This is a genomic window from Ruegeria faecimaris (assembly GCF_900182615.1).
Classification (GTDB): Bacteria; Pseudomonadota; Alphaproteobacteria; order Rhodobacterales; family Rhodobacteraceae; genus Ruegeria; species Ruegeria faecimaris.
The window spans coordinates 1-56,918 of the sequence record NZ_FXTE01000003.1; the positions used below are offsets into that span (position 1 = coordinate 1).

56 protein-coding genes and 4 pseudogenes (1 of these 60 running past the window's edge) are annotated in these 56,918 nt (G+C 53.3%); 24 read left to right on the forward strand and 36 right to left on the reverse strand.

Annotation, left to right across the window (positions count from 1 at the left end; all coding sequences use genetic code 11):
- The coding region (locus FN806_RS20575) for a hypothetical protein (protein ID WP_221929476.1) at positions 1–253 on the forward strand (253 nt) is incomplete at its 5' end.
- Here the strand turns inward: FN806_RS20575 and FN806_RS08250 are convergent.
- The 4 genes and pseudogenes from FN806_RS08250 to FN806_RS08265 form a co-directional block, all read right to left on the reverse strand.
- On the reverse strand, positions 245–682 hold the full coding sequence (locus FN806_RS08250; protein WP_142635983.1) for a DMT family transporter: 438 nt from the start codon (positions 680–682) through the stop codon (positions 245–247). The genes FN806_RS20575 and FN806_RS08250 overlap by 9 nt on opposite strands.
- Before the next feature lie 367 nt (positions 683–1,049).
- A pseudogene (locus FN806_RS20640) lies at positions 1,050–1,681 on the reverse strand (tyrosine-type recombinase/integrase).
- 391 nt (positions 1,682–2,072) lie between these two features.
- Positions 2,073–2,291, reverse strand: a complete 219-nt coding sequence (locus FN806_RS20645; RefSeq protein ID WP_142635985.1) for a GDCCVxC domain-containing (seleno)protein — start codon at positions 2,289–2,291, stop codon at positions 2,073–2,075.
- A 4-nt stretch (positions 2,292–2,295) separates the two neighbouring features.
- Complete coding sequence (locus FN806_RS08265) at positions 2,296–2,619, reverse strand: hypothetical protein (RefSeq protein ID WP_142635987.1); 324 nt, start codon at positions 2,617–2,619, stop codon at positions 2,296–2,298.
- A gap of 99 nt (positions 2,620–2,718) precedes the next feature.
- Between FN806_RS08265 and FN806_RS08270 the strand changes: the two genes are divergently transcribed.
- From FN806_RS08270 to FN806_RS08280, 3 genes are all read left to right on the forward strand, one after another.
- On the forward strand, positions 2,719–3,117 hold the full coding sequence (locus FN806_RS08270) for a MerR family transcriptional regulator (RefSeq protein WP_142635989.1): 399 nt from the start codon (positions 2,719–2,721) through the stop codon (positions 3,115–3,117).
- 103 nt (positions 3,118–3,220) lie between these two features.
- Entirely contained in the window at positions 3,221–4,624 is a 1,404-nt protein-coding gene (locus tag FN806_RS08275; RefSeq protein ID WP_142635991.1) for a sensor histidine kinase, read from the forward strand.
- A complete protein-coding gene (locus FN806_RS08280) occupies positions 4,621–5,268 on the forward strand; it encodes a response regulator (protein WP_142635993.1) in 648 nt (215 codons plus the stop codon). The genes FN806_RS08275 and FN806_RS08280 overlap by 4 nt, the downstream gene beginning before the upstream one ends.
- 74 nt (positions 5,269–5,342) lie before the next feature.
- Here the strand turns inward: FN806_RS08280 and FN806_RS20650 are convergent, their stop codons facing one another.
- The 4 genes from FN806_RS20650 to FN806_RS08305 form a co-directional block, all read right to left on the reverse strand.
- The gene (locus FN806_RS20650; protein ID WP_246097202.1) at positions 5,343–6,095 is read right to left on the reverse strand and encodes a hypothetical protein; all 753 of its coding nucleotides are present in this window, start codon (positions 6,093–6,095) and stop codon (positions 5,343–5,345) included.
- A 159-nt stretch (positions 6,096–6,254) separates the two neighbouring features.
- Positions 6,255–7,136: a cation diffusion facilitator family transporter gene (locus tag FN806_RS08295; RefSeq protein WP_142635995.1), complete on the reverse strand. Its 882-nt coding sequence runs from the start codon at positions 7,134–7,136 to the stop codon at positions 6,255–6,257.
- Positions 7,137–7,300: 164 nt separating this feature from the next.
- Positions 7,301–8,209, reverse strand: a complete 909-nt coding sequence (locus tag FN806_RS08300) for a cytochrome c (RefSeq protein WP_142635997.1) — start codon at positions 8,207–8,209, stop codon at positions 7,301–7,303.
- Between the two features lie 13 nt (positions 8,210–8,222).
- A complete protein-coding gene (locus tag FN806_RS08305) occupies positions 8,223–8,690 on the reverse strand; it encodes a c-type cytochrome (RefSeq protein ID WP_142636000.1) in 468 nt (155 codons plus the stop codon).
- 86 nt (positions 8,691–8,776) lie between these two features.
- Between FN806_RS08305 and FN806_RS08310 the strand changes: the two genes are divergently transcribed.
- The 4 genes from FN806_RS08310 (at position 8,777) to FN806_RS08325 (ending at position 13,023) form a co-directional block, all read left to right on the forward strand.
- Positions 8,777–9,622, forward strand: a complete 846-nt coding sequence (locus FN806_RS08310; protein WP_142636002.1) for a LysR family transcriptional regulator — start codon at positions 8,777–8,779, stop codon at positions 9,620–9,622.
- 435 nt (positions 9,623–10,057) lie between these two features.
- The gene (locus FN806_RS08315) at positions 10,058–10,756 is read left to right on the forward strand and encodes a hypothetical protein (protein WP_142636004.1); all 699 of its coding nucleotides are present in this window, start codon (positions 10,058–10,060) and stop codon (positions 10,754–10,756) included.
- A gap of 577 nt (positions 10,757–11,333) precedes the next feature.
- Positions 11,334–12,539 carry an MFS transporter gene (locus tag FN806_RS08320; protein WP_142636006.1) on the forward strand — a complete coding sequence of 402 codons (1,206 nt, stop codon included), beginning with the start codon at positions 11,334–11,336 and terminating at the stop codon, positions 12,537–12,539.
- Positions 12,540–12,843: 304 nt separating this feature from the next.
- A complete protein-coding gene (locus tag FN806_RS08325) occupies positions 12,844–13,023 on the forward strand; it encodes a WGR domain-containing protein (RefSeq protein WP_142636008.1) in 180 nt (59 codons plus the stop codon).
- Between the two features lie 32 nt (positions 13,024–13,055).
- Here the strand turns inward: FN806_RS08325 and FN806_RS08330 are convergent, their stop codons facing one another.
- Positions 13,056–13,739 carry an IS6 family transposase gene (locus FN806_RS08330; RefSeq protein WP_142636010.1) on the reverse strand — a complete coding sequence of 228 codons (684 nt, stop codon included), beginning with the start codon at positions 13,737–13,739 and terminating at the stop codon, positions 13,056–13,058.
- Positions 13,740–14,089: 350 nt separating this feature from the next.
- On the opposite strand from FN806_RS08330, the gene FN806_RS08340 reads away from it, so the two are divergent.
- Complete coding sequence (locus FN806_RS08340; protein WP_142636013.1) at positions 14,090–14,611, forward strand: GNAT family N-acetyltransferase; 522 nt, start codon at positions 14,090–14,092, stop codon at positions 14,609–14,611.
- A gap of 228 nt (positions 14,612–14,839) precedes the next feature.
- On the opposite strand, the gene FN806_RS08345 is transcribed toward FN806_RS08340, so the two are convergent.
- The 4 genes from FN806_RS08345 to FN806_RS08360 all read right to left on the reverse strand — a co-directional run bounded on the left by FN806_RS08345 (position 14,840) and on the right by FN806_RS08360 (position 16,545).
- Positions 14,840–15,247: a universal stress protein gene (locus tag FN806_RS08345; protein WP_142636015.1), complete on the reverse strand. Its 408-nt coding sequence runs from the start codon at positions 15,245–15,247 to the stop codon at positions 14,840–14,842.
- Between the two features lie 60 nt (positions 15,248–15,307).
- On the reverse strand, positions 15,308–15,757 hold the full coding sequence (locus FN806_RS08350) for a phasin family protein (RefSeq protein WP_142636017.1): 450 nt from the start codon (positions 15,755–15,757) through the stop codon (positions 15,308–15,310).
- Positions 15,758–15,890: 133 nt separating this feature from the next.
- The gene (locus FN806_RS08355; RefSeq protein WP_142636019.1) at positions 15,891–16,298 is read right to left on the reverse strand and encodes a c-type cytochrome; all 408 of its coding nucleotides are present in this window, start codon (positions 16,296–16,298) and stop codon (positions 15,891–15,893) included.
- Between the two features lie 31 nt (positions 16,299–16,329).
- Positions 16,330–16,545, reverse strand: coding sequence for a hypothetical protein (locus tag FN806_RS08360; RefSeq protein WP_142636020.1), 216 nt, complete (start codon positions 16,543–16,545; stop codon positions 16,330–16,332).
- A 156-nt stretch (positions 16,546–16,701) separates the two neighbouring features.
- Here FN806_RS08360 and FN806_RS08365 point away from each other — a divergent pair, with 156 nt between their 5' ends.
- Both FN806_RS08365 and FN806_RS08370 read left to right on the forward strand, forming a co-directional pair.
- On the forward strand, positions 16,702–17,922 hold the full coding sequence (locus FN806_RS08365) for an APC family permease (protein ID WP_142636022.1): 1,221 nt from the start codon (positions 16,702–16,704) through the stop codon (positions 17,920–17,922).
- A gap of 48 nt (positions 17,923–17,970) precedes the next feature.
- Complete coding sequence (locus FN806_RS08370; protein ID WP_142636024.1) at positions 17,971–19,587, forward strand: MFS transporter; 1,617 nt, start codon at positions 17,971–17,973, stop codon at positions 19,585–19,587.
- A gap of 9 nt (positions 19,588–19,596) precedes the next feature.
- On the opposite strand, the gene FN806_RS08375 is transcribed toward FN806_RS08370, so the two are convergent.
- From FN806_RS08375 to FN806_RS08405, 7 genes are all read right to left on the reverse strand, one after another.
- On the reverse strand, positions 19,597–21,171 hold the full coding sequence (locus FN806_RS08375; protein ID WP_142636026.1) for a trypsin-like peptidase domain-containing protein: 1,575 nt from the start codon (positions 21,169–21,171) through the stop codon (positions 19,597–19,599).
- A gap of 424 nt (positions 21,172–21,595) precedes the next feature.
- Positions 21,596–22,720 (reverse strand): ABC transporter permease, encoded by a 1,125-nt coding sequence (locus tag FN806_RS08380; protein WP_142636028.1) that lies wholly within the window; start codon positions 22,718–22,720, stop codon positions 21,596–21,598.
- Positions 22,721–25,417: a ribosome-associated ATPase/putative transporter RbbA gene (rbbA, locus tag FN806_RS08385; RefSeq protein WP_142636030.1), complete on the reverse strand. Its 2,697-nt coding sequence runs from the start codon at positions 25,415–25,417 to the stop codon at positions 22,721–22,723.
- The gene (locus tag FN806_RS08390) at positions 25,414–26,409 is read right to left on the reverse strand and encodes an HlyD family secretion protein (RefSeq protein ID WP_142636032.1); all 996 of its coding nucleotides are present in this window, start codon (positions 26,407–26,409) and stop codon (positions 25,414–25,416) included. The genes rbbA and FN806_RS08390 overlap by 4 nt, the downstream gene beginning before the upstream one ends.
- Positions 26,410–26,755: 346 nt before the next feature.
- Complete coding sequence (locus FN806_RS08395; protein WP_142636034.1) at positions 26,756–27,133, reverse strand: nuclear transport factor 2 family protein; 378 nt, start codon at positions 27,131–27,133, stop codon at positions 26,756–26,758.
- Positions 27,134–27,377: 244 nt separating this feature from the next.
- Positions 27,378–28,163, reverse strand: a complete 786-nt coding sequence (locus tag FN806_RS08400) for a formate/nitrite transporter family protein (protein ID WP_142636036.1) — start codon at positions 28,161–28,163, stop codon at positions 27,378–27,380.
- 255 nt (positions 28,164–28,418) lie between these two features.
- Entirely contained in the window at positions 28,419–28,865 is a 447-nt protein-coding gene (locus FN806_RS08405) for a universal stress protein (protein ID WP_142636038.1), read from the reverse strand.
- A gap of 892 nt (positions 28,866–29,757) precedes the next feature.
- Between FN806_RS08405 and FN806_RS20435 the strand changes: the two genes are divergently transcribed.
- On the forward strand, positions 29,758–29,910 hold the full coding sequence (locus tag FN806_RS20435; RefSeq protein WP_185956674.1) for a hypothetical protein: 153 nt from the start codon (positions 29,758–29,760) through the stop codon (positions 29,908–29,910).
- On the opposite strand, the pseudogene FN806_RS08415 reads toward FN806_RS20435, so the two are convergent.
- Positions 29,863–30,101: pseudogene (locus tag FN806_RS08415) on the reverse strand (transposase); the annotation flags it as partial. The gene FN806_RS20435 and the pseudogene FN806_RS08415 sit on opposite strands and share 48 nt — an antisense overlap.
- A gap of 632 nt (positions 30,102–30,733) precedes the next feature.
- On the opposite strand from FN806_RS08415, the gene FN806_RS08420 reads away from it, so the two are divergent.
- Positions 30,734–30,919, forward strand: a complete 186-nt coding sequence (locus FN806_RS08420) for a hypothetical protein (RefSeq protein ID WP_142636042.1) — start codon at positions 30,734–30,736, stop codon at positions 30,917–30,919.
- Between the two features lie 165 nt (positions 30,920–31,084).
- Here the strand turns inward: FN806_RS08420 and FN806_RS08425 are convergent, their stop codons facing one another.
- Positions 31,085–32,083, reverse strand: coding sequence for a hypothetical protein (locus FN806_RS08425; RefSeq protein ID WP_185956657.1), 999 nt, complete (start codon positions 32,081–32,083; stop codon positions 31,085–31,087).
- Between the two features lie 205 nt (positions 32,084–32,288).
- On the opposite strand from FN806_RS08425, the gene FN806_RS08435 reads away from it, so the two are divergent.
- From FN806_RS08435 to FN806_RS08450, 4 genes are all read left to right on the forward strand, one after another.
- Entirely contained in the window at positions 32,289–32,816 is a 528-nt protein-coding gene (locus FN806_RS08435; protein WP_142636048.1) for a PepSY domain-containing protein, read from the forward strand.
- A 38-nt stretch (positions 32,817–32,854) separates the two neighbouring features.
- Positions 32,855–33,514, forward strand: a complete 660-nt coding sequence (locus tag FN806_RS08440; protein ID WP_142636050.1) for a response regulator transcription factor — start codon at positions 32,855–32,857, stop codon at positions 33,512–33,514.
- Between the two features lie 56 nt (positions 33,515–33,570).
- Positions 33,571–34,842, forward strand: a complete 1,272-nt coding sequence (locus tag FN806_RS08445; RefSeq protein ID WP_221929477.1) for a sensor histidine kinase — start codon at positions 33,571–33,573, stop codon at positions 34,840–34,842.
- Positions 34,843–35,157: 315 nt separating this feature from the next.
- Complete coding sequence (locus FN806_RS08450) at positions 35,158–36,105, forward strand: ornithine cyclodeaminase family protein (protein WP_185956659.1); 948 nt, start codon at positions 35,158–35,160, stop codon at positions 36,103–36,105.
- Positions 36,106–36,404: 299 nt separating this feature from the next.
- On the opposite strand, the gene FN806_RS08455 is transcribed toward FN806_RS08450, so the two are convergent.
- A complete protein-coding gene (locus tag FN806_RS08455) occupies positions 36,405–36,941 on the reverse strand; it encodes a luciferase domain-containing protein (protein ID WP_142636056.1) in 537 nt (178 codons plus the stop codon).
- A gap of 66 nt (positions 36,942–37,007) precedes the next feature.
- Positions 37,008–37,598 (reverse strand): YceI family protein, encoded by a 591-nt coding sequence (locus tag FN806_RS08460; RefSeq protein WP_142636058.1) that lies wholly within the window; start codon positions 37,596–37,598, stop codon positions 37,008–37,010.
- 123 nt (positions 37,599–37,721) lie between these two features.
- On the opposite strand from FN806_RS08460, the gene FN806_RS08465 reads away from it, so the two are divergent.
- Both FN806_RS08465 and FN806_RS08470 read left to right on the forward strand, forming a co-directional pair.
- Positions 37,722–38,303: a TetR-like C-terminal domain-containing protein gene (locus FN806_RS08465; protein WP_142636060.1), complete on the forward strand. Its 582-nt coding sequence runs from the start codon at positions 37,722–37,724 to the stop codon at positions 38,301–38,303.
- Positions 38,304–38,769: 466 nt separating this feature from the next.
- A pseudogene (locus FN806_RS08470) lies at positions 38,770–39,527 on the forward strand (IS5 family transposase).
- Positions 39,528–39,601: 74 nt separating this feature from the next.
- Here FN806_RS08470 and FN806_RS08475 read toward each other — a convergent pair.
- The 4 genes from FN806_RS08475 to FN806_RS08490 all read right to left on the reverse strand — a co-directional run bounded on the left by FN806_RS08475 (position 39,602) and on the right by FN806_RS08490 (position 43,188).
- Positions 39,602–40,612 (reverse strand): DUF2955 domain-containing protein, encoded by a 1,011-nt coding sequence (locus FN806_RS08475; protein ID WP_142636062.1) that lies wholly within the window; start codon positions 40,610–40,612, stop codon positions 39,602–39,604.
- Positions 40,602–41,666 (reverse strand): HlyD family secretion protein, encoded by a 1,065-nt coding sequence (locus tag FN806_RS08480; protein ID WP_142636064.1) that lies wholly within the window; start codon positions 41,664–41,666, stop codon positions 40,602–40,604. The genes FN806_RS08475 and FN806_RS08480 overlap by 11 nt, the downstream gene beginning before the upstream one ends.
- Positions 41,663–42,742 (reverse strand): AI-2E family transporter, encoded by a 1,080-nt coding sequence (locus tag FN806_RS08485; protein ID WP_142636066.1) that lies wholly within the window; start codon positions 42,740–42,742, stop codon positions 41,663–41,665. The genes FN806_RS08480 and FN806_RS08485 overlap by 4 nt, the downstream gene beginning before the upstream one ends.
- A 179-nt stretch (positions 42,743–42,921) precedes the next feature.
- Positions 42,922–43,188, reverse strand: a complete 267-nt coding sequence (locus tag FN806_RS08490; protein WP_246097203.1) for a potassium channel family protein — start codon at positions 43,186–43,188, stop codon at positions 42,922–42,924.
- 422 nt (positions 43,189–43,610) lie between these two features.
- Here FN806_RS08490 and FN806_RS08495 point away from each other — a divergent pair, with 422 nt between their 5' ends.
- Positions 43,611–46,259 (forward strand): AsmA family protein, encoded by a 2,649-nt coding sequence (locus FN806_RS08495; RefSeq protein ID WP_142636070.1) that lies wholly within the window; start codon positions 43,611–43,613, stop codon positions 46,257–46,259.
- Between the two features lie 156 nt (positions 46,260–46,415).
- Here the strand turns inward: FN806_RS08495 and FN806_RS20760 are convergent, their stop codons facing one another.
- From FN806_RS20760 to FN806_RS08505, 3 genes are all read right to left on the reverse strand, one after another.
- Positions 46,416–46,580 carry a DUF1214 domain-containing protein gene (locus tag FN806_RS20760; protein WP_342782000.1) on the reverse strand — a complete coding sequence of 55 codons (165 nt, stop codon included), beginning with the start codon at positions 46,578–46,580 and terminating at the stop codon, positions 46,416–46,418.
- A 75-nt stretch (positions 46,581–46,655) separates the two neighbouring features.
- Positions 46,656–47,453 carry a GNAT family N-acetyltransferase gene (locus tag FN806_RS08500; RefSeq protein ID WP_142636072.1) on the reverse strand — a complete coding sequence of 266 codons (798 nt, stop codon included), beginning with the start codon at positions 47,451–47,453 and terminating at the stop codon, positions 46,656–46,658.
- A 218-nt stretch (positions 47,454–47,671) separates the two neighbouring features.
- Positions 47,672–48,355, reverse strand: coding sequence for an IS6 family transposase (locus tag FN806_RS08505; RefSeq protein ID WP_142636074.1), 684 nt, complete (start codon positions 48,353–48,355; stop codon positions 47,672–47,674).
- A 219-nt stretch (positions 48,356–48,574) separates the two neighbouring features.
- Here FN806_RS08505 and FN806_RS08510 point away from each other — a divergent pair, with 219 nt between their 5' ends.
- Positions 48,575–49,462: a LysR family transcriptional regulator gene (locus FN806_RS08510; RefSeq protein WP_142636076.1), complete on the forward strand. Its 888-nt coding sequence runs from the start codon at positions 48,575–48,577 to the stop codon at positions 49,460–49,462.
- A 41-nt stretch (positions 49,463–49,503) separates the two neighbouring features.
- Here FN806_RS08510 and FN806_RS20840 read toward each other — a convergent pair.
- The 4 genes and pseudogenes from FN806_RS20840 to FN806_RS08530 form a co-directional block, all read right to left on the reverse strand.
- Positions 49,504–49,719: pseudogene (locus tag FN806_RS20840) on the reverse strand (DDE-type integrase/transposase/recombinase); the annotation flags it as partial.
- Between the two features lie 406 nt (positions 49,720–50,125).
- A complete protein-coding gene (locus tag FN806_RS08520) occupies positions 50,126–50,794 on the reverse strand; it encodes a hypothetical protein (RefSeq protein WP_142636080.1) in 669 nt (222 codons plus the stop codon).
- A gap of 3 nt (positions 50,795–50,797) precedes the next feature.
- Complete coding sequence (locus FN806_RS08525) at positions 50,798–52,198, reverse strand: selenium-binding protein SBP56-related protein (protein WP_142636082.1); 1,401 nt, start codon at positions 52,196–52,198, stop codon at positions 50,798–50,800.
- Between the two features lie 81 nt (positions 52,199–52,279).
- Entirely contained in the window at positions 52,280–53,038 is a 759-nt protein-coding gene (locus FN806_RS08530) for an IclR family transcriptional regulator (RefSeq protein WP_142636084.1), read from the reverse strand.
- A gap of 87 nt (positions 53,039–53,125) precedes the next feature.
- Here FN806_RS08530 and FN806_RS20440 point away from each other — a divergent pair, with 87 nt between their 5' ends.
- Complete coding sequence (locus FN806_RS20440) at positions 53,126–53,281, forward strand: hypothetical protein (RefSeq protein ID WP_185956661.1); 156 nt, start codon at positions 53,126–53,128, stop codon at positions 53,279–53,281.
- 485 nt (positions 53,282–53,766) lie between these two features.
- Positions 53,767–55,593, forward strand: coding sequence for a BCCT family transporter (locus tag FN806_RS08535; RefSeq protein ID WP_142636086.1), 1,827 nt, complete (start codon positions 53,767–53,769; stop codon positions 55,591–55,593).
- 373 nt (positions 55,594–55,966) lie between these two features.
- On the opposite strand, the gene FN806_RS08540 is transcribed toward FN806_RS08535, so the two are convergent.
- Positions 55,967–56,728: a helix-turn-helix transcriptional regulator gene (locus FN806_RS08540; protein WP_142636088.1), complete on the reverse strand. Its 762-nt coding sequence runs from the start codon at positions 56,726–56,728 to the stop codon at positions 55,967–55,969.
- 128 nt (positions 56,729–56,856) lie between these two features.
- Here FN806_RS08540 and FN806_RS08545 point away from each other — a divergent pair, with 128 nt between their 5' ends.
- Positions 56,857–56,918, forward strand: the 5' portion of a protein-coding gene (locus tag FN806_RS08545; protein WP_142636089.1) for a CocE/NonD family hydrolase. 1,915 nt of this gene lie beyond the right edge of the window; 62 of the gene's 1,977 nt are visible here — the first part of the coding sequence; its start codon is at positions 56,857–56,859; its stop codon lies beyond the right edge, outside the window.

Here is a 56,918-nt window from a genome sequence, read left to right on the forward strand (position 1 = left end):
GTTTCGTGACGGGGTCTCCGATGGCCGTCGACGGTGGTATGGCAACTCGGCTGCTTTGAAAATCTGCCGTTGGTTGCTTCGTAACCAACGGCGGTTGGGGGAGCTGCATCGCGGCGTGATGGAGCGTGATGATTTTCGGCTTTGGGCCGATCCATACTTCTCATCGACAGCAAGGCGACTGGGATGCCGCGCCGCATCTGAAGACCGCAAAGAGCCCAATGGGTATTTAACGGTCGACTGCGATTCAGCGTAGCATCAGATAGGCACCGGCTAGAAGCAGGAAGGCTGCCGCAATCCGTGATGAATCGATGCTCCTGACAGAGGCATCAAATAAACCGAAATGATCAATAAGCAATCCCGCTAGAAGCTGACCTACAACAACCAATGCAATCGCTGACGTGGCTCCCAGTTTTGGAACAGTTTGACTTAGCGTCAGATACAGTGCCACGCCGAATAGACCACTACCAAACATATACCAAGGTAAGTGCTTCCATTCGCTAATGTTTTCTCCGCCGCGGGCGATCAACAATGCAAGTGACGCGACAGCCCCACCGAAGTGGACGATGAAGCTTCCAGCAGCCCCGCCTATACGATTGCCCATGGAACCAGCGATTTGAGCTTGCGCACCAACAGCGAAGCCACCTGCGAGACCTAATCCTACAATCAGTAGAGTTTCGAACATGAGCACCTCAATTATTGGAGTTGGGGCGAACGTACTCACCTTCGCCAATATGCGCGAGTGTAAATCCCGACGGCGGCTTTGTCCGGAGGCTGTGTGAAAACTCTGGCCGTCCCGCGAAATAGGCCAAAAACACCCTTTATGTGCGTCTCTCGCGCTTCTGAAAGAGCTTTTGCACAGGTGTTGAAAACGAGCGCGACGAGAGAGATCATGGTCCGGAGTTTTTACACACCCTCTCAGCGGTCCCGACCTCCAAACTGATCGCGATATTGCGGGTGCAGCTAAAGTCCGGACTGCGGGCTGCGACCGCAGCATCTGAAGACCGTGCTCAAGGTCAGCTCCGGGCCGTCCTTTCGAACGGCCCTTTAGTCTAGATTTCAATGGCTTCGGCAATGGCCAATGCATCCTCAAGTTCGACACCAAGGTATCGGACCGTGCTGTCCATCTTCGTGTGACCGAGTAGGAGCTGAACAGCTCGGAGGTTGCCTGTCTTCTTGTAGATCTGCGTGACTTTAGTCTCCGCATTGAATGGGTGCCATACGCGCTCGCCTCAAGACCGATCGATGTGACCCAATCTCGGACGATCCGTGCATATTGGCGGGTCGAAATGTGCAGGCGCTCATGAAAGCGCCCGGGCCAAAGGTACTCGGAACCGACCATCAGCTCGTCCTCCATCCACTTTTCGACAGACGCGCGCGTTCCTTCGGATATCTCGAAGCGCACAGGTTTTTGCGTCTTGCTTTGAAGGACTGAGGCTCGTTCTTTGATTTGGCCTGAAGCCATGACATCGACCACTTTCATCTTCACCAGATCACAGCCGCGGAGCTTGCTGTCGATCGCCATGTTGAACAGGGCGAGATCGCGGCGGTTCTCGGCCAATTCAAGTCGAACCCGTATCGCCCAGACGTGTTTTGGTTTCAGTGGTCGCTTCTGGCCGACGATACGCCCTTTGTTCCAGGCAGGGCGAAGTGCGCGAATGGCTGGTAGGTTTGGTGTTTCCATGACTGATCCTCCGATCCGCCATGCCCTCCCAAAACGACAACCCGACGTTGACCGGAGCATTTTATCACGACACGCTGCGCTGCCTCCGAGGTCCGCTCTGAGCCCAATCTGTGAATTTGATTTTCTCGCTGCGCGCGCTCGCAGCATAGATTTTGCTGAGCGGGCATCATCTTGAACACGGCAGTGCGGCGTAAAGAGCGGCTATTGGTGCCGGGCGCAGCGAGGTTTTGTCAGGCAATTCGCGAGACGCGGACTTTGCTACCGTTAGCCATGGCGCAGAGTTGTGCGAGTTTGATGGTCGCGAAGCGCAGAAACCAGACTTTGCAAACTTTGGCGGACGAGCCAATGCGGACACTCAACATCTCTCTGGTATGCTGCGGTTGCGACCCGCTTATCCACAACAGCAGTCACCTAGCTGAATTGGCGGGCACGGGACAGTTGCGTAAGAACAAAAAACACAGCAATCGCCTTCCAATGGCTTCAAAACGACATTGCATGATTTGCATTCATAAAACCACTGGCACGAGTCAGTTGGCATTTTCTCGGTTTCAACGTGCCCACACCGAGGGCAGGTCAAAGTGCTATCCAGCACCACAGTTTGTTTTGTCATTGTCTCACATCTGCATGATTAGATAATCGTTGATTTGAGCCTCATTGAACACGATGACCCATGCCAACGCGGTAGTCGCCGTGTTTCCGACAAGCCACCATTTCAGATTTGCCAACGTCCCGTTTCGATGCGCTACGAACCACGAAACCGCGACCAGCACTGTTGAGATGGCGAGAACATAGTAGCTTGCTGCCGCTATTTTTCCGAATATCGCCAACCAACTGCCACCCAAGCCGAGCAACATCATGGCCATTGGAAGAACACAGCATGTCGCGACCCCCAGAGCGGAAACCGATCCCAGGTGGCTGAGGGTCAAATATTTTTTCATCTTTCGCTCCCTGGGTAGGCGATTTGATTGTGTTGAGGCACTAGCATTCAATGCGTATAACTCCTGTAGTAACTACAGGATCAAGTGGAGGCACTTCACATGATTGCGATAGGCGAGGCTTCCCGGCAATGCGGGGTCGGCATAGAAACTATCCGCTATTACGAACGCGAAGGTATCGTACCAAGACCCGCACGAGCTCTGAACAATCGTCGCCTCTATTCGGCAAGCGATGTTGGAAGACTTCGATTTTTGAAGAAGTGCCGTGACCTGGGGTTTCCTCTATCTGACGCAAAGGCGCTTTTGGAGCTGTCAGAAGGAAGTGCCGAAGACTGCCGATCAGTGAAAGAACTGGCCGAGGCACACATTACCAGCGTTCAAAGCAAGATTAGTGAGCTCAGACGCCTGGAGCACGCCTTGAGTGAGCTTACGGCCAATTGTGATAGCGGAAACGTTCAATGCCCGATGCTGCAAAGACTGAGAACGATGGACGATATCTGACTCTGGCCACTGGACGGAAGCGCAGGATCTGAGATTTAGCCAGATCACGTCAGACCAAGGTCTGTGGTGCGATAACAGATTGTAGTTCATAGTCGATTTCACGATGAGAGCGAAAGTAACTGACCTGACGATTGGCAATTGGTCGCTGTCGCGAGTCTTTCTTGCGGCCAGCATTTTCGTGATGGGTACTGCTACCGCAATCGTCGGGGTCTGGGTGTCAAATCGAATCCAGAACGCAGTCGTGCAAAACTCCGCCAATTCCGCTGCGCTATATATGGAAAGCGTAGTATCCCCGCTCAGCCAGGAATTGGCACATGGCAACCATCTTTCTGAGCAGGCGAGCCTGGCGCTGGACGAGATTTTCATGACCCAGCCAATGCGTGACCGCATTGTCTCCTACAAATTCTGGAAGCAAGGCGGTGTGATTGTACATGCCTCTGATACAGACATCATTGGAAACCGTTTCAATCCAACGGATGACTTAAGGCGGGCGTGGAGCGGTGACATCTCCGGTTCTTTCAAAGAGCTTGATCATGCCGAGAGCGCCGCCGAGGCGGCTTTGGGGATACCACTACTTGAAGTTTACAGCCCCATCCGCGAACTTTGGTCCGGCGAAATCATCGCAGTTGCGGAGTTCTACGAAAGAGCTGATCAGCTTGAGTTAGATTTAGCCAAGGCCAGGCGAACAAGTTGGTTGGTCGTCGGTTCCGCATTTCTGGCAAGTACTATTGTTCTGTATTCCATTGTCGCAATTGGCGACAAAACTATTCGACGACAGGGGGCTCTTCTTAAACAGCGCCTGACAGAAAGTGAGAGGATGGCCGAGCAGAATGCCCGGCTGCGGTCGCGTGTAGTAGATGCGTCAGAAAGATATGCCACGCAAACAGATCGGTTCCTCAAAAATCTCGGTGCCGAGCTACATGATGGTCCTGCGCAATACCTGTCGCTCGCCGCCCTTAGACTGGAGGCGGCGTTTTCCAAAGAGTCCGAAAGTTCTAAAGAGGCAGAGGAAATTCAGCAGTCTTTGCAAAAATCTCTGGCTGAAATTCGTGCAATATCGCGAGGGCTTTCTGCGCCAGATATCGACAGCTTGTCACTCGTCGATGTTGTGAAGAGAGCCGTAGAGGATCACGTCGAACACAGCCCGTTGCGACCGGATATTTCACTTTTGGGTAGCCAGGCCCCAGAGTTGTCATTGTCCGACAAGCTGTGCGTTTTTCGGTTCCTTCAGGAGACGCTTTCCAATGCCGCGAGATATGCTCCAGCTTCCAAGTGCACCGTTATCTCTGAGGCGCAGAACGACCGCATAGTTATAAAGGTCAAAGACGACGGGCCTGGTTTTGACAGGTCAGAAGAAACCGCGTTGCGAGACGATGGTGGCCAGGGGCTTATGGGCTTGCGGGATCGGGTCGAGAGTATTGGCGGCAGGTTCGAAGTCGCATCGAGACCGGGTGAGGGCACCACCGTTTCTATGACACTCTTTCCCAGAAAGTTAGGCACATCATGACTACATCTGTCGTAATAGCTGATGATCACCCGATATTCAGGGATGGTTTGCAACGCACGCTGGATGAAGCTGATGGTTTTGAAGTTTTAGCTGCCGGGTCCAGCGCTGAAGATGCAGTATCGCTGGTCGTCACGCATCAGCCGAACATAGCCATTCTTGACCTCTCGATGCCCGGTGGCGGGATAAGCGCAACACGTAAAATTGCGGCAATGGCAAATCCGCCTTTCATTGCAATCTTGACGGTCTCAGAGAACAGCAGCGACGTCGCGGACGCGTTGGAGGCGGGCGCGATAGGGTACATCGTGAAGGGAGTAACCGCGAGCGAATTGACCGCTTCCTTAAGCAGCATCGCCGCAGGTGAAGGGTTCGTTTCTCCGGGCTTGGCCTCGCGGGTACTGCTTCAAATCAACGCTGACACCGGCACCTCTAAGAACAGCAGCATTCTCAATGACCTTACGCATCGTGAGGAAGAAATACTTCGACGTGTAGCCAAAGGACTGAGTAATCGTGAAATCGCTGACGAGTTAGACCTTCAGGAAAAGACCGTGAAGCACTACATGACGGCAATACTGTCCAAGCTTCACGCGCGAAACCGGGTAGAGGCCGCGCTCATTGCCCATGATGTTTGGAACAAGGGAGACTAACAGCGGTCTCTAGTACGAAGATGGCGGCCCCCTCTACAAGAATCCACCAACGGGTTATCTACTGGAGTTGCAGCTCAGTTGGCAACCGACTGCAACCTTCGGCGATCGGAAGCCGTTGCGTTTCTCTCAACAACAGTCCGGTTGTACGGATCTTTCAGCTCGTAGCGCCCAAACTCGATCTCCTCTTTCCAACCATTGGCATAGTTCACTTCGATATTGTTGCCCTGGCGTTCAATTTTCGTAGGTCGACTTCCAGCAGTGCCGCCTTGCCCAGAAGAGAGCACGTTGTCGATTGAGATACCATTCGCCAAAGACCGAAGCCTTGAGACGTCAGCACCGGTCGCAGGGCGCTCCTCAACAGTTCGGTTCTGAGCATTCTTTCTCTCATACCGCCCGTTTTCGATCTCCTCCTTGGTTCCGTCGGCGTAACGCACTTCAATGCCGTTAGCGTTTGTTTCGACCTTTGTTACACCGGCCGAACCCAAGGGTTTACCACCTGCTTGAGACCGATCCTTCTTTCCGCTGCCCTTATTGGAGCGTTTGGAGTCGTCATCGTCATCATCATCGTCGCGACCACCTTTGCCTGATCCCGAATTGTCGTCACGATCATCATCCCGGTCGTCGTCGCGGTCATCATCTCTGTCGTCATCCCGATCATCATCGCGACCATCCCCGTCGCTTCCCCTGCCGCTCTTGGCAAAGGCATATGATGGTTCAAAATGTAGGCGACCATCGGCATCAAACGCTGGCACATAAGGTGTTGCCGCGATCAACGAAGCCAACGCCGCGGTACTAAGAAGTTGACCCAGCTTTCTTTGAATTTTCATTTTCGCCTCCAATTTTGAGCATCACGCTTCGTGACGTTGGAGGCAGGTTACTTCTGGTTCGGCTTCCCCACATCGGGCTTAGGTCTGACGAATTTCAAGCCGAACGTCTTAGTCAGATCAGTCAAACCAATAGAGTTTTTGCTGAGCCATGTGACCAGTTTAGCGGGAACTAACCCGGTCACCCTTCAGCTCGTCATCAGGTTCGAGGTGAATGACAAAGACAGAACCCGGATACAAACGATCCAATTCTTCCTCGATGTCATTGCAAATATCATGCGCCGCGCTGACTGGCATTGTGCCGTCCACAACAAGATGAAACTCCACAAAGATGACATTCGCGGATCTGCGCCCTTTGAGGTCGTGGTACTCTAAGGCGGCGCCGAGATTTGCTTCGATTGCGTTGGAAACAGTCTGCAAATCATGGTCCGAAAGTGTCACATCCATGAGGCCATCGACGGACGACCGAATAACTTTCCAGCCCTCCCACAAGATGTTCAGTGCAACAAGAATTGCCAGGATCGGATCGAGGATCAGCCAGCCGGTGACAAGCGCCAGTATCAGACCTGCGATGACACCAACTGAAGTCATGACATCTGTAAAAATGTGCCGGGAGCTTGCCTCCAATGCAGGCGAATCCTCGCGCCGGCCGATTTTGAGCAATAGGTAGGCCCATGCGCCATTCACACCCGTTGCAATGACATTGACGGCAATTCCAAGCAGCGGCGCATCCTCAAGATGCGGGTTAGGGAGCGCCAGTACAGCTTCTCTGATGATCAAGAACGCCGCCAGCACAATCAGTACGCCCTCGGCGACGGCAGAAAGATACTCGGCTTTTTTGTGACCAAAGGGGTGGTTTTCGTCAGGGGGTATGTTGGCAATCCGAACCGCAAAATACGCCAGCAGTGCCGCAACGACATTCACGGTGGATTCCATCGCGTCCGACAATAACGCCACCGAGCCTGTCAGCCACCAAGCCAACAGTTTTAGGGCCAGTACCGCAATGGATATCGGAATGGACCAAAGAGCGATTTTTTGTGTCATTTGGCCGCGACCCTCAGTCAATCATGAACAGAAACTCGGGTGATTGGTGAGCTCCGATGTTCAAAACGTAAAACAGGTGTTGGTGAAAAGGGAATAGGCCTCACAGCTTCCTACTGGCGACCGGCAACAGCATCTGGTCCCCGCAGCATGGCGCCGAACGACTGTTACTCGGATGGAAGCCCCGTCGACGAAACAGGAACAGCTTTGAGATAGGCGGCAATTGCCAAACGGTCATCATCCGTGAGGCGTGATGTGTTCTCAATGACGTCCACCATCTCACCACCTGCGCTGTCATAGTCCGGCGTGAAGCCGGATTTCAGGTACTCGGCGATGTCAGCCTCGGACCAATCAAGCTGGTCTGAGGTAAGGCCGGGGATGCGACCTTTCCCGTTTGGATTTGGTGCACCTGTCAGCCAAAGGTCTCGTTTCAGACCACCTAAGCCATTTCGCGGCGTATGGCATTCGGCGCAGTGACCCAACGCCTCCACCAGATACCGGCCTTGCCTTTGTTGGTTGGTCAGATCACCTTCGACTACCCAGCCTGGCGACATGAACAAAAGCTTCCATCCCCCCAGTCCGCGTCGAATGTTGAAGGGAAAGCGAACCTCCTGCACCTCGCTTTCGGTTGCGACCGCTGGCAGCGTGCCGAGGAATGCATGAAGCGAAACAACGTCTTCGACTGACATGTTGGCATAAGACGTATAGGGAAACGCAGGAAAATAGTGTTGCCCTTCGGGCCCGGTTCCATGGATTAGGGCATTGGCCAGATCCAATACAGACCAGGACCCGATGCCAACCTCGGGGTCACTGGATATGTTCGGGGCAATGAACGTGCCGAAATCCGTCTCGAACCTACGACCACCGGAGAGCATGAGCTTGTCCTCACCAACCGCGCCCTGCGCTGAATGACAGGATGCGCATCCTGCGGCGTAGAAAATGGTCTCACCTCTGGCGAGATCGGGAGTAACGCCTTCGAGAAGAGCTTGATCCACTCTTTGTGGTCGGGTCAGCACCAAACCGGCCAACCCAACCGAAAGTGCAACGAAAGCGGTGAAAAGGAAAAACCGTTTCACAGCTATCTACCAATTAGTCATTCGGTGCTCTGTACGCTTTGTGACATGCCGAACAGCTTCCACCCAGATCGCCCATAGCCGCTTTCAGGGCATCAACATCTTGGCCAGCCGCAGCCTGCATCGCAACAGCGGCATCTGCCATGGCCTGCCCTTTCGCACCAACGTCAGGGAAGTTTTCCCAGATTGTCGGCAGTGCACGGGTGGACGGATCGGATACGTTGTCTGATCCTGCGGGCCACATCGCGGATTGATCGATCTGCGTCAGAACCACCAGGTTGTTCGCGGCCCGTGTTGCTGCTTCGGCGTCATATTCCACCTCGCCCTTGGCCATACCGCCCAGAGTTCCAAGATTGAAGGAATAGAGCTGCATGATTGAAGTCCGAGCTTTCACAGCCGGATTTTCGCTTTCATGGGCGATGGCTGCGCCAATGGCCGCTACAGACAAAATGCCTGCCGCCAAAATTGAGAACTTCTTCATCATGATGTCTCTCCCTGTTCAATACTTCGAATGTTAGCTTGAACGAATTTACTTGTAATTGTTTGTTATTCGCCACCTCCTGTTAATTTATGAACAACGATAATTGGGATGACATTCGATATGTGCTTGCCGTTGATGGATACGGTTCGCTGAACGCGGCGGCGGAAGCTTTGGGGGTAACGCATGCGACAGTCCTGCGCAGAGTGGTTGCCTTTGAACAGAGAAGTGGCTGTGCGATTTTTCGGAAAAGCCCTTCTGGATATTCCACGCTGCCTGAGGCCAGAACAATTCTCTCGGCTATGGAAAACGTTGAAGATGCGGTGCTTTCAGTAGAGAGGGCAATCGTAGGCGCGAACCGCTCTCCTGTTGGTCACGTTCGCATCACGTCCACTGACAGTCTTTGCCAGATGGTATTGCCTCAGATTTTGAATGAAATTTCCAAAGAGTACCCAGGGTTGGAACTGACTTTGTTGAGTAGCAACAGCCACCGTGATCTATCCCGGCTGACTGCGGATATCGCTGTGCGCCCATCGATTAAACTTGAGGACGGTCTGGTTGGAGAACGATCAGGCACATTGTCGTTTGGGGTCTATGATGATGGTTCCCCAAATCGTAAATGGATGAGGCTTGACGGCGCGTTGAGCCGCTCTCTGCCTGCCAAGTGGCTAGCAGAAAACGCGAATACCGAACAAACTACCAACGGAGCAGACAGTTTTTTGGTGCTTCAGCAGATGGCCGTTTCCGGAGCGGGCAAGACATTTTTACCTGAATTCATCGGCGACGCTGACCCCCGCCTTCATAGATCGCCCGGCATGAATCCCCAAATCGAAGTTCCGCTCTGGGTCGCGACATTAGAGGAAATCGCGCAGACACCAAGGTTTGCTGTCGTGCAACGGGCCTTGGTTGAACGCATAGCCAAAGCTCTAGCCAACTGAAATCACCTAAATACAGTTGTAAGCAGTCGCATTATTTGCAGAGCAGCATTACGAGTTCAGTGTTTCAAAGGCCGACATTCCGATGCAAGGCATTCAGCGCAATAGCGGCTTTAGGCTGACTACGGATGTTGCCGCGGTCAAGTCGGAAAGCTGTTTTGTCCAGCATCTGACGCAATTGATCACAGCACGGTGGTGGAGTACGTCTGTCAGACCGGGCGTTCGTAATACTCGCGGCGAAAGTTTCGTGCGAACCCCATTTTGGGTTTGCCGCAATGGTGACGAAAGTCGGCCATAACGTCTGTGCCGACCAATAATCCGTCAAGATATGTTTCGAAGGCTGAACTGTCATGTTCTCTAATCCCTGTGCGCTAATCGTGGACCCAAGCAATGCATACGGCTAGCATCGGAGATCACACAGCAAGAAGGGAGAATCACATGTCGAAGTTCACCAACAGAACAGCTGTCCATGGGGTTGCTGCACTCGTAATCTGCTGTTTCGCGGCAATCGCTCAGGCACAATCGGCAGGCGAGGAGATGTCGTTCTTCATCACTAGTGTAGGCAAAGGAGACGGTGCCAATCTAGGCGGCCTCGACGGCGCCGATGCTCATTGTAATGCACTTGCTTCTGCGGTCGGTTCTTCCAAAACTTTTTCGGCCTATCTGAGCACGTCAATGTCCATTGATCGCAGCACCGACCCGATGACAATAACCAACGGCATTTCGGCACGCGACCGAATCGGGGCGGGTCCATGGTACAATGCCAAGGGAGAACTCATCGCCAACAATGTAGAAGACCTGCACAGCGACAGCGTGAACATTAGTATTCTGACCGCACTCGATGAAAACGGTAACCCTGTAAATGGGCGTGGTAGTCAGCCGAACAAACATGACATTTTGACCGGCTCCGATTCTGCCGGACATTTCTCGACGGCAGGTGGCGATACGACATGCAGCAACTGGACTTCGAATAGTGAAGACGGGTCCGCGATTGTCGGACATCATGACCGTGTAGGTCTCAATGATGCGCGAAACATGGTGTCCTGGAACTCGTCGCACGGCTCGCGTGGTTGTGGAGAAGAACATCTGCCACGTTCTGGCGGGGCGGGTCTGTTTTATTGCTTCTCAACGGACTGATCAGACAGCGCTGGTGCGTGTGCCACCCGCATTGCCGCTAGTATTCACCAGGTCAATTTTTCGGGGCGCATTCTGGAAGCGCTCGTTGTCGCCATCGTAAGCAATGAGCGCTGTTTCATGCGTCCAGATTTTCCAATCTGGATGCCCGAAAGCTCCGTTTGAAATTCGGACTATGACCTCGCCTTGAATGGCCGGTTTGACGAATAAAGTTGCACCGCAGCGATGCGCGTGCAGCAGCTGCGAACCGATGCTGCGTCAGCAATAGCAGCGGTTGCATAAGGCTGCTTTGTCCGCACTCCCGAAGTCGGGTCACGCTACAATCTCGTGGGCGCAGCGAATGGCCGGTTCGGTGAAGCTGCACTGCGGCGTAGTCTGACACGATAAATGTCTGGTATGGGCCGTCCTAGTATTTGACCGGCCAGTTCTTGCGGCACGAGCGTCGTGTTGCTGCAGATCTGCTCCAAGCGCAAAAATGCAGAAATTGTCGTATGTGTTTTATGTAGCGTGGTTCTTTCAGTGTCACGCAATGCTAATTCTTTTAGCTTGCTTTGCCGGTGTCCCCGTCCGATAGGGCAACATGTTTAAGAACCGAGCCATTGTTTTCATTCTGATAACGCTGATGATTGACGCCATCGGTATCGGAATTGTCTTCCCCATCATGCCGGACCTGATGGATCGCGTGGGTGCGGGAGATACCGGGCAGGGCGCGCTTTGGGGTGGGCTACTGATGGCTGCTTATGCAGGTGCGTTGTTCCTGTGTGGTCCTATTGTCGGAAGTATATCCGATGCAGTTGGACGCAGGCCGATACTCATCGCGGCGCTTGTTATGCTGGCACTGGATTACGTGATCATGGCGCTGGCTGACAGTTTCTGGCTTCTTCTTCTTGGACGGACGCTCGCGGGCCTTGCAGGGGCGACCTATATTACCGCGACGGCCTATATTGCCGACATATCCTCGCCGCAAGAAAAGGCTGCAAATTTTGGCCTTATCGGCGCGGCATTTGGCATCGGCTTTGTGCTTGGCCCGGCAATCGGTGGAATCGCTGCCGGAATCAGCATCACGGCACCGTTTTGGATTGCGGCGGCCTTGTCGGCTGGTAACGCCCTGTTTGGGTATTATGTGTTGCCTGAGAGTCTGACGCAGGAAAAGCGCCGCCCATTCGGCAAGCGTGATCTCAACCCGTTCAAATCGATCTTAGATGCCTTCCGCATACCTGGTCTCGCGGTTCCGCTGCTCTGCATTTTCATCTTTGAGTTTGCAAATATGGTCTACCCGACACTTTGGGCATTCTGGACCCGTGAAGTGTTCGGCTGGCCGACTCTCTATATTGGGCTGTCGCTCGCTGCTTACGGTGTTCTGTTGGCTTTGGTTCAAGGAGGTTTGATGCCGATCTTTATCGGGCGGATCGGAGATTTTCGTACACTGATGCTAGGGATGATTTCAGCGTTGATCGGGATGATCGGTTTTGGCTTTACCGGGTCGGTAGTAGCTCTGACTATCTTTCTATTGCTTGCGGCGCTGTCCGACCTTGTGCCTGCTCTGATGACAGCTATGGCGTCGAACCAGGTGGATGAAGATCGGCAAGGTGTTGTGCAGGGTGTCATCGCGTCGTTGTCCTCTGTTGCAGCCATATTATCACCTATTGTGATGACCGGTCTGTTTCGGGCCTCCGTTGACGTTGAAGGTATGTATTTACCGGGTGCACCCTTCCTGTTTGCGGCTGTTTTGGTAACCGCGATGATGCCTCTGGTGATCCGCTTACGGGGGCATGCCTCGGTCTAGGATTTGGTCATGTCAGGTGATCGTTGCTACAACGAATTAAGGCTGCTTTCTCCCGCGGTCGAGACATCCGAACAGCAATAAGTCTGCTCGCTCCATCATTGGCTGTTCTGGGGACGCGAGATGCGGCTTCGGATCTTCTTGTCAAATGCCGGTTTGGGCCGTCACGACGGTAACGATAGTGGGTGAATTTTCGTCACATTGGCTGAATCGGCTGTCGGCTCACATTACAGATAGGAATCGTTGCGGGTAGTCAGATTTCGCAAAGTCATTGGACAGACATGTGGTGCCAGACCATAGTGGAGCCATGGAGCTGACAGCAACCACACCTGTCCACCTGATCCACGTGGACCCGGATATCAACATGGCGCGGTTCTATGGAATTGAGTTGCAGCCAACGCTATTTGGAGAAGTGTCGGATGTGTCGCAAACTTTTGCAACGACCATAGGCAGTCAACTACCGGAGGTTCTGTCGCAAACTTTTTAGATGGCAAAGCATCAGTGGATTTGGCGAGCAGTTTATCCCGCCAGTTGGATGAACTGCTGAAACGGACGGAGTCCGGGCGTGAATTGACCTTTGCGGATCATGTTGACCAGTTCTATGCCTGCCAGAACAGATGCGGCTGAAGCGAAGGATTTGAATCCCAGCATGGGTCTGATCCTTCGTTTGATAAATCGGTGATCCTGTTCAATGATGTTGTTGAGGTATTTCCGCCTGACCATATCGATTGGGATCGGACAACCAAAGCTCTTGAGCATCTTGTTGATCGCTTTGATGCCAGCTGTATTGGCACCACTTTTGTCGATGACGATCTTGCGTGGCAATCCGTTCACCTCAAGCGCGCGGGCGAAGAACTTCGTCGCAGCGGCTTTATTCCGGCGCTCAGACAACATGAAATCCAGTGTCTTGCCGTGTTTGTCGATCGCTCGGTAAAGATAAACCCATTCGCCTTTCACTTTCACATAGGTTTCATCCATGCGCCACGAACGGTCTGTGGGACGCTTTCTGTACCGCGCTGCTTCAGCAATGAGGCCTGCGTCTCGAATAACCCAGCGGTTCGGCGTTGCGTGATCCAGATCAACGCCACGTTCCGCCATGATTTCTTCCAAATCCCGGTATGAAACAACGTAGCGCAGGTAGAAGAAGACCGCGTGCAAGATGACGTCTTTCGGAAAATGTGCGCCCTTAAATGAGATCGTCACGGCCTGCTCCTGTCAAGTTCTAGTGCGCGCTACCAGAAATGCACTCGACCTGACAGGTAAGGACAAAGTTTGCGACGGAACCATTGCCGCCTGTAAGAACGCAGGCGCCGCTTGAGTGCTGGTGCGCGCGTGAACTTACTCCGAGGGCATTGGACGGCATCGGGGAATCCACACCCAGTGTGACTGGCCCATATGCTGCGCCTCTCATGTGGGGGCATCCGAACGAACAAGTGTAGAGCCAGGCTTTCAATAGACCAGACAACGCAAATTTGCTTCGCGAACCTGAAACAGAGCCTCCCGTGTTGCGGGGGAGATGGGTGCGCGAAAAAAACCAAAGATAGGAAAGAACCATGAAACACGCAGAAATCGATGCCATCCTGGAAGTTCACAGACTGGCGTTTGGAGAAACAGAGGGCGAAGTAACCGCTCAACTCGCCAAGGACTTCCTCAGCCACCCGGACACGATCTCGATCAGTGTCAAACGGGACGGGCAGATTGCAGGCAACGTGCTGTTTACGCCGTTCGTCTTCCAGGACCATCCGGACACAAAATGCTACCTGCTCGCACCTTGCGGCGTGTCGCCGGTGTATCAAGGCCATGGAGTCGGCAAGGAGCTGATGGAAACCAGTATCGAACACCTGAAGTCCATTGGAACGGATGCTGTGTTCGTGCTGGGCGTCCCCGACTTCTACCCCCGGTATGGTTTTGCCCCAACTGACAAACAGACGCCTTATCCTGATCTGTTGACGGCGCATGAAGCATGGATGGCCCTTGAGCTGACAGCCGGAACGGTCGAGTGCTTGAACGGCACGACGATGGCGATCCCTCAGTTCGTGCAAGCGCATTGGTGGGACACCTCAGGGCGCGAGTGACGCAAATACCGAGAACCAGACATTGGGCATTGATTGTTTAATGTCTGGTTTTTCCCGTATAGCAGACATCGGCGCTCCTCATTGTGAACTCTCGAATGTCTGCTGAGAGCCCATAGCGTGAATACGATTTTCATGCTGCGCGTGCTCACAGCGCCAATTTCACTCCGTCGTCTTTGTGTCTCATGCTGGGCATCCAGCATTCGACTTGGACACCTGCCTCAAAACGACTCAGCGGATCACGTGGACAGAACAATTGGCGTGGTGAACGACCCGGTTCGCAGTCGACCCAACAAAAATGTTCTCGATCCTCGGCTTGTGTGAGGCCAGCACGATGCAATCGATGCAATTTTCATTTGCGAAATCAACGATCGCTCGGCCAGCGCTCCCCGAGATAAGCCGCGGTTTCGCCCCCGGTAGCTCTGCAGCGTTCCGATGTAAGCCGTCCTGAAGCTCTTTTCGCGTGTTGGCCAGAACTTCCTCGGGTATCTGGGATGCCACATATGCAGGGATCGGCTCCTGCACATGGAGCACTGTGAATTCCGCATCGGCACTCGCCAGCAAACGAGCAGCTTCAAATGAGGCCTGTGTATCGTGATCGTTGTCCAGCGCGACTGGAATCAGAATGTTCTTATACATGTTAGTCACCTTCGATCGCTCCAGCTACGATCATTCCGGCCTCCGCGGTGATACGGCACTCTAAACCGGTTCGGATTTCGAAGACTTACCCGCTTTCTTTGCTGTGCTTGCAACATCATCTATTGTTTTTTCCACAGCTTCGGCTTCGGTTTCCGCTGCAAATGCTGCACATCGGGCAACTGTTTCGAACCATTCCTGAGCGTCAGCCATGAGGCGTTCGGCTGAATGCTTCTGCCACTCTGCTATGGATTGCAGTGCTTTCGCCGGATCAGTCGGGTCTGCAGCAGACGCCGAGCGCGCAGCTTCTAGCGCGGTTCGAACAGCCTCGTGGCGCCTCTCAAACCAATGTTGAGCAAAGGCCTCTGCCTCTTTCAGTGATTTCTCCTGCGTGTCCCAGAATTGCTCAAGCTGTGCGCCTAAAAACGGATTGGCCGTAGTAGCCGGCTGCATCTGCTTGAAAACATCAACAAGTGGGTTGGAGTAACTTGATTTTGGCTTCTCTTCAGGCATCGGAGATTCCTCCTCATCTTCCCAATACTGAATGTTACCAAATCCCGTAGAAAATAACCTTAATGTAGATCAACCGGCGTCAACAAACGTAGGCAGTGGTCCTCTACAATCTAATGGCAGCATTTGTACCAACCTACTCGATTTGTATGGACTCAAGATAATAAATCACATTTGCCAACGGCACACCTGCGAACATTGGCTGGCCGTCAGGCATGGTCAGCGCAACTTTTTGGTCCGAATCCAAAGCTGGTCCAAAAATGGGCATTTCTCCGCCATGCGCGAGCAATGGTGCGCGACCATCAATTTGACGCGCCACCTCCTCAATCGGAAAAACACCGTCGTTTTGGGCCGCAAGCCTGGTCAGATCAGGCGTCCTTATTGCCAGCATCTCCGCCATTGGACCATCTCCAGTGGCCTCGAAACCATGGCATTGCCAGCAATAGGTTCTGTAGAGATTGTGCCCGTTTTGAAGGTCAATATCCTGCGCCAGTGCAGCACTTGCAGCAAATATTGACAAAAGAAGTCCGCGATAAACTGGCATTTGTTCCTCCTCGAACGTCAGCATTTCGCGTTTAGACTACGCGGTATTGAGCGAACGCTTCATTGATCTCGCTCATATTCAGCCTTTGAGTACCAGCTGGGAAAAACTGCGACGAAAGTAAGTACACTGCAGTCGGTTCCGCTTGGCTGGTCGGTTCTTGGCGACCAATGACATAGATCAATTCAAAAAGGTACATTACATAGTAAAGCATGAATGTTTCAGCGGGATTGCCGTTCATCGCCTGCATCCAAATCAAACATGGTGATAAGCGGAATTGCAAAAGCGTGGAAATTCCACCGCAGGGGCTCGGAATGAATGGTGGCGAGCCCCTCGTTAGTGACTGGTGTACTTAACCGCGCTGTAGCTCGGTACACAGGCGTTTGTTCATTGAGGAGTGAAGCCAATGCATACGGCCGATCCACCGACACCTAAACTCCGACGCGCGCTTACTGCCCCGTTGCTTACGCTTTACGGACTAGGTGTCACCGTTGGTGCGGGAATCTATGTGCTTGTCGGTGCCACCGCCGAGGTCGCTGGTCCTTACGCCGCTGTTTCGTTTCTCATTGCAGCGCTCGTCGTTTCGCTGACGGCTTTGTCGTACGCCGAACTCGCAACCCGTTATCCCGTAAGCGCGGGAGAAGCGGCATACGTCGAAGCTGGGTTTCAAAGAAACTGGATTGCCGTGTTGGTGGGTCTCGCCGTCGCTGCTTCGGGAGTGATATCGGCTTCGGCCGTTGCGATTGGAGCGGCCTCCTATCTTCACACCCTGACCAACCTTGGCACCACGTTGCTTACGATCGGCATCGTGTCGGTTATGGGACTGATTGCACTCTGGGGCATCGCGCAATCAGTATTTGTGGCGGCAGTGATCACGATCATCGAGATTTCGGGGCTTCTGTTTGTGATTGGCTGGGGCATGTCCGTGCAGGATCCGCAAGGCTATGCGTTCAGCGAGACGTTTCCAGGTTTTGAGATCAACGCTTGGCGGGGCATTTTTGCGGCGTCGCTTCTGGCTTTCTTTGCCTTTGTTGGATTCGAGGACATGGCAAACGTCGCCGAAGAAGTAAAAGACCCAGTTCGCACAATTCCTAAGGCAATTCTGCTGACGCTCGTTCTGGCGACGGGTCTGTATCTGGCGACCTCAATTACGGTCCTGCTTGTTGTTCCTATCGACACCTTGTCGACGTCGACTGCCCCGCTTGCTTTGGTTTTTTCAAATGCACCCGAAGTAATCAAACAGGGGTTTGCCGCAGTCGCAGTCGTTGCAACAGTCAATGGCGTCCTGATCCAGATGATAATGGCGTCGCGGGTAATCTACGGTCTTGCCGACCGGGATCATCTGCCGAAAATACTGGCGAGTGTCCCGCAGGTAACCCAGACACCAGTCGTCGCAACCCTGCTGGTTGTGGCGCTAATCCTTCTACTGACCCAAACACTGCCGATCGGCACCCTAGCAGAACGCACATCTCAGATCGTCTTGGGGGTGTTTGTGCTAGTCAATTTCTCGCTGATCTTTTTGAAGTTGAAACCGGATTCAACCCGACAACATTTCCACGTACCTCTTGTCGTGCCAATCCTTGGTGTGCTGACCAGCACCCTGCTTTTTGGCGCCGGGTTTCTTTGAGAGAAAATCCGACGGCGTTAGGTTGCCAGAACGGGATCCGAATGACGTATGAACACTGATCGACCTACACTTGGAAGGCGGCTCTCTGACTGGTGGCACCGGACATTCGTTGATCTGGTCGCGCAATTACAATGGTCCTACATGCCACCGTTAATGGTGTACTTCGCGGCCGGAGTTTCGGGACTGACATCCGTCGTTGGCGCGTTTTTCCTCAAGGACTATCTGAATCTATCTGCTGCTTTCGTGGCGGGCTTGGCATTTTGGGCCGGATTGCCCTGGATTTTGAAAATGCCGCTTGGGCATCTGGTGGATCTGTTCTGGCGTTGGAAATCGCTGCTGATATTGGTTGGCGCGTCTCTTATCACGGCCTCGTTGCTTATCATGTATGGACTTGTGACCGCGCCTGCCCAGATGGCCGGGGTCATGCTGCCTGAGCATTGGTATGTCGTTGCCTTGATCCTGGCACCTTCTGGTTATGCCATTCAGGACGTCGTGGCAGATGCCATGACGGTCGAAGCGGTACCACAAACCAACCAAGATGGGTTCGCGTTTACGCATGAAGAAGTTCGTGCCCGCCACACTACCATGCAGACCCTGGGCAGGATTGCGATCATATCCGGGTTTGCGGGAGTCGCAGCGGTTAACATCTGGATTTTTTCGGGCGCGGAGGATCTGGATAAAAGCGATCGTTTGGTTCTCTACGGTCAGGTCTATCTCGTCGCTCTGGTTGTCCCCTTACTGTCGATCAGCGGAGTGGTTCTACATGCTCTGATACAGCGTCGCCTCGTTAGTCTTGGGCACCTTCCACACAAACCGGATCAAGCCACCGAAGTAAGGTGGCCAATACTGCTGGGAGGTCTCGCGTTTGTTGTACTCAGCGTTGTGTTGGGAACCGCAAATTTCGCCTTTGCGCAAGAGACTGTTTTTGCGGTTTCGCTCACGGTCATTCTCTATCTCATGTCACGGCTGCTAAGGGAACTGGAGTCGAAACAGGCCAAGGTTCTGATCGGGACGGCGACAATCATTTTCGTTTTTCGCGCGGTCCCGTTGCCTGGTCCGGGATTGACCTGGTTCGAAATCGACGAGCTTGGGTTCGACGAACAGTTTCTGGCAATTCTGGCGCTCCTGACCTCACTACTAGCGCTGCTTGGCCTGATCATCCTCAGACCGTTTATGGCCAGTCGTTCCATCGCGCAGGTGGTGGTACTGCTCACCATTGCCGCCGGAGTGCTGGCCCTGCCTAACCTTGCTTTGTACTACGGAGTGCATGAATGGACGGCCGCGCACACAGGCGGGGTTGTGGATGCAAGATTCATCGCCATACTCGACACAGCCGTCGAGTCACCGCTGGGTCAGATCGCGATGGTCCCGATGCTGGCCTGGATCGCACGTAACGCCCCGACACATCTCAAAGCGACCTTTTTTGCTGTCATGGCGTCTTTCACCAACATGGCATTGTCGGCAAGTAGCTTGGGCACGAAATACCTAAACCAGGTATTTGTCGTGACTCGTGTCGTGACCGAACCCAGAACCGGTTCAGTTGCATCCATCGCTGACTATAGCCACTTGGGGAATTTGCTGATTACCGTGGGCCTGATCTCTGTCATAGTCCCACTGATTATGGTTTTTCTTGTGCAAAATTCACCATATCGGACAGGCGAATGAATACGCGGATCAATCGCTTTCATTGAGAAGTGTCTTGAGGTGCGACACCGGAACGCCAATATTCGAACCACCAAACTCGGGTAAGATCGCGGCGTTGATCGCAACCACCTTACCGTTTCGGTTCAACGCAGGTCCCCCGCTTCCTCCAGTTGTGGTCTCTGCATCATAAACAATGGCGCCAGGACTGGTCTGGGCTACGATTCCCCGGCTGGCCAGGGGTCGGATTTTATTTTGTTCCGAAAGATGGGTCGCAATTGTCCAGAAATCCACGGCGCCTTTATTCTCTAGCGTTTTCAGAAAGCCCGGACCGGCCTGCGCGATAAGAGCCTTCAGGCCGGTTGGATATCCAAGCAGGAAAACTTCCTCTCCCGCTCGCGGTGGCTCATCTGCAAGTAACAGTCCGAGACCCCGAACGCGTGTGGCGTCGATAGAGAGAAGCGCCAGATCTGCGGTTTCGCTTGCTTTATGCAAGACAGCCTTAATTGGCACAGTTTGATCAGGCAAATAGACCAGCAAACTCAGCATCTCGGCCTCCAGCGCTGCGGCCTGAAGGGCTTGTGCACGGTCGCCAGTGGTCCAGGGCAAGGCGACATGACGGTTGGTCACCAACAGAGGCGGGTCCTGTAGAAGAAACCCGGTTCCGGTAAACTGAAACTCAGCAGGTTCGCCCATCGCATCTGGTTCGAGCCACGGTTGTCCAAATGGCGTTTGCAGATTCTTTCCATCGGGGCCAACCACATGCCGCAGCAATTTCCCGCTTTTGATCTGCCGCAATCCATAGGCGCCCTGGACGAACGCGACGGAACGTGTAGAGGCTGTGATAATCCGCGTTGATGCGCCTGCGCGTTCCTCCAGCGTGCCAAGACGCTGCTCAGTGGACAGCACCTGACTTTCGAAAGCATCTTTGAGTGCACCCAAATCCTCCGGCGTCAACGAGTCTTCCCGGGTCTGTGCCAGCATAACGGCAACCGCTTCGATCTTATGGGATTCTCGTTCCAGGCTGTCCGCCAGCTTCCTGTCGTTCTGAAACAGTAAATACCCAAATACGGCGATCAGAAGGATTGCGCCAATAACGGTGATCCTGAAGAGAATTGTGGTTTGTGATGCTAGCCGACGCCCACTGTCGCGCAGTGCACCGGAAATTTTTCTTGGAAAGGGTCGACGGCTTGTTCTCGCATATGCGTACGCGTCGCTTAGGATATCCTCGACCGTGCGATGTGCAGGGAATGAGTGGTCGCACACCCTGTAGCGGGACATCGGGCCTTTTTCGCCGAATTCGATCATGTCGCCGTGCCTGAGGTCAACCGAAGCGACCTTGTGACCATTGACCCAGATATTCCGATCAGACAACGCGTTTAACGTGTAACCGTCATTTGACCACTGAAGAGTCGCAATGTCTTCGTCATAAGCTGGCACATCTTCTTTCGGTCTTAGCCTCAAGGTACGGTCCGGACTAACCGAGGCTGACACAGCGTTGTCGGCAAGCCAGACTACAGTCCCACGAGACGGGCCGGTCAAGCTCTCCAGGAATGCACGGACATTACCTGTATCAACTCCTGTGTCGCCTTGGTCCGGTGTCCGCATGGCCCATCTCTGTTTAATAGCGCTATACCCACTCTATCATGGGCAACCTCGAAACTTCCACGTTTGGCAATAAAGCACACAATCAGAGTATGCCCGGGCGCGGTTCTCCGGCGGTTAATTGTTACCGTCGAGTTGATTGCAAATAGGTGATGCTATCAGGAGAGGTCCAATGACCGACCGGCCTTCTATACATGTTGACCCGATCATGGTGAACGTGCGTGATCTTCTTCTGGCCACGTAGTGTCATTTGATGGTCCTTGATTTGGATGTTTTGCTGGGTCTGTTTGCCTTCAAGCGCCTGAACCTCCTCCTTTAGTGCTATACCGGCGAGGCAGTATTGTGCCAAAATACGGGCGCGGCCATTGATCTTACGCAAGCGGGTGTTCTGTCAGCCGCCTAGTTTTGCTCAGGTGCAAAAACTTATTTAGGTCTCTTGCGCAACCGAGCGTCTAAAAAGCAGCAGACTTGTTGCCAGAAGGATCGCGCCCAAGCACGCCATCCATACGAACTCTGCCCAGACCGTCTCGATCCCGGCACCTTTGAAAATGATGGACTGACTGGCTGACATGTAGTGGCGGGATGGGAGGATAGATGTTCCGATCTGAAGCCAGCCGGGCTGCCCTTCGATTGGCGTCTCTCCTCCTGACAGCATCAACATTGGAAGCACCGTCAGCATAACCAAAAGTGCGAATTGAGCCATTGAGCGCGCAATCGTCGCAAGAAACACCCCAAGCGCCGTCGCCGTGAAGAGAAAGAGAGCTGTGCCAATTAAAAACAACACCTTCGATCCCGCGATGCTGATCCCCAGGAAGTCTTGCATAACAAAGGTCAGCGATAGGGCGGTCGCTACCAGAACCACCGCAGCGTTTGCCCAGATCTTGGCGACCGCAATGTCAAATGGGGTAAGCGGCATCGCCAGCAGGTGTTCGATTGTTCCATGCTCGCGCTCACGGATCATGGCAGCACCGGTAAGGATTGTGGTCAGCCACATGATCTGGCCGATCAACGCGACGATACCGGCGAAACGAACAGTGTCGCGATTTGGATTAAATGCGCTGCGCACAATGATATCGATGGGCGGCGGGTCTAACAATTCTGCACCGATGGCAAAGCGCTGGATCTCGGCGCTCAAGATATTGATGATGTAGTTTGCTCCAATTCCGGCCTGCTCCATCGCTGTCGCATCGATCAAAACCTGAATTTCTGGCGCGCGCCCGGCTCGAACATCTTTCTCGAACCCTGGTGGCACTGCGACTACAAACAGGAAATGCCCTGCATCCATCTTTTCGGCCCCGGTGCCCGGTGCGATCTGGACAACGGGTTGGAATTCAGGCGGAAAAAACGCTGAGGCAAGCGAGCGTGAAAGCGGCGAGCCATCCTCGTCGGCAAATGCAATGGATGCATTGTTGACCGAGTTTGAAACGCCCGTTGCCTCCATTACGGGCGCCAGCGTGAATGACCAGACAAGCAGCGCCATCATCACCCAGTCGCGCCGAAGGCTCATCATTTCTTTCAAACCAAGCCAGAATATGCGGGACAATCGTTGCATTCACTTCTCTTGCGCTCGGAGTAACAGTGCAGCGATCAAGGTTAGCGCGGGCCCGAAACAGGCTAGGGCCAGAAGGTCGGGGGCAAGTGCATCCCAGCTGAGGCCTTTGGTGAACGCGCCGACGTTTAGATGCAGGAAATAGGATGAAGGCCAAAACGATCCAATCGTCTGAGCACCGCCTTCCAAGGTCGAGATCGGTTGTAGCAGCCCGGAGAATTGAATGGTCGGCACCACCGACGCGATAGCGGTGGCAAAAGTTGCGGCCACCTGGCTCGACGTTATGGTCGCAATAAGCAATCCATAAGATGTGGTTGCCCAAACATATAGGAAAGCACCAATTGCAAGGGGCACCGGATTTCCTTTTAGGGGCACGCCAAAAATGAAGATCGTCATCGCCGCCAAAAGTAGGAAATTGACGAACGCTATCGCGATGTAGGGGATCTGTTTGCCAACCAGAAATTCGAGCCGCGTCGTCGGCGTTGCGTAGAAATTGGTGATCGTGCCCAACTCTTTCTCCCGCGCGACACTAACAGCCATCAAAACGGCCGGCAGCATTATCAACAGGATCGCAGGCATGGCAGGGGCCATTGCAGCGATACTTTCAAAGCTTTGATTGTATCGGAAGCGCGGTTCGATGCGGGCGATTTCGACCGACTGCTCGCCACTTTGGCGGGCCATTACTTCCAGAAACGTACTGTGAAGCCCGGCCACATAGCCCTCTATTGTCTCACCCTTGAACGGTATCGCACCGTCCACAATTGCCAAGACTTCAGTTGGCTCGCCGGCGCGCAACTTGCGACCAAAATCGGGTGGGAGTTCGACAACCAGCGAGATGTCTCCTTTGGCCAACCGCTCGCGGCCGTCTTCAAAACTGGCCAGAGGCACCGTGGGGTTGAAATAGCGCGAACCAGAAATCTCGGCGATATAGGTACGACTCTCAGGCGATTGAGACAGGTCGAGCACCGCGAAATCCAGGTCTTCTATGTCCAGAGTGATCCCATAGCAAAAGACCAACATCAGGATCACTGAGCCAAGGAAAGCAAAAGCCAAACGGACGCGATCGCGCAGAACCTCGGTTGTTTCGCGCCGTGCATAGGCCAGTATGCGCCCGATACTTCCGGCAGCGCCCGGGTTGACAGCATCAACCGAAACATTGGGTGCTGCTACCGGCGCGGGCGGCTCGACGGCCTCCAGGACAGCGATGAACGCACCTTCCAGACTGTCCGACTGTGCCGTTGCGATCAACTCATCTGGTGTACCTTCAGCTAATACCCGGCCTGCATGCATGAAAGAAACGCGATCACAGCGCTCCGCTTCGGTCATGAAATGTGTCGAGACGAAAATCGTTACATCATCGTCTCGCGACAGCTCGATTAACAGCGCCCAAAACGAGTCGCGCGCCTCGGGGTCCACGCCCGAGGTTGGCTCATCCAGGATCAATACCCGAGGCCGGTGGATCACGGCGACGGCAAGGGAAAGACGCTGCTTGATACCCAGCGGAAGCGCCGACGCCAGCGTGCCCATATGTGCCTTAAGGCCGAAACGTTCGGCCAATTCATCAATGCGTTCTACACGATCTTTGATCGCAAAGATGCGGGCGTGCAACTGGAGGTTTTGTTGAACGGTCAGCTCACCATAAAGCGAGAATGCCTGGCTCATATACCCGATCTCGCGGCGCATCCTTAGATCGCGCGCATCCACCGGTCTGCCGAACAGCAGCGCCTCTCCCTCACTTGCTGGCAGAAGACCTGTCAGCATTTTCATGGTGGTTGACTTGCCGCAGCCGTTTGATCCGAGGAAGCCAAAGATTTCGCCTCGGTGGATCGAGAATTCGACGTTGTCGACGGCAGTAAAATCGCCAAAGCGCCGGGTCAACCCACGCGCCGTGATCACCGGGTCTGCACCTTGATGATGCATGGGTACCTTGTTCGACACAAACCGGGGTTCCCCTCGTGCCTGTAGCTGCCTGAAAGATGTTTCAAGATCCCGGGCTTTACCCTTCAGCTTGGCAGGGGGGCCGTGAAATATCACCCGACCGGCATCCATCGCTACGATAAAATCGAATTGTTCGGCTTCCTCCATATAGGCCGTTGAAACCAGTATGGAGAGACCGGGCGTTTCTTCTCGGACCGCGTCTATCAGCGCCCAGAATTGGCGCCGCGACAGGGGATCAATTCCGGTCGTCGGTTCGTCCAGTACCAGAAACTTAGGGTCGTGGATCAGCGCACAACACAGTCCAAGTTTCTGCTTCATTCCGCCCGAAAGTTTGCCCATAAGCCGGTCCGAAAAGGGCGCAAGTCCGGTCGCTGACAGCAAGGCCGCGATCCTGATTTCACGCTCCTGTTGCCCCTGTCCGAAAAGACGTGAAAAGAACTCGAGATTCTCACGCACAGACAGTTCCGCGTATAAGTTGCGGCCCAACCCCTGCGGCATAAATGCGATCGCCGGGCACACGCGGTGACGGTGCGCGCGGTCACCTATCGATCCCCCGAGAACATCAATTTCCCCGGACTGAAGTTGCTTTGCGCCGGTAATCAATCCCAGCAGCGTTGACTTGCCAACCCCGTCTGGCCCGATCAATCCGATAAGCTGGCCAGTTGGCAGAACCAGCGAAAGGTTATCCAACGCAACATGCTGTCGGTACGTGTGTGTGACACCGTTGATGCAGAAACCCGATGAGCCCCCCTCGGCGCTCATTCGAACAGCTCGGGTGGAATTCGTCTATCCAGATCATCTGGCCACGCGCCATCGGAAGTAAGTCGGATCACTGCAATGCCGCGAAGGCCGGTCTTCACATGCTCAATCCGCGCCGTAACCAAATCCCTGGGAATGCGAACCCGAACGCGAAACACCAGCTGCTCCCGTTCGCTCAAAGTTTCTACCTGCTTGGGAGTGAATTGAGCTTCGGGAGAGACGAAGGTTACGGTTGCTGGGATGGCAAATTCCGGCAACGCATCAAGCACGATGCGCGCCTCGGCACCGATGGGCAAAAGCCCCGCTTCGCGTGCAGGCAGGAAGACCTCCATATAGACGTTTTCCAAACTGAGTAACGTCAAGATCGGTTCGCCCGCTCCAACGACCTCGCCGGGCTCGGCCAGTCGATACAGAATACGCCCCGGCATGGGAGCGATGAGGGAACCATCCTCTATTTGTTCCGCAATCCGGCGCACCTCGGCCTCTGCGGCGGCAATCTGGCTATCCGCCGTTGCAACCCGGGCCTTGGCCGCGCCCAGCACGGCATCCGCAACCTGAAACGCGGTTTCACGATCCTCAAAGACAGTCATCGAGATATTCTGACCGGCCAGCAACGCCTTGGCCCGGTCAAGCTCCTGCGAAGCGCGACGCTGCTGGCTTTCTCGCTGGATGACCACGGCTTCGGCTTCGGCCTTGGTTTGGCGCGCCAGCGCAACCTGGGCACTGGCACGGTCAAGGGCTGCAGATAATTCATCTGTATCCATTTCAACCAGCAGTTCACCCGAAGCAACCAGGCTGCCCTCTGCTGCTATGACCCGAGCAACGCGCCCGGCAAAGGTTGGAGCGATTTCTACTTGTTCAGCCTCGATCCGCCCATTGCCCTGTACAAACCCAGCCGGCAATTCATCACTGTCTTCTGCGACGAAAAAATAAACAGCTGCACCTGCAAGTAGGAGCGCTATGGCGATCAGAATTGCGCGTACGTTCTTTCTCATGGCCCCGCGCACATTAGTTAATTTTCTATTCTAATTTAGCTCGCTCTCGAAGTGATGCCTTGAGTTGGATCAAACAGGTTCTATCTGATGATTGTCCAAGTGCTTATCGGGTACGAAATTGAGGCACAGGTCTGGTTGTTGACCCACATCCATGGCCCAATGAGGCTTTCGGGGTGTGACTCTCTATGACGGCTGCGCCGAATTGGTCGCAATGATGCGCAAGGGCAAGCATCCCGTAGTCGAAATAAATGCCCAGTTGTCCATCTGTCGTGTCAAAGCTCTTACGAGTCACGCTTCCAACGTTCAGGTAAAACCAACACTGCGTCAGCGTTGCTGGCTGTCGTTCCTACTTCGGCAACATGAAGAACTCTTCAAGTACAATTTTCCCATCTGCTACCGAATAAACTGCGATCTCGCTCAAGGTCATGTGTTGCCCTGTAGCCTTCTGCGTTACGTTAACCTTATATCGTACACCGAAGCGGTTTGGGGGATGAACATAGGGGCCATCCACGTCGAATTCGACGATTTCATGAGCTGCCAGCCAGTCCTCTCTTTTTCCCTTGATAGCATCCCGGCCCTTGGTAATGCGAAACTGTCGAACCGGAGGCACAACCGCCTCAATAGATTGAGCGTTTTCTGCATACATTTCACCAACGTTTGCAAGACCTCTGCGATCCCGCATTGCCTGAACGAATGTTCGTCCAATCTCGACTAATTCTTCCATAATAGCCCCCCAATTTCAGCCTCAACTGTATCACATCTTACCTTTGCCAATCTTGACAGGGATCAATAAAATTAGATGTTCGCGAAGGATTCAGATCAGGATCGAGAGGACGACTTGCACAGTGGAAATGAGCGGCCCAATTCCCGGCGCCGTCTTCAGCCAGTGCGCTATTAGACAACGCCTTCAGAACCAACTGTTTCCGTTCATTTCGCTCCGGTCGGTGCTTAAATCGAAGAAGCGGATCTTACCGATTTGTTCCGCCAAGATAAGCAAACCAATAGGCCAAGGCAACTCCTCCCGCCCCGCCGACAATGTTACCCAGAGTGACCCATAGCAGATTGGCCGCCGCTGCGAAAACCGGCACGGTTGCTCCCGCTGCCCAGCCCTGCGGGAAGAAATACATGTTCGCAATCGAATGCTCGAGCCCCAGCAGCACAAATGCTGAGACGGGCCACAAGACCGCTAGAATTTTTCCAGCGACGCTGCGGGCGGCGAAGGACAGCCATACGGCAAGGCAAACCAGCCCGTTGCACAATGCGCCGCGGGCGAAAGCCTCCATCGGTTCCAACCCCGCTTTGGCATCGGCTACCCTTATGGCAGTGCTACCCATCGGCCCATCAAGCAAGCCGGTCAGGGCGAAAGCTAATGCAAGCACAACGGCACCCACGAAGTTACCAACGTAGACGATACCCCAACTTCGGAACAGCAGCCGCAGCGGTATCTTGCGATCGACCGCTGCTATCACCATCAGAACATTGCCGGTGAATAATTCTGCACCACCTGCGATCACCAGGATAAGGCCCAGGGAAAACACTGCTCCTCCCAGAACGCGGATCGGCCCTGAAGCGCTGTCTGCCCCCGTGACCGCCATCGTATAGGCCGCTGCGCCAAACCCTATGAATGCTCCAGCCAGCATCGCAAGAACGAACATGGGTGCTAGTGGCAGCTTTGCCTTTGCGATCCCGGCAGTCTCAACTAACGTTGCAATTTCAGCGGGTTTATGAGCATCGAACAGGGCCGGGGGGTTCATGTGGCGCTCCAGAGTTTGCACGAGTTTACGTAGCAGGAAGTTTAAGCCTGTCTTCTGACCTTGAACTAACGCGCAAATAAAACCGGAAGCCTATCTGTTCCCTCTGAGTTCGGATAGTTCCACCTAACACAGTTTGGCGCGCGGTCATGGCCATAGGTACCCATGAGGTCCACTTCAGCTTCCGCTTTTGCGAGATCTCAACGCAGAACTTTTCGATCCTCATCGTTTAGCGCCGATTGGGGCCAAGTTCGAAATTCAGGCAACGGTTAAAACAGCACAAGTGGCATTCCGACTGATGCCTAGAGAGGTGCTCCCTTGAATTAGGCTACCAATGCTTCCCAATCCACGGCGACCCGTCACAATCAGGTCAGCTTTGCATTGCTCGGCACATGCGATGATCTGGTCGACGGGGTCTCCGCGTTGGGTATGCGTTTGCGAAACCGTCTGATTGTACTCTTCGACAATCTCTCTACCAGCGGAAATAATCTTGTTTGCTGCCTGCTGCACCTCTTCGTCTGAAGGCATTGTCGTGATGGCGTGATAGCCAGCCAATGCGCCCATTGCGAACGCCACGGTTTGGGGCTGAGGTGTATGAACAAGGTGAATTTGGGAGCCATATTTGCTTGAAATATCACAGGCAACGCGCAGAGCTGCTTCTGACGCCTCAGATCCATCCAAGCCAACTACGATCTTTTTGAACATGTTGCACTCCCTCCTTAGTGAGGGGTTAGTATGGGCGAGCTTGAAGTAGTTAACTTTGACTCAAATCAACACTTTTCACTGCAGGTTCGAGCGTAGTCGTCCGTCTATTTCTAGAAGATACACGGTAACTGAACCAATTTTAAAGAATGTTAGGAGTTGCAAACGGGTCATCCCAAAGGGGCAACAGCGCATAATTATTGCGAAAAACCTCGCGCAGACGCTGCATTTTTTCAAAGGGTATCAAGTTAAGACCAATGATAAAGATCAAGGGAAATGGCGAGAAGAATTGCTATTAGGGACGTGCGTTTCAGTTCGTTTGGCAAGGTTGGCAGATTGCCCACGACATGAGATTCAATCTTATTTCTGGGGAATACAACGATGCCTTCCTCTCCGCCTTGGGTTCGCCCAGTTACGATAGCCGCAGTACTCTTTGGTCTCCTGACCATTTTCTCAGGAGGAACAGCCCTGTTTGGGGGTGCTGCTGCCAGAGCTGCAGTCGGAGATGCAGTTCTATTCGTGCTTTGGTTCAATTTTCTGGCTGGATTTATCTATTTGCTAGGCGCTTTGGCGCTCTATAAATCCACAATCTGGGCACAACGAATTGCCTGGTTGCTTGGCTTATCTACACTATTGGTGTTCGTTGTTCTGATACTAGTGGCACTTAGTGGAACGCCGTTTGAATGGCGAACGGTCGGCGCAATGACCATACGCAGTGCATTCTGGTTAACTGTAGCTTTCGCGCTTTCCAAAACCGCATAAGCCAGCCAATGGGTGCCTCACCCGCGCCCAAATAACTTGGCAAGACAGGCACTTTTGATTGGGATCAAGGGCCGAAGCGAGCTGTTTCGACATAGTTGGTGCGTTTTTCGAACCGATTTGCAGGAGGATCGGAATGACTGTGCTGATTGCCTACGGTACCCTAGAAGGCCAAACGGCTAAGATTGCGCATTTTATCAACGATGTGGTCAGAGAAACTAGCTACGAAACGAAGCTGATCAACGCCAGCGGTCACCCCCGCTGTCTGTCTCAGTGGCAGCTTGAATAGCACCTTGGTCGACAGGCAGAATTGGATCGCCGCATTCGAAAAGACCGGCTGTGACAAGGCCGACCTTCGTGTGCCGCGAGCCAGGTCATGTCCTTGTCCAGCCAGACAAGAAGTGAGCCGCGCTCCTTAGGCGCAGCATTGTAGTCGGACCAATTCGTGACGCGTTAACGGGCGGAAGATGGCTTACTCATCCACACCGTTTAACCTTATGGATTCGCGTTGTGAATCCCTTGCTGCGAGAGATATGCAACAACGCCCGTGTTCGTGAGAACATAGCGGTCTAACTATCAGAAGGTCATTTAAGATGAGATTGATACTCGCGATTTTGCTTCCGTTTGTGGTGTTCTTCACGATCCAACGCCCTTTTCTGCCTGCTCTGCGTATTCCCAGTGAATTGTCGCGTGAATCCCAATAAAGTTGCCGCCCAATCTTGTTGACAACGTGCATCCAGACCGATGGCCTCCAATCGCCGTGCCACAGGCTACTTGGCAGTAAGGCCACACGGCAGACTTTCGCCGCGCTTGCATCAACAAGCCCTACAAACGGCGGCAATAGCATCTGAAGCGGACTTTTAATCCAAGATGCAGTGGTGTGGAGCTTTGGACAGTGGCCATGCCGGACAAAGCCGCCATCGGGAAATAAAATCAAAAATGGAAGCATTTCCTTATACGGCGGTCAATGCCCCCTCCCAATTTGTCCACTCATACGCAACAACATTAACCGAACGTGAACAATGTATTCTCAGAGTGTTCAACCGTTATCGTTCATACTTCCTTACTCAGGGCCGATCAATGCGTGCCCGGATGCACTGAAGGGGAACAGCATGATCAATACTGCCAATGAGGGTGCGCCTAGCATTCCTACAGCAATGCAATCCTCGCGCACCGTCTCAGGCGGTGAAATGTCAAACATCACGAATTCGAGCAACGGTCGCTTCCCTCCTATCGAAAATGCACTGTCTGAAATTATCAACAATAAGCGACTAGAAGAGGCAAAACGGGGCGTCTGATCTCTCAACAGAACGTCTGCGTATATCCCAAGTCACGTGGTGTTGTCTGGGATGTAGTGAAACCCGCTCCGGATCGGAGCGGGTTTTTTTATTTGTGATGTTGTTATGCCTGCTGGCTCGGGTCTATTTGACCTGATGATTGATTGGACAATCAGCAATCAGCAATCAGCTATCAAGACCAAGCAGAGTTTTTACGGCAGCTTCGACCTCATCCGTCACAGGCTTGTTGGCGGCAGCCTCCAACGCTTCACGCTCGGTCTGCGGTTGATTTTCTACAGCCTCAGTCAGCGCATCGACTTCTGCCACCGTATCGTTGTAGTCGACCGCAGCCTGCCGTTCGGCGCCTAGGTCTTCGGCCGTATCGAGGGCTCCCTGAAGTTCGTTATTGGCGTCCTTAAGCTCTGCTTCTATATCCGGATCTGTGCCCCCGGCATCGGCAAGAGCGTCCTCAAGCTCGTTCACGCGATCCTGCTTCTCCTGAACATCTGTCAGAGCCGCATCAAGGTCCTCTTCGATCTCAGAGACCGGGCGGTCCGGCGGGGTCATGCCATCCAGCTGTGCCTGTGTTTCCGCAAGCTCCTCACGCAATTCATCTCCGGCCAGAACCGCGTCACGAAATGCGGCGATGCGGCCCACACGGGAATTAGGAGAGGCGTTCTTGAGAGCATTCTCATTAGCGTTGGCGGCGTTCAGTGCGCCTAGTTCAGATGGGTGCACGCCCAGCAGATCCGCCATCTTGTACCCTTTCGGTTTCGGGGCGGGGCGAATTGCTTTGGTCACCTGATCCACTGGTTGACTTTTGCGTACGGTCTTTACGGCTGTGGATTTGGCTTTGGTCTTTTTGCCCCCAAACAGGTCTTTCAAGGAAAACTTGTTTTTTCCCGATGACTTTGACTTACCCGCGTTGGAAGATTTCCGGTTAGATTTTCCGGCCGCTTTATCACTATCGCTAATGGACGCACCAGATCCGCCATTACCGTTTCCACCACCATTGCCGTTTCCACCGCCGTTGCCATTGCCGCCGCCGTTTCCGTTACCGCCGCCGTTGCCCCCTTTGGCATAAGCAGCATCAGGAAACGCGACAGCTCCGACAATCGCGGTCGAGCCCAGCAGGGCGATGGCAATAGCAGAGGCTTTTAGCAGGTTGATCGGTTTGGTGTTCATATTGGTCCTCGTTCGTCAGGTGCGATTCTTGTCTGTCACGGTAATCAGCGGCGAGCAGACGCAAAAACTGGGTGTCGAAAACAGAGTCCGACACCCCTGATCTAAACCCATCATCGTTGAACCCACGCGTAACTGGCTGTTCACCGTAGGTTCACATAGAAATCGGTAGATTGAGCCGGCGTTTTCGCAGTAATGAGTGACAAGGATGAAAAAGCTTATTGCCATTGCCTGTCTACTTGCCTTTCTCCACCCCGGAGAGGGACAGGCTTCTGCACGTGAGTTGACGCAATCTGAGTTGCGCAAGGCGACAACCTCAGGCAGTGCCATTCGTTTGAAAAAAGTAATCAAAGGCGTTGAAAAGGCTTTTGGTGGAACGCCAGTTGACGCGCGCGCCTTTCAGGCTGACAGGCTATATTACCGTATTCTCGTCAAGAAACCGGATGGTAAAATCGTCAGTGTCATCGTCAACGCTCAGACGGGTGTTGTTGTCTCCAACCGATCCGTCGTTGGCCGCCAGATTTCTGAAGCTGCCCGCGCTGCGCCGGGTAAATCCGGCAAGGGCACTTCGCAGGGGAAATCTGCAAACAAAGGCAATAGCGGCGGTAACTCCGGTGGCAATGGTGGCGGTAATTCCGGTGGTAACGGTGGTGGTAATTCCGGTGGCAACGGCGGCGGTAACGGCGGTGGTAACTCCGGTGGTAATGGCGGAGGTAACGGCGGGGGCAAAAAGTAATGGTTATACTTCCATTCGCTCGCCTATAGTCCCTAAGTATGAGAGTATTGCTGGCAGAAGACGAACCGCACCTCTGCGAACAGATCAAAAAACTCCTGAACGCAGAAGGCCGCGTTGTGGATGTCGCCAATAGTGGGCTCGACGCCCTGCATCTGGGTGCGACCGAACCATATGACATGATCATCCTTGACCTCGGCCTTCCAGAGCGCGACGGCATTTCGATTCTGCGCGAATGGCGCAACGAGGGTGTCAAAACACCGGTGCTGATTCTGACTGCCCGCGATGGCTGGAGCGAAAGGGTCGACGGCCTGGATGCGGGCGCAGATGACTATATGACCAAACCGTTCCACATGCCCGAACTGGCCGCGCGTGTTCGCGCCATCCTGCGACGGCAAAGTGGACAGCTGAATCCCGTGATTGAAATGGGAAACGTCATTCTGGATACCCGTAACGGCCGGGTGACAGCCGATGGCGTGCCGGTTGACCTGACTGCTCAAGAAATCGCGGTGCTGACTTATCTGGCGCATAATTCTGGTCGGATGATTTCACGATCAGAACTTTCAGAGCATATCTATGAATACGATGGAGACCGGGATTCGAACACCATCGCCGTATTTGTTACCCGTCTGCGCAAGAAACTTGGCACTGACCTGATCACAACGGTTCGGGGTCGTGGATATATGATCGATTCGGCCTGATGTTATCGCTGCGACAACGGGCATTGCTGGGGGGAATTGCATCTGGGGCAGTGTCTGTGGGCGTAGGTACACTGGCGGTTTTCTCATACATTGATGCACGGGTGTCCAACCGGTTCGACTCTGCGCTGCTGGATCGTCACACACAGCTGGTTGTTGGGCTGAATGTCACAACCGAAAACCCGGATGCCCTACGGGATCTGATATTTGACCCGGCTTATGGCACCCCCTATTCCGGACGGTACTGGCAGGTCAGCAGCGCCGACGGTGTGGTCTTCACCTCTCGCTCGCTGTTTGATGAGGTCATCGCGGAACCTCCCGGTATTCCTGACATCCCCACACTCTGGGACACAAGCGGTCCGGAGAATGAAGTGCTGCGCAGCGCTTTTCAGAAGATCACTTATGAAGATGGCACGGTATGGGGCGTCAGCGTCGCCGAAAGTCAGGCTCAGCTCGTGGCCGAGCGGCGCGCGGCGCAGAAAAGCCTGCTGCCGGTGTTTGGCCTAGTTGGCCTGATCGGTTTAGCCGGCTCGTTGTTTCTGATTTCAGTTGTTCTGGGACCATTGCGAAAGCTGCGTACGGATGTGGCCCATCGCTGGGATCAGGATGAAGACCTTAGGCCAACAGATTACCCCGAAGAGGTCTCGCCATTGGTCGAGGACCTGAACCAGCTGCTGCGTCGGAACCGCGAGATCGTTTCGGGTTCGCGCCGCCAGGCCGCAGATCTGGCACACGCATTGAAAACTCCTACAGCCATATTGCGCAATGAACTTGTGACATTGTCCGACGCCGGAGCGGTGACAGATACCGCACAAGAGGCGCTGGACAGGATCGATGCTCAACTTGGTCGATCTCTGGCCAGGCTGCGGGCTTTGAACGCTGCGGACCTGACCCATTCGCGGACCGATCTGTCTAACTCCATCGAGCGCCTGGCGCGGCTGTTCTCGGCCATGGCGGACCGCGAAGGCAAATCGCTGCAGATTGATGGCGATCCGGGTCTTTGGGTGCGCATGGATACGCAGGACATCGAAGAGATTTTGGGCAACCTTCTGGACAACGCAGTCAAATGGTGTCGAAGCGCGGTACGGCTGACCGCGAAACGTAAGCAGAAATGCATCGAAATCAGTATCGAGGATGACGGACCCGGAATTTCGGAAGACGCCCACCGCGAAGCCTTGCGATCCGGCGGACGACTGGACACCTCGGTCGTTGGCAGCGGGCTTGGGCTGGCGATCGCGGTCGACTTACTGAAAGCCTACGATGCCAGACTAGATCTGGACCGCTCTGAATCGCTGGGTGGGTTGGTGTGTCGGATTGTGATCCCGACCTGAAGTCGCCCGGAATCTGATCTGCAAAGTGTCGTTTGAACAATTCGCAACTTTAACTACCAATGGGCCCGAACCTGTCGTCTGACGATCTCAGTAGGTCATCGGGTTGGTTCAGACCGCACAAAGTCGGCCTAATGGACAAATCAGGCGTTCGGCTAGGTTCACATTTTCAGAAAAATGAAGGCGCATTTTTTTGCGCATTGGATCGGGCGATCAAAAGTTACAGCCAAAATACTTCTGTGAAGGTAAACCGATAGGAAGAACTGCCGAAGACAATGTATTCGGTCAAAAAGCCAAATTGCTTAAGTGAGGGACTCTGTGACTTCTGAGAACGCCTTAATTTACCTGTCTGACGACGACCTCGGGGGTTTAGGCATCCAACCTTCGGAAGTTGCCGATGCCATCGAGGCTGCTTTAATAGCCAAGGCAGACGAAAAGCTTCACACTTCTCCCAAGACAGTCATCTTGCCCGGCGATGGACGCTACGCAATGTCTACATTGGCAATGGGAGATGATGGATTCATCGTGACCAAGCAGGTTACAGTGTGTCCGGAAAACCCGGCGAGGGGTCTTCCCGCGATAAACGGTGCCATCATGGTTATGGATGCGCAAACCGGACTACTTCGCGCGGTCTTGGGAGCGAATTGGATTACGGCAATCAGAACTGCGGCTCTGTCAGTGGTGGCAGCGCGACGGCTTGCTGACCCTCATGCCGAGACGGTGGCTTTTGTGGGCGCGGGCGTGCAAGCTCACTCCCATCTAGCTGCGTTTTCAGAACTGTTTCCCTTGAAACGAATCCGCGTGTTCGGGCGTGGTAAAGAGAATGCCGACAAGCTTTGTCGTTATGCTAGGGGCATGGGTCTCGAAGCTGAAACATGCGCCAATGCCAAGGAGGCTTTGAGTGATGCTGATCTGATAGTGACATCGATAACGTTGGACTATTCCATTGAACCCTTCTTGGATGCCCGATGGCTGAAGCCGACTGCCTTCGCAACCATAACTGATGCGTGCATCCCGTGGGTGCCGGCGCACATGACTGGTATTAAAACGGTAATTGTCGACGACCGTTTGCAGGAGCTGGAAAGCGACAAGCCGATGTTGCCATACGAGCAAATTGCTGGCGACTTGACGGAATTGGTCGCTGGCAAAGTCGACGTCCGAGCACGCAATAAACCGGCGGCTTTTGCTTTCAGAGGGATTTCACTGGGGGATTATGCTGCTTCGGTCCTCGCAGTTCGCCGGTTCACCGAAAAACCCGTGAAGTGAGGCCAAAGACATGAACACCCACTTTGTAATTAGATACCGGAATGGTCGCTTTGGGCGCAGATACGCCATTCTCTGCGATCAGTTCAATTAGTTGGTCGCAGCCCGAAGCGGAACTTCCACTCCGAGCTTTGCAAAATCTAACAAGCGGACGGCAGCTACCATTAGTGTGAATGGCTTGAAGGTATCGAGCATTCGCCACGGCGACAATTTAAGAAAAAAATGACTGCGAGAAACAAGGTGGCTGAAACTGCTCTCTGACAGAAAACAGGCGCCACCGCACACTTTCGGGAAAAACAGGTTTAACCCAAGGTGTTGCCGGTGATGAAGGTGTACGAACTTTCGACCAGATCGATGACGACTTCCAACTCTTCTGGTGTGGTTGGAGTATAGATCATGACAAAGCCGCTCCATCCGGGGCGTTGATCGGCCCAAGGGTGAGCTACGGCCCAGCCAGCCTCAATTGCTTTTCGCGCCAATGCTGGGTCGAGCGAAGCGTGCAAACTGCCGTCAGGATGCAAATGCGCAAACTCAAACCCACCGACGATAGAGCTCGGTCGAGACAACAACATGTCGGGATCAAGCTGAAAGCCAGTCGCGCCAGGTAGTGATATGCGTGTGGGGCCAAGTGTGACCCCTGGGAATTGCGCAACTCGCTCCAGCAATAGCCGGGCCAAATCGGCATCAATTTCGACACCTATCTGAGTATGCGGTACGCCGCTTGTCGTTTCAGGGCGGGGCGAGGTGCGCTCTGGGAACGCGTACTCTTGCGCATATGCCAAAGGGCTCGTGACCGCCGCTACTGCGACAACAGCAAATATTTTCGGGAAAATATCCATATTGTTGGCGACCCCGTCAAAAGTTAAGAAAGAGCACTCCGTGCAGTATCAGCGCACTTGCACACATCATTCAGCCTTTAACGCTTCGATATTGATCAAGAGCTCTATTTCGTCGCTCACCGCAGGTGCAAACGCCCCAAGTCCGAATTCAGACCGCACGATAGTCGCCGTGGCTGCCAGCCCCAAGGTTGGCGTGCCCTCTTTTGGGCCAAACGGGTATGGCGCTGACTTGTTAAGCGTTGTTTCCAGGACAACAGGTTTGGTGATGCCATTCATGGTCAGGTCGCCAGAAATATTCGCGGTGTTGTCCCCGGTCACTTCAATGTTGGTTGAGGCGAATGTGACCACGTCACCGTCACTCGCGCTAAAAAAGTCATCGGACATGAAGTGTTGCAAACGGGCATCCCAGCCCGTGATCATGGATTTTACAGGCATAGACACTGTGACAGATGAGGCCGACGGATCATCTTCGTTGAACTCAATCTCACCGCTAAAACCTGAGAACATTCCAAACGTTTCTGAGAACCCGATGTGATCGTAGCTAAACAATACCTGGCTGTGTCCAGGATCCAGCTCGTAAGTGCCACTCTCGGACAATGCGGTTGTCGCGCCCATCGATAAGATTACCGCCAGCGGGGTTGCTGCCACTTTGAACATTGATACGCTCCCATTTTGACAAGACGTGTTTGCGAAATTGAATTTTGGGATTTAGTTTTAGCTTGCCATACTTTTAGGACAAAATGTTCTACTATGCAACAAAATGTTCTATAGGAGGGGTGATTGAAAGAAGATCCTAGGCTGATCGCCACACGACAGACCGCGCTTGATGCTGCGCAAAAGATACTAATGGATGAGGGCGTGCTGCACGTAACTCATGGCTCAGTATCGAAGGCAACGGGCATTTCGCGCAGCACACTTTACAGACACTGGCCAGATGCGCGTAGTCTGCGTGATGCAGCGTTCAGGCGCATCGCAACACCGCCGAACATACCGCCCAAAACCGATGGCCCGCTACGATCTGACCTGCGCTGGCTACTCGGTGTACTGATGGGAGCCTTGAATGACACACCATGGGGCCAAATTGCGCCTCAGGTGGTCGCTGCTGCGTCCAACGATGCAGAAGCGAGGTTGGTGATCACTGAATTTATGAAAGACAGGTTCGCAAGTGTTGAAGCAGTATTTGCAGCCGCAATAGGCCGCGGTGAGATCACCGCCGACGTCCCGGTTGACCAACTCATAGAACTAGCAGTCGCTGCACCTTATTTCCGCAAACTCATACGTCACGAGGCACTGGACGAAGATTGGTTGGATCAACATGTTGATCTGCTTTGCAGTATAGCGAAAACCAATTCGGGACATTGAACATCGCCTGAATTTGCAGACAAAGCGACCAAGAAGCCTAACGATCTCCAAGATCGCGGTGAGGCTATGTTCGCTGCGTGACATCAGCACGTCGTATGGTCAAAACGTACCGCTACTCACAACGTTGATGTCTGTACCCTGATTTGTCGCTGCCGCTCATTCCTATTGCAACATGAACACCTTGGGTTCAGTGTTGCCATTCTCCGCAGCAAACACCATAGGCCGCTAGCAGCCCAAAGCGGACCTTCAAGACAAGAATTTGCAGTTTCGTTGATGCGAGCCTACCCGCCGTTCGCTACTCTCGGATAAAGCGCATTCACAGTCTCGGTTAGCGGCCATTCAACAACGCTTGCCATGAATTGACTTTTGGTGCGAAGGAAGCTTTCGCTTGGATCTATGTTAGGCTCAGGATGCATTGATTTTCGCTGCGCTGCGTGATTCACAACTCCAAATATGGAGCGATGACATGAGCGACCTTTATTGGCTGACAGACGAGCATATGGCCAAGCTTTCCCCTTTCTTCCCGAAGTCGCACGGTAGGCCACGGGTCGATGATAGAAGGGTGCTAAGCGGGATTATCTTCATCAATCGCAATGGGTTGCGTTGGCGAGATGCCCCCAGGGAATACGGACCTCACAAGACGCTCTACAGCCGGTGGAAGCGTTGGAGCGAGAAACGCATCTTCGCACGAATGATGGCTGGTCTGGCCGTCGAGCACGGTGAAAAGAAGACGGTCATGATCGACGCCACATATCTAAAAGCCCATCGCACGGCGTCCAGCTTGGGCTCAAAAAGGGGGGGCGTGGCCGCCTGATTGGCAGAACCAAAGGCGGCATGGATACCAAGCTGCATGCTATTTGTGATAGCTAAGGTCGCCCGCTCAACCTGTTCGTTACCGCCGGGCAGGTCAGCGATTACATCGGTGCTCGGGCTCTGCTCAGCAGCATACCAAACGTGGATTGGCTGCTCGGGGATCGCGGCTATGACGCCGACTGGTTCCGAGAAGCGCTAAAAGACAAAGGGATACGCGCCTGCATCCCAGGCCGTAAGCAACGCAAGACACCGGTCAAATACGACAAGCGCAGGTACAAACGCCGCAATCGGATCGAGATCATGTTCGGCAGGCTCAAGGATTGGAGGCCCGTGGCGACACGCTATGACCGTAGTCCCGAGGTCTTCCTCTCAGCCTTCGCACTCGAGGCAACCGTTATGTACTGGTTATGAATCCTGACTCGAAGTAGAATTGGTCAAGTTGAGAACACTGTCGGTTTCAGCGCCAAGCCTTGTTGCAACAAACGTCATTGAGCCGCCTGGCGCTCTTTTTCCGGCCAGAATTCATCTACCACGACATATGCGATGATTACAAAGAAGGCGGCGCTGGCAACTTGCAAAACTCGAATGATGCTCTTGACGTCAGCCTCGTCTGAAAACGGCGCAACCGACCCGCCATATACTATGAGAGCCGTTGTAATAGCAGAGCCGGCAGCGGTGGCGAGCGGGGCTTGAGATTTACCGAGTGCTCCGAGTGTCAGGCAAAAGAAAAAACACAGCAGAATGGGCGTTAGAATAACCGGCGCTATTACGTTTATCTCATAGCAAATGATGGATACTGCCGCCCCAAGCAGGTTTGCCGTCAGCATAGCTTTTGCAACCGATTTACCCGCGGCAGGCATCGCTGCAAGTTGTTGGCTCAGCAGCGCGACAAAGAACAGAACCAGCAATGCAGACGCGCCGGAAACAAAAAATGCCATAGCAAACGGGACTGTGACAAGCGACATCCTGACTATGCGACGATATGGGTCGAAGCTTGGCGGCGCTGCAGCTTTTTTTTGAGCCGCCGTTTGAGGTTCAGCGGGTATCAATACGAACATCAGTGTCGATACGAAGCCTGCGAACAGCAGGTTCAACGGTATCCAATACACGAGCACCAAAGCCAGGTCCTGTGATTGCAGAACCAGGTTCGGAATCATCAATGCGCCCATGAGAGCTATGACACCGGGTAATACTCCGGCGCCGGAAACTGACCACATGAAAGACAGGATTATTCCAATCGCCACCAGCATCAGAAATACAAGCGGATATGGTGAGAAGATTGACGACAACAGGAACGAAATGAACATCAACCCAATAGAGAAGACAAAGAGCTTCGCAAATGCTGTCAAAGGCAATGCGGCAGGTGCTTGCAGAAAAAGGGCGGCGAACACCGCCCCAACGACGGCAAGCGGCCACCCAAGAAATAGGCCCAATGAAAAGACGCCGGTAACACCCAGCGCAAGCCGGGTGACAGAGCGTTGGTCCTCAGTACGCATAGGACAGAATTGAAACCACGCGGATATAGGTGCGACCTACGAGGTTCAGCAACGAGTTGTCGCTTAGGTACATGATCACATCGGCTTGCCCATTCAGTTGAAAGCGAAGGTCATCTTCGGTGCTTCCGGCTTCATAGCCAGGTAAAACGATCCTGACTGGGAACCTCTCAGGCTCCCGCAAAAAACCTTTTGTGCTTGGCGGGCTCGCTAATTGCCCGGGCACATCACCGCCACTTAGGGAAACAGCTGCACTAAAGCTCTCAATGACGCCCGGAATAACCTGACCTGGATGCATGTCCAACACTACATCAACCGGAGACCCTATCGAGGCTCTTCCTAGGTTGTTCTCGGAAAAATACGCCTCAATCCAGACGTCAGTTGCGTCCAGAAACGTCAACAGATCCTGACCGGATCGCGCATATGTTCCGGGGGCTATCAGCAAATTAGAGATGACACCTGTCGCCGGAGCGCGCAACTCAGTCCACTCAAGGTTAAGCTCTGCATCCGCCAAGGCGGCCAACGCGCGCTGGATTTTCGGGTTTTCAATCCCGTCGTCACCAAGTCTCTGTTTTGCTTTTTCCAGATCTGCTTTTGCGTTCTCATAGTTTGCCTCGGACTCTGCCAGTTGCCCTCGCGCATCATCGGCCTTTGAGACGGCAATCAACCCTTTCTTTTCGAGCGCAAATACGCGTTCTGTTTGAATGCGCATCGTATCCAGATCGCTCTGCGCCCTTGCTAGTTTGGCCTGTGCCGCTCTTACTTCTGCCGAAGATGCACCGACTTCTTGAGTGGCTGCTTCGAGATCAGCTTCCGCCTTGTCGCGCTGAATTTCGTAGGGTCGCGCGTCGATCCGGACGAGGACATCTCCGGCCGAGACGATTTGACCATTTTCGACCAAGACTTCAGTCACAGTTCCAGTCACCTGCGGGACGATCTGGGTCGCCACGGCTTTTACTCTGGCGTTCCCGGTAAATGGCGTTTTCCGATCAGCGACCAGGTACCAGACAAGAAAAATCAGAATGACCGCCAGGGTTGTCCAAATTGTCTTCCTCATTTCGCCGCGCCTTCAGCAGTGCCCTCGGCTTCGGGCGAGGTATCAATCCAAACTTTGAATAGCTCATAGAAAACAGCGAAGAGAACCGGCCCCATAAAGACGCCGATCAAACCGTACGCCATCATACCTCCGAGAACACCGATGAGGATGACCAACATAGGAGTCTCGAGGCCTTTTGAAATGAACACGGGTCTTAGAAAACTGTCCATTATCATGACGGGAACGGCCAATATGGTGAAGATCAAAGCAGTCCCGCCGGACATGGAACTCCAAGCGTAGATAATTACCGGTATTAGAACCAATCCGGGCCCGATTTGGATAATCGAGAGTATCAGGCAGATAAATGCCAGAGTGGCGGCCGAAGAAATCCCAAACAAAGCCAATAGTATCCAAACGCAGACCGCTTGAATGGCAGCTACGCCAATCACGCCTTTTGTAACGTTCCGAATTGTTGCGCCTGCCAGGGTTACGAATTCTCCACCGCGCGGAGCGAAAACACGGTTGGCAAAGCGCTGAAGACCTTGGACCATATTTGGCCCGGGGCTGAACAACGCCCCCATTATCAATACGGACAGAGCTAAGCCAAGAAGCCCGATGCCGATGCCCAACACCTTTCCAAACAGCGACTTGGTGATCTCAAGGATTTGCGCGCCATATTTCGTAAGCGCGCCGTCAAGATTGCGCTCAAACATCCCCCAGACATCGGAAATTTTGTCGCCAACCAATGGTAATTCCTTGAGGCCCTCGGGCGCAGGGGGGACTTTCAGCTCACCCTTGTCTGCTTGTTCCGCGAATTCAGCCCCTAGTTCTGCAGCACCAGACACCGCAGTTGCGACTGGCCCCAGGGTCAAAACAAGGCCCAGCAAAACCAAGATCGTTGTGGCAAGCTTTTTCCGACCTCCAAGCTTGGACTGCAGCCAATCAAATGCCGGGTAAAGCGCCACACAGAGGATAGTTGCCCAGATAACCACGCTTGCAAGCGGGGCCACCATGACCAAAGCGCTGTAGAGAAATAGTCCGAGAAAGAGCAATCGTATTGCCAGATCGACAATCTTTGCGTCCTGTGTCTTTTCCATTCCATCCCTCCATATGTTTTTTGAATGTTATACTCAAAAAACATAATATGTATATTTTTTTAGTTTTAGTGATCATCTATCAGCTTGAAGACGCAAATGAATCCAGGCCGCAGCTTGAGATGCACAGACGGGCCAATGCCTGTGCAGGAACTCGGTTTGGCTCATTTGAGTGCAGTCTATTAGTCCGCTTTTTTGTCGTCTTGGGACAAGATTGTATCTGCCACTGTGGTCGCCGCGGTAACGAAGACACCGAGGCCCACGATGATGTAAATCATTGTGAAGATCTTCCCTGCCGCGGTTTCAGGTGAGAAGTCACCAAACCCTACGGTCGAAATTGTCACTACAGAAAAGTAGATTGAGTCGAGCCAACTCCAACCCTCGACAAAGTGGTAAAAGACCGAGGCCCATAAAATCATTCCAACCGTGAAGGCAAGAATGCCTTTCACTCTACCGTCTTTGAAAGCGACGCCTATCCCACGTGTTATTCTAGTTAGTGAGTTCATCCTGTCCTCGTCGTTTGAAGAATTCACATATAACAGTAATTAGATAAATGTGGGAAATCGAGGAAATCTGGCTGCCAATAGCTTGGGGATGCGTCGAGCCGCTGAAATCGCAACCCCTGCAACGTGTCCAGTTCTGGTCGGTCAAACTCGCTTCAAGCCAGCTGATTGGAAGCTGGGTCAGCGGTACAAAAGTTATTTTGTCATCTACCCGTGATTTAGCTGTCCGACCAAATCAGCGAGAGTTATCAGCTGTACGGTCAAGATCATTCAGAGGTCGGGAAATCTTTCGACCATATAATCCATTAACCTAACAAATAAATGGTTTAGGTTGCCCAAGGTATGAATCGGAACATTAGGAGAAAAGCGTGCGATACGTTGCAAAAGGTGTATTGGTTTGTTGCGCTGTCGCGTTTGTGGCTGTGTTAGCAGCTTGGCTTTTCCTGTCTTCTACGTTGTTTTCTTCTGTAAGGACCACCTTCGTCGAAAACCTGATCTCCAAGAAACTTGGTCAGGACGTCATCATAGAGGATGAAGTGCGTCTGGGCCTTGGCCGGCACTTGCAGGTGTCAGCGGCGGGGCTGGTACTACCCGGTTCGCGGAGAGCGAACGAGAATCTGGCAGCAATCGACGAACTTGAGTTCGAAATTTCCACGCGCGACCTCTGGAACAGTAATCTATCGCTGAGCAACCTTTTTCTCTCGGGCGTTCACCTGAACCTGATCACAGGCAAAGACGGCGTCGGAAACTGGCAGTCCCTTTCCCAATCAGATGTAGAAGCCGGGCAAGCTGCTAAGTCTCCGAAAATGCCGTTGGCTGGAGTTCTAACGGACCATAAAATTGACCTGACCGATATCACCGTTTTTTACCAAAACGATCTAAACGGGCTTGAGCTGGATCTGCAGCTTTCTGAGCTGCTTCTAAAACGCGATACGGAAACCGACGTTGCGACCGCAGTTGGGGCCGGTTCGCTAAACGGAGAGAGGTTTGATCTGTACGCGACATTCCCTGCGGAAGACCCGTTTCAGGTAGCGGTGAACTTCGAACAGATTTCGATTACCGCAGAGGAATCCCCCATAGAAGACGGGCTGGAAGTGAAGACGACCTTAGAGGTTGTAGAACTTGGCCAGCTTCTCGATATCCTGAAGCTTGACCGTGTCCTGGAAGGTTCAGGAAGTATTGGTGCAACATTCAAATCGGTCGACGGCGTTGCTCGGATTGATGATCTAAGTGTTTTGACGGAGTTGGATGGCGGGCAAAGCCTCTCGCTGACAGGACAAATCGGAGAATTGGGAAATCCGGAAGACGTATCGTTGACAACCCGCATTCGGTTGTATCCTGAAGATGCTGAACCAGCCCCCGCCGCATCGCGGTATGATCTTAAACTTATCGCGGTCGACATGGTTATCGACAGCGTCCCCGGGCAGATTCCGCAGCGGCAAATGGTCATTAAGACCAACGGATTCACATTGGACACGTCTGGCGAGGGCCCGCCTCCGATCAAGTTCTCCGAACTTTCCAGAACACCAGAAGGCAGCTTAAGGGTCGGAAGCATCAACTTGAGAATTGGGGACCCGGCTGATCCGTTTATCATTTTGGACGGTTCGGTCGATGACGCGCTGCAGTTACAAGGAATATCAGCAGAAGGTCTAATGGATATTCCGGCAAGCAGTTTGATCTCGCCAGAACTGTTAGGACCGGACGACCAACTCGGCAGATTTTCCGGCGACTTTCATTTGAATGGCGACATCAATCAGCTATCGCTGACGAATTTAGATGGAAAGACAAGTGAAACAGAAGTCTGGAACCTCGAAGTACATGGCACTGTGAAGAATGTACTCAAATTCGAGGACCTGGATTTAGCAATTGATGTCGAAGTCCCGTCAGGAGCGGACCTTTTGGAGGCACTATCGCTTGAACGTGTGGAAACCGGACAGGCTCGCCTTGAGATTGACCTCGCTAGCGAAGGCACCGATTGGAACGCGAGTGCCAATGTCGAGATTTCTGAATCTGTCCTGGAAATTGTCGCCGATCTTGATGATGCAACAAGTGATCCTGTGCTGAAGGGTTCCATAGAGAGTGACCTGATAAAGATAGATCATATTCGAACGATCATTCAGGCCGCTGCACAGTTGCGGAAGCTAGGCGGTTCGGAGCCCGACGAGGAAGACGCCAATCAAGAAGCAGATGACGCTGGCCCTTTGAGAGATGTGACGCTTAAACCAATTGGGCGTTCAGTTCTCTTGTCCGGTATGGATATGGATGTCGACATTGACCTTCGGCACATAGAGGGTGCCAAAGGCATTAGCAGTTTGCAGAGCGAACTGACGCTTAACAAAAATGAGCTTAAAGCTGGGCCTTTGAAATTTGAATACGGAGGCGCTCATTTCGACGTCAGCGGGCAAATGGATCTATCGAACGACGCGCACCTGCTCACGTTGACCGGCAAGGCAGGCGGCTGGCAGCTGGATGACATTCTTCACGGACTGAACTTCAAAAAAGGTGCAAGCGGTACGATTTATGCAGATTTTTCGGTGTCAGGAGGAACCGATTCACCCAAGCACTTTTTCAACAGCATGAACGGCAACGCCACAGTTTCATTACGTGATGGCTCGATCGAGACCCAGCTTTTGGATTTGGCGGGGCTGGGTGTGCTACCTTGGGTGTTTACCAAAGAGAAACAAAAGGTTGCTCCAATAGTATGTTTGCGTGCTCCGATTAGTATCTCCAATGGAAGTATTTCGACGAAACAAACCACCTTGGAAACGGATCATGTCCAAGTTGTCGTTTTTGGCGGGGTCGATGTGGCTGTCAAGGTCTTGGATTTAGATCTACAGCCCCGCAAGATTGGCGAACCTCTTTCGAAAAGCCCCTGGCCAGTGACTCTAAAAGGCCCGCTAGCTAAGCCGAAAATCAAGGTCAAGGACGGCCCGAAGCGACTGAAACGATCAGATGGTGCAGACAAAATGCCTGCCAAAAGAAAACTCTGCGTCCCGGATATTTTGCAACTGCAGTAGTAGTAGTGGAGGCAGTTGGTTCAGGAACATATCTAGAATTGAAGAAAGATGGCAATGCTCCCAAAAAGGGATTTCCGCTTTGAGACCAAAGCGGACACCAAAAAAATGCCAGGCGACGCCAACAATTAGCGTCGCCCGATAGTCGTGGCCGTCGCTTTATTCTACCAATTTCAGATCACCAGGACGCCAGGTTTTGTCGAACCAAGGCTCGAGCGGTCCGTAGAGGCGCATCATCACGTTGAAGCTTTGCCCTGGCATGGTTTGCGCCCAGTTGTTCTCCCAACCTTCTGGGGCTTTTGGTCCCTTATGCGCTGACTTCAGACAGCTTTTTCAAGAGACCAACTCAGGCTCTTGGTAATATTGCTTACACAATGCGACCACAGACAGCCGGATGGGTCACTTGGTTAACCGATCTTCTGAGTATACGTGAGGGTCAATGATCGCGACTATGTCGTTTCCACTGTCCTCCAAGCCAAGTCTTTCGCAAAGCCGTGCAGAGGGAATGTTACCCGGAGCGATGCCTGTCTTGAACCCTGTGGCGCCAAGCTTTTCATGCGAGTGTATTAGAGCTATCGCCCCCAAGACTTTTGCAATGCCCTCGCCCATGCGTTCAGGTTTGGTCGAGAGTTGCCCCCATTGTGCGCGACTATGCAGCCGACTGCTGGAGGGGTGACACAGAACTGAACCCGCAGTTGCGACTGGAGCACCTGATCGATCAACGACGACCATAGCAAACCCGGGACGAGACAATCCGCGCATCACCGGCCCTATTGGCGGTAGAACACCATGGCTCAACGCGACTTCCGCGAAAGCTTCAAGCCATTCTGGTGGAGAGCTGCGATCAATCACGCGTATGGTTAAATCCTCGGGCAAAGCATGAGTTGCGACCACTTGGCGAGCGGCTTCGACACAGTTCAGACTGCCAAGATAGCAAGCAATCGTGTCGGTTTTTAAACCCTCGCTTTCAATTCGTTCTCGCGCCGTCGCCACCTCCTCACGCGGTATGCTTTCTATCGCCGTGATGCCAAGAATTCGGGCCATTGCGACGGCATCATCCAACGCCCCGCTATACTCGTTGGCAATCTGTATACCACGCCCATGGCTACAAAACCGAGGGTCATCACCCAACAGCTGCATAAGATGCTCGCCCATGGTTGACATGCGTCGCTGTGCTTCACTTCCGAATACTTCCATGAGATCTCCCTTGAAGTACCACATGACAGTTCTGAGATGATCGTTTGATAGGGGTCGTGTCGTCAAGCGGACGTCACGCGCAAGACTGCGACACAAAGAGGATTTTGGGAAAGGGCGAATTGCAGCTATGTCCGCAGGGCCGCCGTTCGTTCCTCATTGTGAACTGGATGTGTCGCAAACTTTTGCAACGACCATAGGCAGTCAACTACCGGACACACCTATTCTGCGATCTCGGCAAACAGCCGAAAGCCCGACGTGGTAGTGCTGGGGAATTGCCGCTTCCGGATCATTTTGGCGACCTCGATGCCGTCCAAAGTAGCTGATGCGGATCTGAACGATTTGAACCCACACATATGCCGTACACGACGCTTGATAAACCGATGATCCTGTTCGATTAGCTTATTCAAATACTTGGACCTGACCGTTTGGATTTTGGCTGGGCAGCCAAACCGATTAAGGATTTTGTTCACCACTCGAATGCCAGCCGCGTTGGCGCCGCTTTTGTCGATGACGATCTTGCTCGGGATTCCATTTGAAGACAGCGCTTTGGCAAAGAACCTTGCTGCTGCTGGACGGTTCCTGCGCTCAGACAACATGAAATCAAGAGTATTCCCAGCTTTGTCGACGGCCCGATAGAGGTACATCCAGTTGCCGCGAACACGAATATAGGTTTCGTCCATGCGCCATGAACTCCGCGTTGGACGCTTCTTTGACAGCGCACGAGCTGCGACGATAGGCGAGTATTTCACCCCCCACCTATTCAACGTGGCATGGTCAACTCGGACACCGCGCTCAGCCATGATCTCTTCCAAGTCACGATAGGACACAGTGTACCGCAGATAGAAGAAAACAGCGTACAAAACTGCATCCTTGGGGAAATGACAGCCCTTTAACGAGATCATGCTCAAGTAACCTGTTGGAAAATTATTCGACCAGTAAAAACCTCCGATCATGCATGCTCGTCAACTAGACCCCAGAGTTTGCGACACATTCTGTTTTTTTCAGTCATGCCCGTATCTCCTGGTCGAGTGAAAGAACAAAACCAGACCCTATTTGGGAACTTGCTGATAAAAGAAAAATGATAAATAAACCGAGCTAACGCAAATTTTTCTTGGTGGTAAATGCCGTCCAACCAGATAAGTCTAACCTGGCTGCGTAGCTTTGAAGCCGCGGCCCGACATCTGAATTTTACCAGTGCAAGCGTCGAATTGGGGCTGACGCAGGCTGCCGTCAGCCTGCACATCCGATCGTTGGAACAGCAGTTGCAGCACAAGTTATTTGTGAGGCGTGCAAGACACCTGTCTCTCACAGAGCTTGGTCAGGCTTATTGCTCAACTGTCCGGCAGGCGCTTGCTGATATCGATATGGCCTCGGCAAACCTTTTCGGGTCGATGGCGACGAAGACAGTTACGATCAAGGCGCCGATATCGACCGCTTCACTTTGGCTTGCGCCCCGTCTTCCGTCATTCAAGAAAGACCACCCGACGATAGATCTTCGCCTTGTGACAAATATCTGGACAGAGACCACCAATTTAGAAGAGATCGACGTAGAGCTGCGCTTGGGTCGTGGCAACTGGACCGACGCACTCTCCGAGAAACTCTCTGATGAAGCGATCGTCCCGATATGCGCTAAAGGCCGGAAGAACAGTGCAAAGCAAGTGCAGGATCTGCTGTCTGGTCCATTTGTTCACATATTAGGCCATGAAGGCCATTGGGAACGATACTTGAGTGCATATGACTGCACCAAGCCGCAAGACGCCCCGCAATACCTGGTAGACACAACCATTTCGGCGCTGCAACTTGTCGCGAGTGGCGGTGGCTATGCCCTAGTGTTCTCGCGACTGGTCAATACCGAAAATGGGCTCGCCTCGGGCGTTCGATTTGCCGGCAAACCGCTGCCACATCCGGATGCACATTTCCTAATGCAACCTGTTTCCAAAAAATCTGTACGACCAGAGGTCGAGATCTTTGTGGACTGGTTGCGTAAGCAGTTTAAAGAAGATGTTTGATCTTGGGATGAAAACAGATTTGCAGCGAGAGGGACGGTTTTGTCGACCACGATCTGCAACGGAATGCCTTTGTTGGCCAATGCCTCCGCGAAGAATTGCTTGGCCGCCGCGGTATCGCGGCTTTCAAACGGCATAAAATCAAGGGTTTCGCCGTCGCGATCAACCGCTCGATACCGATACATCCAATGGCCGCGCACTTTGAGATGGGTTTTGTCCATGCGCCATGAAACTGCACTAGGGCGCTTGCATTTGTGCATCTCAATCTTGACCTGGGGCGAGAATTTCACCACCCAATCTTCTGATTGTCACATGATCAACCGCAACGCCCCGCTCTGCCAATATCTGCTCCAGATCGCGCTAAGACACTGAGTATCGTGAGTAAAAGTAGATTGCGTGAACAACGATGTGCTTTGGAAAATGACATTCTTTGAACGAGCGTGTTGAGCGTCCGCTTTGCAGATTGACTCACGCATCATGCCGGTCGGGGTTATTCCAGGCAATCAAGTTGAAAAGTTTGCGGCAGAGCCTGCAGGAGAAATTCCAACTGACTAAATCGGCAACGCGGTGCTTCAGGTACCACTAAGATGCGTTGAAAGATTAACTGCCGGGATTGCGGGTTTCTGCCAGCTCGTGAACAGGTGCCATTTGGTCGGGTGACCGATTTCAATGGCCTAAAAGTGCTGCATAGAGTCCGAATGCCCCGACGGCGATGAGGCTGAGTGCCCAAACGACATCAAGATTGAACCATGTCTTTGAGAGGAACCTGAGCCCCAGCCAAAGGTAGATCACAACTGCGATGGTGCCGCCAGCAATTGTCATCGACAACGTGTGTACTGCTGCAACAAGAAACGCAGTCGTCACGTTGCTGCTCATAAGTGTTTGTGCTGCGGCATGACCGGTTTCGTTCGCTCCAATCGCACAGATGCCCAGAAAAATCGGCACCAGCATCAAACCAGCCCCATGCGCCATCGCAGCGAGGAATGACCAGAGCGCCAACCGGGCAGGGTGCACGCGCGCCAGAATTTTCGGATGTCTTCGGTTGATCAGCAGATAGAGGCCCATGGCGATAACCAAAAGCCCGGCGACCACGCGGATTTGAACTTCCCACTGAACAAGGAACATCATCAGTGAGAATGGCAACAAGATGCCAATCATCGCGAGGAAATGCCCCGTGGCCAACATTGCCAGCGCTTTTGGCAGGGCGCTGTGCTTTCGCTCCATCAACGCCGCCGAAACGGCCAGCGGCCAACCCATTCCGGGGTTGATACCGTGGTAGAGTCCAGAAAAAATGACAGCCCACCAAAGGGCTGTCATTGTTGTTATGTCGCCCATTTCTTAGACGGACGGATAGCAGAAGCTGTCGGTCGAACAGTCACCGCCTTCCAGGCGAATTTGGTGACTGCGCAGACCTTTGGGGAAGTCGACATAAAAGTCATTGTTCAGCGTCAGCCCCCCGTTTTCGCCCACATCGGCCATCACCATTTGTCCGCCTTCGTCGTCGGGATAGAACTGGTTGTCCCAGGTGGAGTAAAGCGAGTTGGTCCAGTAGACGCGCTTGCCGTCGCGGCTGATTTCAACCATTTGCGGGCCATAGGCAAAATCCTTGCCGTTGGAGTGCTTGGTGCCGCGGGCGATGCCGCCCAGCTCGACTTTTCCGGTCAGCTTCGGGTTCATCGGGTCGCTGACATCGTATTGATGCATCTCGCCCAGCCCCCAGCACGCAACATAGAGGTATTTGTCGTCTAGGCTCAGGTCGATATCGGTGACCAGCGGCGGCACGGCCTCGAACCCTTGCAACAGTGGCGGCAGGTTCTCGGGCTTTTCGGGACGCGGGTCGATGGTGATCGTTTTCTTGGACTGCCATTTGCCGTCGTCACCGCGCCACCATGTGAAAATTGCGCCTTGCAGGTTGGTGGTGTCCACCACGACACCACAGAAACCATAAGATTTTGTCGGGTCATGCGCAGGGCGAATTTCCAGTGCCATCTGGTAATTGTCGCCGAAATCCATCGTCTGGATATTCTTGCGCGCGCGCAAGTCCCAGAAGTGGATCGAATGGCCATACTTGTTCGACAACAGGTCCTCGGGCACCACGCCGTTTTCAAACTGCGGCGGCAAACCCCATTCGGAACTAACCATGTAGTCCTGCGGCAGGTTCCACCAGAAATCATAGTGCTTGTCCTGCTTGCCGCGATCCATCTCGTATTGCCCGATTATTTCGAACGTCTCGCAATCCATGATGAAGATGCCCGGAGGTCCGTCTGTACCGTCTTCGCCGCCACCTCCAAGGCAGGAAACATAGATCCCTTCGGGACCGCAGTGGATGGTGTGCGGGCGCGAATAACCGGTTTTTGCAAATAGTTCTTCGGGTTCGATCGTCTTGTGGATCTTGGCCTTCAACGGGTCTTTCACGTCGATGACGTAAATACGTGAGGATCGGATTCCAGGTACGATCAGATAACGTCGTTCCAGAAAGGCGTGCCCGGTCAGAGGAGACAGAGATGACGAACAGGCGTTCCAGCCGAAATGGTGAAATTCGTCGCCTTTGTTGGGAACAATGACCTGATGTACGATCTGGCCATAGGTGTCGGAGTCCGGTTTGAGGTCAATGACCGCGATGCCATCAGATTGCGATCCGTCCGGGCTGAGCATTACAGTGAAGGCGTAGTTTTCCACCGGGGCCTGCATGGCAAGCTTAGGCGAGGCGTGAAACGTTGGATCTGGTCTCAGGTTCATTTGGTTTCCTCCGGTTTGTTGAATTTTTCCTATTCTCAGTGTCATCCTTTTGGCCAAAATGGCCGGTAGTTGTTCGTTTCGTTATGTATCCGTCACGTTGCACAGCTGGATTGCGCCACTGACCTTCTTGGACAAACCTTTCAATTTCTCGCCGATCTCGATTCGGTATTCGGTGCGGAACCGGCGAATGGGGCCAACCGCACCAATACTGAACGTAGCACCGATGTTGCCGATCGATACCGGTGCCGCAACGCTGGCAATTCCGATGTCGATTTCCTGATCACAATCGGCAAAGCCGCGTTCGCTAATTATCTCGAATTCGCGGCGTAGCTCATCTTCGGACGTCTTGGTGTGTTCAGTATACGCCTTCAGGCTCCCTGACATGATGCTTTCGCGAAATTCCGGTTCCGCAAAGGCGGCAATGGCTTTCGAGCACGAGCAGGCATGCATGGGACGTACGCCCAAGCCCGGATGAATGAAGGCACGAGCGGGATCATCGGGTGTTTCTACGTGGATGATTTCAACTTTGTTGTCGCGAAAGCGCGCAAGAAAAACCGTTTCATTAAAATTTGTCGCTGCGAGGCGCATGAGGGGGGCTGCACAGCGTCGGACATCGGCATCGGACTTTCCAAGCAAGGCAATCCTGATCATCCGCTCGCCAATGATGTATTTTCCGTCATCAGAGGGTTCGTCGAGGAGATTTTGTTCAACAAGTGACTGAATGAGCCGGTAACATGTGGGCTTGGGCAGATCGGTTGCACGTTGAACCTCTGCCACCGAAACAGGGCGTCCGGCGACTGCGATGATTTCAAGTATCTGGATCAGACGTTCTAGGTGCATGTTAATGAAATTCTCACAAAACGAGACTGTGTATCGAATGATGGGAATCTTTCGTCCAAACGCAAGTATAATCTTTGGGAAATCTATATGCGGACAATGGCGGTGGCTGCGATTGAGACCGAAAAATTCCTTGAGATCATTGAGGTGGAGCTAGATGGATCACAGACTGGCGAAGCCCTGATAGAGATCTATGCGACGGGGACTGTAGCTGTTACCAACCCGGCCGAGGCCGAAATTGACTGAACCGGTTTCGCGTCGGATAGGGCGGGATAGGCCCAACGCTATACAAAGGTTACGACCTGTTGGCGCGGTTCAGATCATTAGTGTCGACCCTATGCATGCACCTAAGTAGATCCGTGCGGTTGTTGAATTCTGGCAAGGAAAGTTACCGACTTCATCTTTACTGAAGTTAATTAAAGCTAATTGAGTTTGACTGATATCGCCCTCTAGCTGCATTCTGCTCTGAATCGGAATTGCCGAATTTGGAGCCAGACGTGACCACTTCTGAACCTGATCGCGTCGTTTCAGTCGGCGAGCAATGCTCGGCTACCAGATGTGAACCGTCGGTAATCCTTGAATGTGCCGCTACCGGAGACGTAGCGCTAACCGCCACGCTGCATGAGAAGATCGGCACGTGTGTTCGAACCAAAGGCCCGTCGGGTTCATGGTACAAAGCCAACTAACCTGTGCGGAAAAATAATGAAAAAGTGACAACTGGGAGGAACCTTATGTCATTACCTGAACCATTTACGGATCTAGAGATAGAAACGGCGGATGCCGGTTTCTATGAGAACTACAGCGTCCCGATTGCGCTGATCAGCAAGGGCATCATGGTTGCCCTTGTGCTGTGGGCGCTTGTGTTCCCGGCCAATGCCAACAGCACGCTTGGCAGTTGGAATGGCAAGCTGCTGGAGATTTTCAACAGCTTCTACGTTGTCATCGTTGGCCTGTTTGCCATCTTCCTGGTGATTGTGGCGATCCTGCCGTCGACAGGGAAGCGGGTTATGGGGACACCTGGTGAAAAGCCCGAGTTCTCGAACTTCTCGTGGTTCTCGATGATGTTTGGTGCCGGTCTGGGTGTCGGCCTGATGGTCTTTGCGACCGCTGAACCGCTGGGCCTGTGGGGATCAAACCCCGAGGTCGTGTCCGGTGCAGTTGCCGGCAATGATCCCGAATCCGTTCAGTCGGCCTATCGGTACACCTTCCTGCACTATGGCTTCCACGCTTGGGCAATCTATGTGGTGACCGGCCTGTCGCTGGCCTATTACGCATATACCCGTGACATGCCTCTGACCATCCGTGCGGCTCTGACCCCGCTGTTCGGTCGTTTGATGAACGGATTCCTTGGCCATGTGGTCGACGTTCTGGGCGTTGTTGCAACGATCCTGGGTGTGTCCGTGACCATCGGTTTTGGCGTCAGCCAGTTCATCGACGGTCTCTATGCCATCACCGGCATGGAATGGATCATGGACTTTGGCGGAGATGTTCCGACGCCAAGCAAAGTTGGTCTGATTGCTGGTCTGGTCGTTATCATGGGCTTGTCCATCATTTCGGCGGTGTCGGGTGTTGGCCGGGGTGTTAAATACCTGTCGAACCTGAACCTTGTCCTGTCGATCATCCTGCTGGGCACGTTTGTGATCTTCGGGTCCTTTGTCTTTGCTATGACCACCTATGGTACAGCCCTGGTTGATTACCTTCTGAACTTCCTCTCGCTGAGCTTTGGTGCCTATGGCCCGCTGTCAGCCGAGGCCTTTGCGGCGGCTCTGCCTGCCGAAGCGCAGGCACATGCGGATGCCCTGATGGGTGGCGCAACCAACGCCTGGGGCAGCTTTGATGGCTTCAAGAGCGGTCTGGAGGGCGCAGCAGCTGAACTGGACGAGGCCACGCTGGCCGCGGCATATGCCGCTGGTGAGCAGGGCCGTCAATTCGGCTGGCAGGCCGGTTGGACCACGTTCTACTGGGCCTGGTGGATTGCGTTCTCGCCGTTTGTGGGCCTGTTCCTGGCGCGTATCTCCAAAGGTCGCTCCGTGCGTGAGTTCATTCTGGGCTGCGTGCTTGCACCGGCACTGGTGTGCTTCGCCTGGATGACTGTACTGGGTGGCACCGCGATTGATCTGGAACTGGCCGGTGCCGCAGAAGGCGCGATCATTGGTGCCTCGAACACAAACAAGCTGTTCGTGACCCTGTCCTACATGATCGACGGAGGGCTGCTGTCCATGCTGAACGTCATGTGCGTGATCCTGATCATGACCTTCCTGGTGACCTCAGCTGACTCGGGCATTCTGGTGATGAACACCATCATGTCCGGCGGCAGCCAGGAGACCGGCATCAAGCACCGCATCATCTGGGGGGTGATCCTGACGGCTGTGATCGGCGCGCTGATCCTTGCTGCAGGGGAAAACAACCCGATGGATGCGTTGCGCAACGCGATGATCATCGGTGCATTGCCATTTACCATGGTGATGGCCCTGATGATGGTCTCGCTGACCAAAGCGCTTTACCGCGACGGACAGCGTGACAAGCATGCTGACGCAAGCACACAGGCTGCCGAGTAATCAAACTATAGCGTTACGAACCTTGCGCCGCCCCCTTTGATCCGGGGGCGGCGTTTTCGTGCAGCGGTGGATTAAGTTCAGACCAGTGGTTCGTGCCAGACGTCAGACAGGCAGCATGTTTGCAGAAGCAGCACAAATGCTACTGCACTCACATGGTATTGCCAGATCGGTGGTGATGCCTGGGTCATAATCCGCCTCTTCGCAGCAATCAGAGACGAGCATTACCCGTTGCACGAGCTAGACTTGCGGCATTGTCAGTGCTGTCTCGAAGAACTGGTACGAATTGATCTCGTACAGTTTGGACGAAAAATTGCTATCGGAATTGGAGTCGGCACCTAAAGAACGGTGCTTTCGCTTATGTCTATCCGGCGATTCAAACCTCGGTCAGGTGCTTTCTGACAGTTGGATCAATCCTATTACTTTGGATTGGGTAAATGCCACAAGCTGCGATCGCCTCGCGCGCAGTTATGCGTTCGTGCAGACGTTTCCAGATTGTTTTGGCTGCGTATGGATGGGGGTATGGGCGCCAAGCAACGCCCATGGTCATCCCTCGCAAATACTTCAGTTGCTGGCGATGCGCCGAGTACAAGATTGTATTGGAAACGCTGCCTTCGCGCGCGAGCTCGTGTTCGGTCACGAATATCCTGTTCCCGCGCATAGTTACAAAGCCAGCGTAGCGCGAAATCTGATGCATGCTCTTGTCTGGAGACGTGGCAATTTCACGGGACCGGATTGTGATTAGCCCTTCAACTTCCTGAATGCGGATCAATGAACAGAAGATTTTTCCTTCCCAAGATGGCGTGCAGAAATAGGAATGATAAAAACCTATATAGCGCCTCAGGTTCTTCTGTTGCCCCCGGAAGGGTTCCAAAAATGCATCTGTGGGCGTTTTCCCAACTTGTGGCAGGACGCCTCTTAGCATTCGTTCGAAGCTTGCAGTTTCCTCGAAAAGCTGTGCTTCGGTCAGGTCGAAATGACGTGCAATGCGGCGCATGTTATGGGCAGAGGGCAGGCTGGAGCCATTCAAATAGCGATTGAATTGCTGTCTATTGACGCCGATTTCGCGGCAAATCTGCGAAATGTTTCCATGCTCTGCGCACAACGATCGTAAGTTGGCAGAAAAATACTCGGACACAAGAAAAACCTTTCGCGTTTTGACGCTATATCACTGCAAACTGCGTCAACTCGCATAAGATTGCACAATTTGATTTATCTGCAAATCGGTTTCTTCTTCAGCATCAGATCGTAACAGACAAGCTTTAGATGCCAATCGAAACAATCGAAAACACATGGATCACACTCGCCGATGGGCGACGGCTTGCGGC

Excerpts from the sequence above, each read along its gene's own strand:
- FN806_RS08250 (WP_142635983.1), bottom strand. The coding sequence starts at position 682 with ATGTTCGAAACTCTACTGATTGTAGGATTAGGTCTCGCAGGTGGCTTC.
- FN806_RS20645 (WP_142635985.1), bottom strand. The coding sequence starts at position 2,291 with ATGACAAAACAAACTGTGGTGCTGGATAGCACTTTGACCTGCCCTCGG.
- FN806_RS08265 (WP_142635987.1), bottom strand. The coding sequence starts at position 2,619 with ATGAAAAAATATTTGACCCTCAGCCACCTGGGATCGGTTTCCGCTCTG.
- FN806_RS08270 (WP_142635989.1), top strand. The coding sequence starts at position 2,719 with ATGATTGCGATAGGCGAGGCTTCCCGGCAATGCGGGGTCGGCATAGAA.
- FN806_RS08275 (WP_142635991.1), top strand. The coding sequence starts at position 3,221 with ATGAGAGCGAAAGTAACTGACCTGACGATTGGCAATTGGTCGCTGTCG.
- FN806_RS08280 (WP_142635993.1), top strand. The coding sequence starts at position 4,621 with ATGACTACATCTGTCGTAATAGCTGATGATCACCCGATATTCAGGGAT.
- FN806_RS20650 (WP_246097202.1), bottom strand. The coding sequence starts at position 6,095 with ATGAAAATTCAAAGAAAGCTGGGTCAACTTCTTAGTACCGCGGCGTTG.
- FN806_RS08295 (WP_142635995.1), bottom strand. The coding sequence starts at position 7,136 with ATGACACAAAAAATCGCTCTTTGGTCCATTCCGATATCCATTGCGGTA.
- FN806_RS08305 (WP_142636000.1), bottom strand. The coding sequence starts at position 8,690 with ATGATGAAGAAGTTCTCAATTTTGGCGGCAGGCATTTTGTCTGTAGCG.
- FN806_RS08310 (WP_142636002.1), top strand. The coding sequence starts at position 8,777 with ATGAACAACGATAATTGGGATGACATTCGATATGTGCTTGCCGTTGAT.
- FN806_RS08315 (WP_142636004.1), top strand. The coding sequence starts at position 10,058 with ATGTCGAAGTTCACCAACAGAACAGCTGTCCATGGGGTTGCTGCACTC.
- FN806_RS08320 (WP_142636006.1), top strand. The coding sequence starts at position 11,334 with ATGTTTAAGAACCGAGCCATTGTTTTCATTCTGATAACGCTGATGATT.
- FN806_RS08325 (WP_142636008.1), top strand. The coding sequence starts at position 12,844 with ATGGAGCTGACAGCAACCACACCTGTCCACCTGATCCACGTGGACCCG.
- FN806_RS08340 (WP_142636013.1), top strand. The coding sequence starts at position 14,090 with ATGAAACACGCAGAAATCGATGCCATCCTGGAAGTTCACAGACTGGCG.
- FN806_RS08345 (WP_142636015.1), bottom strand. The coding sequence starts at position 15,247 with ATGTATAAGAACATTCTGATTCCAGTCGCGCTGGACAACGATCACGAT.
- FN806_RS08350 (WP_142636017.1), bottom strand. The coding sequence starts at position 15,757 with ATGCCTGAAGAGAAGCCAAAATCAAGTTACTCCAACCCACTTGTTGAT.
- FN806_RS08355 (WP_142636019.1), bottom strand. The coding sequence starts at position 16,298 with ATGCCAGTTTATCGCGGACTTCTTTTGTCAATATTTGCTGCAAGTGCT.
- FN806_RS08360 (WP_142636020.1), bottom strand. The coding sequence starts at position 16,545 with ATGCAGGCGATGAACGGCAATCCCGCTGAAACATTCATGCTTTACTAT.
- FN806_RS08365 (WP_142636022.1), top strand. The coding sequence starts at position 16,702 with ATGCATACGGCCGATCCACCGACACCTAAACTCCGACGCGCGCTTACT.
- FN806_RS08370 (WP_142636024.1), top strand. The coding sequence starts at position 17,971 with ATGAACACTGATCGACCTACACTTGGAAGGCGGCTCTCTGACTGGTGG.
- FN806_RS08375 (WP_142636026.1), bottom strand. The coding sequence starts at position 21,171 with ATGCGGACACCGGACCAAGGCGACACAGGAGTTGATACAGGTAATGTC.
- FN806_RS08380 (WP_142636028.1), bottom strand. The coding sequence starts at position 22,720 with ATGCAACGATTGTCCCGCATATTCTGGCTTGGTTTGAAAGAAATGATG.
- rbbA (WP_142636030.1), bottom strand. The coding sequence starts at position 25,417 with ATGAGCGCCGAGGGGGGCTCATCGGGTTTCTGCATCAACGGTGTCACA.
- FN806_RS08390 (WP_142636032.1), bottom strand. The coding sequence starts at position 26,409 with ATGAGAAAGAACGTACGCGCAATTCTGATCGCCATAGCGCTCCTACTT.
- FN806_RS08395 (WP_142636034.1), bottom strand. The coding sequence starts at position 27,133 with ATGGAAGAATTAGTCGAGATTGGACGAACATTCGTTCAGGCAATGCGG.
- FN806_RS08400 (WP_142636036.1), bottom strand. The coding sequence starts at position 28,163 with ATGAACCCCCCGGCCCTGTTCGATGCTCATAAACCCGCTGAAATTGCA.
- FN806_RS08405 (WP_142636038.1), bottom strand. The coding sequence starts at position 28,865 with ATGTTCAAAAAGATCGTAGTTGGCTTGGATGGATCTGAGGCGTCAGAA.
- FN806_RS20435 (WP_185956674.1), top strand. The coding sequence starts at position 29,758 with ATGACTGTGCTGATTGCCTACGGTACCCTAGAAGGCCAAACGGCTAAG.
- FN806_RS08420 (WP_142636042.1), top strand. The coding sequence starts at position 30,734 with ATGATCAATACTGCCAATGAGGGTGCGCCTAGCATTCCTACAGCAATG.
- FN806_RS08425 (WP_185956657.1), bottom strand. The coding sequence starts at position 32,083 with ATGAACACCAAACCGATCAACCTGCTAAAAGCCTCTGCTATTGCCATC.
- FN806_RS08435 (WP_142636048.1), top strand. The coding sequence starts at position 32,289 with ATGAAAAAGCTTATTGCCATTGCCTGTCTACTTGCCTTTCTCCACCCC.
- FN806_RS08440 (WP_142636050.1), top strand. The coding sequence starts at position 32,855 with ATGAGAGTATTGCTGGCAGAAGACGAACCGCACCTCTGCGAACAGATC.
- FN806_RS08455 (WP_142636056.1), bottom strand. The coding sequence starts at position 36,941 with ATGGATATTTTCCCGAAAATATTTGCTGTTGTCGCAGTAGCGGCGGTC.
- FN806_RS08460 (WP_142636058.1), bottom strand. The coding sequence starts at position 37,598 with ATGTTCAAAGTGGCAGCAACCCCGCTGGCGGTAATCTTATCGATGGGC.
- FN806_RS08475 (WP_142636062.1), bottom strand. The coding sequence starts at position 40,612 with ATGCGTACTGAGGACCAACGCTCTGTCACCCGGCTTGCGCTGGGTGTT.
- FN806_RS08480 (WP_142636064.1), bottom strand. The coding sequence starts at position 41,666 with ATGAGGAAGACAATTTGGACAACCCTGGCGGTCATTCTGATTTTTCTT.
- FN806_RS08485 (WP_142636066.1), bottom strand. The coding sequence starts at position 42,742 with ATGGAAAAGACACAGGACGCAAAGATTGTCGATCTGGCAATACGATTG.
- FN806_RS08500 (WP_142636072.1), bottom strand. The coding sequence starts at position 47,453 with ATGGAAGTATTCGGAAGTGAAGCACAGCGACGCATGTCAACCATGGGC.
- FN806_RS08505 (WP_142636074.1), bottom strand. The coding sequence starts at position 48,355 with ATGATCTCGTTAAAGGGCTGTCATTTCCCCAAGGATGCAGTTTTGTAC.
- FN806_RS08510 (WP_142636076.1), top strand. The coding sequence starts at position 48,575 with ATGCCGTCCAACCAGATAAGTCTAACCTGGCTGCGTAGCTTTGAAGCC.
- FN806_RS08520 (WP_142636080.1), bottom strand. The coding sequence starts at position 50,794 with ATGGGCGACATAACAACAATGACAGCCCTTTGGTGGGCTGTCATTTTT.
- FN806_RS08525 (WP_142636082.1), bottom strand. The coding sequence starts at position 52,198 with ATGAACCTGAGACCAGATCCAACGTTTCACGCCTCGCCTAAGCTTGCC.
- FN806_RS08530 (WP_142636084.1), bottom strand. The coding sequence starts at position 53,038 with ATGCACCTAGAACGTCTGATCCAGATACTTGAAATCATCGCAGTCGCC.
- FN806_RS20440 (WP_185956661.1), top strand. The coding sequence starts at position 53,126 with ATGCGGACAATGGCGGTGGCTGCGATTGAGACCGAAAAATTCCTTGAG.
- FN806_RS08535 (WP_142636086.1), top strand. The coding sequence starts at position 53,767 with ATGTCATTACCTGAACCATTTACGGATCTAGAGATAGAAACGGCGGAT.